Source organism: Flavobacterium sp. MMLR14_040 (assembly GCF_033657265.1).
GTDB lineage: Bacteria > Bacteroidota > Bacteroidia > Flavobacteriales > Flavobacteriaceae > Flavobacterium.
The window spans coordinates 57,672-115,342 of record NZ_JAWVWO010000004.1 but is presented as its reverse complement, the minus strand read 5'-3'; the positions used below and the strand labels follow the sequence as shown (position 1 = coordinate 115,342).

Sequence of the window (57,671 nt, the reverse complement as noted above, 5' to 3'; positions counted from 1 at the left end):
AGGTATTCAAATTTAAGTAAAAACTTTCAGAGTTTAATTCAGTGCCTAAGGAAATTCTTCCGTTTTCCAGCAATTCTCTTCTAAACAGTAATCTTTGTGGCAAAATAAAATCTATATCCCATTTTGAATCCGTAAACTTATGATTATAAGTAAGTAACGGCGTGATCGGAATAATTGCCGAAGGATCTATCATCGCCAAAACACCGGCTGTAATGGTTGTATTTTCAGTGCGTTTCAAAACCAAATTTGCGGTTACAAATCCTTTTACACGCTGTACACCATCTTCATTTCCATCCACTGTCGCCGTTGCATTATAAATAATCGGTTTTTTAAAAAGTGTCGACATATAAGTCGCGCTCATTGCCGCCGCCATAAAATGAAAATCCTCTTTTTCTCTTGTATAATTTGTGTTCGAAGTGTAGTTGTAAATATCTCCAAAACCATATGTTTCATATTTGTAACGCAATGATCCGGTTAAAATAAGCCGCTTAGATTCTGATACATAAAATGGCATATTAAAAGCTACCTTCAATCGGTTATGACTATCAATTCTGCCTCTTTCAAAACGATTTCCAAACAATTCCGAATCATAATTTGTTGGTCCTAATTGTTCGTATTGTACATCTAAAATTCTTGTTGTCGGAAATTTATCTGTAATCACTTTTACCACCTTTTGCATGGGCTGATTTTTTTCCTGCGCCATTGTGTGTAATGAGGTACATACGAATAGAACAGAGATGATTCTTTTTTTCATATCAAGTGGTATTAATTAAGATTGTTTTTGAAGATCGAAACCTGAAGCAAATGTAAATGACAAGCCTCTTTAATAATAGCATATTTATACAAACGGCGTAACATTTATACGAATGGCGTTTGTATAATTTTTACAACGCAAATAGGTATAAACTATAATATTAGCCTAATTTTGCCGTTATGACAATGCTTAAAATTTACAAGAACTTTTTTCTCCGAAATCTCATCGTACACACCTTTATATTTTTGGTGATTTTAGCCTGTGTGTACGACGAATTAAGACTAGATGGCCACAGTTGGTCGTATATGATGAGCAAAATAGCAGTTGGTTATTTTCCGTGTATTGTATGGATTACTATTTTCAATCTTTTTATCATTAAACCTTTTTTATTCAAAAAAAAGGCTAAAATTTTCTTTACGCTTTTCGCCATTTACTGGACTTGTTTTTACTTTTTTATGAATTGGTTTTTCCCTCTTATGGGTTTAGGAAATTTCAAGACACTTCAAATATTATCGCTTATTATCAACGGAATGTTTTTTTATTTTATTCATGTTGTGATTACCAAAAAAATAATGGATACAGACAAGGACATCATGAATTTCAAGTCTGAACTTTCGTTCTTGAAACAGCAGCTTAATCCGCATTTTTTGCTCAATGCGATGAATAATTTATACGGAGAATCTCTAGCAGAACCTGATAAAGTACCAGACAGAATTTTGAATCTCTCTGACATGCTTCGCTATCAAATTGAAGCCACCAAAAAGGATTATGTTTTACTTGATGAAGAAATTGCGTTTATTAAAAAGTATATGGAATACTATACCTTTAGAAACGAAAGGCTGGCGATAACCCAAAAATTTGAAGGCAATTTTGACAGTATTGATATTCCGCCATTGTTCTTTTTGCCTTTGGTTGAAAATGCCGTTAAGTTTTCTGCAGAAACTGCTGAACCTTTTATCAATATTGATTTAAAGGTAAGATGCAACAGTTTGTCTTTTATTATAAAAAACAGTTATCTGGGATCGGGATCGCGAATTTCAGGCACCGGAATTGGAATCGAAAACCTAAAAAGACGTCTTGAAGTTTACGGTTTAAAACATGAATTGAACTGCAGAAAAGAAAAGAATACCTTTATCGTAAAATTAAACATATGGCACTTACCTACCGCTGTCTTATCATAGATGATGAATCGCCGGCACACAAGGCACTTGCATCTCATATCTCAAAATTTGACGATCTGGAGCATTCCGGAAGCGCTTTTAATGGAATGGAAGCCATAAAATTACTCAACGAAAACACTTACGATATTATTTTTCTGGATATTAATATGCCTGTAATTTCAGGTGTTGAATTGATGGAATTACAACCCAAAAGACCTTTAACGATTGTAACAACTGCTTATTCTGATTTTGCGCTGTCGGCGTACCAAAACGATGCAATAGATTATTTACTAAAACCTATTTCATTCGACAAATTCTCTAAAGCAATCGAAAAAGCCAAAATTTATTCTTCCGGAAACAGCATAAAAAAAGAAGATATCTCCTGCGAGAAAGTACTTTCTATTCGCGTAAGCGGACAAATGATGAACATCCCTTTAACGGATATTATTTACATCGAAAGTCTTGGCAATTATATGAAACTCTACAGCGCCAAACTCAATTTACCTTTAATTGTTTATGGTTCGCTCTCGAGTATTTCCTCAGAAATTGACAGCAACAATTTTGTTCAGGTGCATCGTTCGTTTATTGTAAATGTTGCCAAAATCACTTCTGTTACTTTCAAATCTTTGACAATGTCGAATAACGAAATCATTCCTGTAGGCCGAAAATATCAGATTTTATTAGATAGCTTCTTTAGATAAAGATTGTTAACTATAATTTTACAAAAAGCTCAACTTTAGACGGTTGGGCTTTTTTTATTTTGTTATTTGTAATAAAAAACCGTATAAATACTTGGTGGTGATTGTTGAAGTATTGCTAATATTGTTAAACGGAATGAAATTTTGTTAAAATTCATTATCTATAACCAAATGTTAATTTAAATTAAAATCATTAAAAAATGAAAGAGACAATAAAAACAAATGTTAAAGCCTATATTTCTTCATTTGCTAATATGCAAATTAAAAATATTAAAGATGAACAAATATTAAAAAATCATCCATTAAAACTCGATGACATAAAACTTGGATTCTTGGCAATTACCTTAAGAGGGTATTTAAAAAGTATAAAACCAGACGAGACTATATTGGCCACAGAATTAAGAGAGAAAAACTTTGATGTAAAAAAAACATATGAATTACTAATAAAAAAAGCTGGGCTATGAAAAACATTATTATTATCTTATTAATCATAATTTGCACATCATTTAAAACTTTTGGACAAGACTCTAAATTAATTAAAATAAAAAATTGGCTAACAGAAAATAAATTTGCCATTAGACAAACATTTGATGGTTCTAAGAATGAAAATAAACCTGCAAGTTTATCATATCATGAAAACTATAAAACAGAAAATGATTTCATAAATGTAGATTTAGCAATTAAACTTTCCGAACTAGAGTTATTAAAAAACAAGAATGCTATATTAATTTTCTATCCTAAGGTTGAATGGCACAAATCTAATGATTCTACTGATGTTAAAAACAAACTAGAAGGTGGTATAAATTTTGAATTTATACCTTTTAGACTAAAAAGCCCAAATTTACCTAGTGATTTACCAAATAAAGGGTTAAAAATATCTCCATGGTTCCAAGGAACCTCGTCTTACAAAAGAAATTTTATTAATAAAGTCTACGAAACTAATCTTGCTTTTCAATTATCATTAGTTAGTAATTACAAATTTCTTCCTGGATATAGTTTTAAAGACAAAAAAGATAATTTTAGAGGTAGGTACTATCCATATTTAGGTATTGAATACAATCATCTTCCTGACTTAATAACAAAAGATGTTACAGAAGAGTTTTCAACATATTTTATACGATTGTATACTGAAGTTTGGATTTTTCCAGAAACATTACAACTTAATATTGATGGAACTTATAGAGAAATAATTCAGAATGATACATTATTAAAAAAATCATTACCTTTTTTATCAAGCTCAATTTATTTATATCCTGGCAAACAAGAATCTTTAGGAATTGGCTTTGAATACAACTACGGATATGACACTAATAGTAAGTTTCAATTAGTTCAAATTTCATCAATCAAGTTAGTTTGGAAAATATAATAAAAAATAATCTTATTTAGCTTTTCATAGAATTGCTTTAATTTAAATACAAAATTAAAGTCATAAAATTTAGCTCAATCTTTAATCAAGTTTAATATTAAAACATTGTCAGATTTGAAGTTATTCAGCATAAAACAAGTTAGATATTAAAATTCCAATGAAATATAATTTTGACAAATAATTTAACAACCCAGCTTTACAATTTGTTTATATAAGTTATATAACAATTTTAATAATTAAAAAAATGGCGCCATTAATAGACTATAATAAAACAGGTGATATAGCCTTAAAAAATCAGAATACGTTACGTAAAATTGTTGGCACTTTAGGAATGTTTCTTCCGCTTGCATTATACATTTTTGTAGAAATCGACAGTAGATATTCTACTATTTTACCATCAATTAGTCATTATTATTTTACTCGGGCATGTGGAATTTTCATTATAATAATAAGTATGATGTCTGTTTTTCTTTTAATATACAAAGGTCACGAACTCCAAGATTTCTATGTTTCGACTATAGCAGGAATTTCATCACTTTTACTATTATTATTTCCAACTGATAATCTGTCTCAGCAGTTTGATGCTGTATGTGTAACCTCACTTAGAACAAGTGATTTCAGAATGTATTTTCATTTTATATGTGCGGGAATTTTTCTCTTGGCCTTAGCTTATATGTCCGCTTTTTTATTTACAAAATCTAAACTTTCTAAAACCCATCGGGGCAAGAAAAAAAGAATTAGAAATAGAATATATAGAACCTGTGCAGTTATAATAGTATTAGCAATACTTATAATTATAATTTGCAAACAATTCTTCCCTAAAACATATGCTAACTACCCAATAACGTTTTGGATGGAAGTTGTGGCGGTAGAAGCCTTTGGTTTTTCATGGCTGGTAAAAGGTGAAGCCATACTACAGGATTCTGAAAAGGAGAACGATGAACGTAAACCTTTTCCAGAAGAATTCTCGTAAAGTTATACAAACTTCTAACAAAAAAATCTACGCAAACTTCCTCGATATTTGCGCTTTTTTTATATTTAAAATTTTTTAAAAAACAATTACTTTTATAACAAAGTAAACTCAAATGAATTAGATACTTGGGTGTCTTTTCTTTCTATCAAACTTCTTTCTAAGCAATATTCCCCAATCCATCTGGAAAAGGTCGATAAGCATAATACGACAACACTTCTTCAATCGCCATTTTTAAGGCTTCATTTATAGGGATTAAGATAACTCCCATTCTAAGATCAATTTGTGCCAGTCGCATGTAATAATCAGAGAAAATAGGAACATACATTTTCTTGTTTATAAGTTCTTCTGCTTTGGTGAAATTTTCAGTTTGTTGTTCTTTTATTATTTTACAAGTAGCCATTCGCAATTTTCCGAATTTGTCGGTATTTGCCGCATAACCAAAAAGACGACATACCAAACCGCGATAACGATAATTGCTGCAACTTCCTTTTTGATATTCTAATATGGAAATCGAACGATATAAATGACAATTTTTTAATTCATTATTTTTTAATTCAGCTAATGTTTCTTCAGCTTTTCCATTCAAAAATAAATGAAATGCCCAGGGTAAAAATTCTAAAGGTGATGCGTCTATATTTGGAGTAGAACAACATTTGCCACAACCCGCGTTGCAATACAAATGGGTCTCTGATTTAAAAGCGGTTATTTCAATTTCAAGACGATCAAATAATGCTTCAACCTGCTTAACCTTCTCCTCTATTGCCATCTTTTTTTCGTAAGGTAGACTAATAGAAATGGCTCATGCCAGATTAGTATTTTTATTATGATTATAAAAAAATAAAAGCCAAATTAAAAAATTCCAAATTCCAAGCTTTAGACGTTTGCCCCACCTAAAAAAAACCTTAGTTACTTAGAACCTTTTGTCTCTTAGAATCTTAAAATAATCAATAGCCCCGGTAGACCACAAAGCCAGAAAAATCAAAACAGGCTGAAAAAACAATCGAATCAAACGAGCCTGATCTGTATCGAGACCAAAAGCAGATGTTCCGTTTAAATATTGGGCGATATTACCAGGAAAAACCAATACGTAAAATATAGCGAGTGCAATCCCTACGTATACTCTGTACTTTTTTAGAAACAACATACTAAGACCCAGAGCAATTTCTACAATTCCAGAAAGTATAACCACCAGATCTTTATCCATCGGAACCCAATTTGGGACTTGTGCCTGAAAATCGGCTCTTTGAAAAGTAAAGTGACCAAAAGCGGCCGTTATCATAAAGATTCCCAAGAGTATTCTAAAGAAATTTTGAGTTTTGGTAGTTTGTATATTTTCCATTTTTGAGCTTCAATTAAAATTTATCTGAACATTTTATTAACAATATTGCTTATCAAATTTAGCAATAAAAATCGGGAAAAATTTTCCATAGTTTTCGTAAAATCCTTACGTAATGCCCATACTATGAATTTCTTTGCTTCTTTAAAACCTTGTTGCTTTTGCTTCTTTTTTAACTTCAAAAGCGCCCTACAAACCCTTCTGTTCAAAAAAACAATTAACTTTAAAATAAATTTCTTACATAAATAATTATCTTCGCACGGCTATTAAACTCTAACCCCCCAAATTTTAGAATAATGACCTTTTTTAATTTCCTGTTTAAAAATTCAGATTTAGAATGTCCCAGATGTCTGGGAAAAGGATTTGTTGGCCACGAAGATATACGACGTTTAAATAGGCAATTAAAATGGGCGCCCGGTCCATGTGCCTATTGCGATGCATCCGGAAAAGTTACTGAAGAATTACTCTCAAAAGTAGCTGTAGATACCAGTTATCTCACGATCGATTTACCAGAATCTGAAATAGAAAAAATAAAAAATGCAGATCCCGAAACCATAGAAAAAGGGAAATTGCAGGAGCTTTTTATAGACAATCTTATAAAATATATCGAACATCAATATCTACTCAAAAATATGGATGCCGAAAGTATTGCCGATTTATATCTAAGTACCGAAGATGAAAAAGCTGTTTTTTCGGTCGAAAAAGAAAATCTACTGCAATACATTCGCAAAATAATCCATTTAAAGAACTCTGAGCCAAATTAGTTACTATTTCTTGTCAATCATCTGAGACTTTTATCTCAGAAAACACAAAAACAGGTATAAATACGCGGTGCCAAAACTTTTTTTAGTGGTAAAATTGCCATTGAATAATTTTTGTCATTAAATTATAATTTCTCAAAAGGGAAACTATAAATAGTATTATTTTTTTTGGAGCGATAAAGTGGGATTTCAAATCTTTAATAAGGATTGGAAATCTCATTTTTAGTTTTCGGTATTTTGTTAATCAGTTCAATAGAGGATTTTATATTTTTTTACAACTTTAACAAATTCCTCAAAATATCATGCCCTAAGAATTTTTATTAATCATTCAAAAGGTTAACTTCGAAAATTCCTTTATAAAAATGTAAAAAAGTAAAAGATAAAGAGGTCAATTATTAGTTGATTTTTATAGATTTGCAAAACTACATCATATTAAAAAGTACCGGAAACAATTATAAAATTTAAGACAATGAAATTTATTACTTCGACATTTTTATTTTTCATGTTTATTTGTTCCAATTCTTATGCACAATTAAGCTCGGATCAAATATTTGAAAGCTTTAAACAAGGAGAACGAACAAACTGCTCATCAATTGCTTTTATTAAAGCTTCGTTGAATGTTTATGGACTGGACAACCTTTTTGTAACTGACACGGTAAGCGATGGTGTATATAAAATAACATTAAAAAATAATGCTTCTTTTAATTTAAAAAAAGAGGAACTGGATAAAGCTAAATTTTCTGCAGATTTTGTCTATATCAAAGATAACCCAGAAAGCGAAAAAATCACAGAATATGCCATTTTAACTTATGCAGTAATGGCAAAATACAGACAAATTACGGATAAGAAAGAAACTTTTGAAAAAGCTTTGGAAGATCTGGAAGATGGTGAAGTCTATACTCCTACGATTTATAAATACCTCGGCTTTGAAAAAGGCAAACAAATTCAAAAATTAAAACGACAGTCAGGAAGTGAATTTTGTGGCGTTGTTGCCTGGTCTACAGCACATGCCGTATTTGTCTGCGAAGATTTTATGGACTATTATGGCAACAAAAAAAGCCTGTGGCTTAAATATCCGGGGCGTTTTAGGATTATTAAGTCTTAATTATAAATTCCAAGTTTTAAAATTCCAAATTCCAACCTGTTTTTTTAACCGCAAAGATTTACGCAAAGTTCGCAAAGATTATACATATAGCTTTGCGAACTTTGCGTTTTACTAAACTCTTGTATAAAAAGCTTTGCGCTCTTTGCGGTAAAATGCCAAAACAAGATGACGAACTAAAAAACTTAGTATCTTAGTATCTTAGCATCTCTAAAAAAACTTAGAATCTCAGAACCTTAGGAACTTTAAAAAAATCCTTTGTATCTTTGGGCCTTAGTCCCTAAGAACCTACAAACATGACACGAGAACATTATATTCCCTTTAACAAGGAATTTTTACTCGAGCAACAAATAGCCACTTTCGCCGAAGACAAAAAAAAGATTGATGATTTTAAAAAGTTATTCGATATTATCGAACATTATTATCATTATGAAGCTTTTAACCTGAACCGAAATTTAAAGCAAAACTACGCTTTATTTGATCCGGATTTGAGTTTGAAAGAACGTGAAAGTTTTATTGGCAAAAGCGATTTTGGAATTTTTAAAGAAACACTTCGTCAGGTTTTAGAACGTGGCAATTATACCAAAATCGATCATGAAACTTTAGACGAAGCTTTTAAAGATTCTGATTTAATTGGACTGAATCTTTCGATAGATTTTAATGCTTTTAAAGATTACGAATTGTACGTTCGCGGTAGTCACAAAGCAAAAGAAAAAGTCAAAAAATATATTTTCTGGAAGAAGGAAATTGAGATCGAATATTACGATCGTGTTATGATTTACCTCAATTATAACGAAGCCGATTACCTGAAACAAAACAAAGTCAAATTAGGAAGAATGCCAATTGATCCCGGATCTATTGGTTTGAAAATCTTTAAACGTGTTCCTAAAAATGACTTGGAAACCATCTTCCCAAATGCGATTCCGCGAATGTCTTTAAAAGACAAAATGCTGCTTTGGGTACCGGGAATTTTTGGTGGAATTTCGTTATTAAGTGCCCAGGTAATTCCGGCGCTCATTAATATGTATGAGGCTTACCAAACCGGCGAAACAATCGATTTATTAAACAGCAAAACATCATTGAACCAAGGTTTGATTGCATTGGGAATTTTAGCTGCTTATTGCTTTCGTCAATACAACAACTTTATAAACAAGAAAATCAGATATTCTAAAATGCTTTCGGATAGTTTGTATTTTAAAAATCTGGGAAATAATAGCGGTGCTTTTTATTCTTTACTAAATTCTTCTGAAGAAGAAGTGCTTAAAGAAACTATTCTAGCATATGCTTTTTTACATAAAAGCGAAAATCCGTTAACAGCTCAGGAACTTGATAATCAAATTGAATCCTGGTTTAAAACAAAACTAAAAACAGAAATTGATTTTGATGTAACCGATGCTTTACTGAAACTCCAAAACATTGGTCTTGGCATAGAAACAAATGGAAAATGGGAAGTTCTTCCGTTAGAAAAAGCGCTGATTCAAATTGATGAATTGTGGGATAATGTTTTTGATTATAATCAGAAATAAATTTTTGTAGACTTTTGTTTATTCTTTCATTTTTGTCACGGAACGGGGATGACCGGATTTGCTTTGCAAAAACACGGATTGAAACAAATTTTTTTATTTTGTCAACACAGAACCTTGGACATCTTTTACGGTAATGCCAATATTTCTTATAACAACCAATGCCCTAGCCCTGATGGGAGCGACATCCTTTTGTGCCGGGGTTCGGCACAAAAGATATAGCGGACAGCAGGAAATAGCTCCTAAATCTTATTATCAAAACGTTATAAAACAAAAAAGAGAACTTAAAGTCCTCTTTTTTGTTTTATTATTAATGCAGATTATTCGCTATCAACTTCAATAAGATCTTCTATATTTTCGCCTGCATCACCTACTGCTACAATTTCTGGTTTAGAAGCTTTTAGGGCATTAAATCTTTCTAATTGTTCTAAGTCTCCTTCTTCTCCGCTGAAATATGGAAAAACATCCATAATTGGCGATTCTGAAATAGCCGGAATGGTGTAATCGCCCATTGTGTTTTTCATTGCCGAAATCGTATTGTCGTATGCTTCTTTTACGTCATTGGCCTGAACCAGTAAATACATATTTGTCTTGCGTTCTTTTCCGCTTTCTTCATCATAAGCCATTAAAGTAACTTTTGATTTAAACCAGCGATCGGCATTTTCAAAAGGATGAATCTCGGCATAATTTGCCACTTTAATATTGGTGATTTTAAATTCTTCACTAACATAAGCCTTCATTTCTTCATTAATTCTGCTTTCGGCTTCTGTATAAGATATTGCATCTACCAAATAAGGTTCTGTAGTGACCTTTTGTGTTCCGATATCGTCCGTTTTTCTATATTTTACTTTGCATTCGTACCAAGTTGCGCTCATTTTTCATTTTTTTAAGGATGCCAAAGATAGATTTTAAAGGAAATAAAAAATCTTAATTTTCAAAATAGATATTCACAATTTGAATAAAAAGCCAACTCTTAGGCAAATTAATTTAAACACATCAAAACATAGATTTAAAATCTCTGGAAAGCCGTTTCGCTTTTATTATAAAACACGTCGGGCATTACCATGCGAAAGAAATATATTCCTGTTTTCTTAACATTTTTCACATTAAAAACCTAACGTATCTATTTGTTAAATAAATTGTTATAAATTATATCAAATGCATTAAACCTTAAAACAAACTAATAAATATTTAATAAATTTGTAAGTATAGTACATTAAAAACTATAATATCAAAACCCCGAAACTATCCGTATAATTTAAAAAACAACACATGAAACTTACCCAATTTTTAGGCGATCAGGGTTATGACTTAATCGAAGGACCTTTAAGAAGTCATAAACCACTACAATTATGGTTAAAAAAACCATTTGATGAAGCACAGCTTTATTATGCAAATATCGGTCACGCTTTTAAAAGTGATGTTGAATTAATAGAAATCGAAAATCCGGCGTTGAGTGTTGATTATACTAAAAAAGATGACTATGGTTTTAATATCGGAATTACACTTTTGGAAGAAATTCTAAAAACATTAGGACTTGGTACTTTTGAAATTTCTGCCAAAATAAAATCCGGAAAAACTGTAACCATCAGTTATGAAAACTCTGTTACAAAGGAATATGCATTGGGTAATCTCGAAGAATATTTATTCTCTGCTGATTTTTTGCATCCCAATCCTTCTCTTTTAAAAAATGCCAATCGCAATTATCTTCTTCTTATTACGGGAACTGTTTTTGCTAAAAATCTTGTAGTTGATATTGAGACTGATTTTACAGTAGATGCGGGTTTAATTGCCAGCTTAAATGCAATTGCAGACGGTAAACTGGATTTTACGATAAGCAACCAAAGCAAATTAAAAATGACTTCGAATATGGGAATTTATTTTCCTATTGCTGTTCAGGCCAGCAGAATAGATTTTGACAGAAGCCGATTTAAAAAATTAATATTGGTAACAGATAATCTGAATATATTTTAACGTTGCGATGTTTTTTTAACCGCGACGTTTTTTTACCGAAAAGCACGCAAAGATTTTTTTGCTGTTAGCTTTTATAAGATAAAGTCCGCAAAGCTAAACAATACAAAGCTTTGCGAACTTTGCGTAAATCTTTATGGACTTTGCGGTTAAAATTAATTTGTAAGGTTATATATTTTTTGGTTTTATTTAAAGTCAGAAAAATTTTAATAGATTTGTTTACTATCTAAACCAAAAAAAATGAGAACATTAGACCAATGGTTTGACGAATATGCCGTAAGTCATCAAAACCCAAAGAACAAAGCAATACATTATATTTGCGTTCCGGCAATTTACTTTTCGATTGTAGGACTATTGATGAGTATTCCGAGTGGTTTTATTGCCAATACTCTTAAACTGAATGCACCAATTATCGAAAATTGGGCCGTTGTTGTGTTACTTTTTGTTCTTGTTTTTTATATCCGATTGTCAGTTGCAATGGCAATTAAAATTGCTGTTTTCTCTACTCTTTGTTTGATTGTGAATTATTACATCGGTCAGCTTTTACCTTTATGGATGTTTTCTATTGGCGTGTTTGTAATCGCTTGGATTGGTCAATTTTATGGTCACAATATTGAGGGCAAAAAACCATCATTTTTAAAAGACCTTCAGTTTCTAATGATTGGTCCGGCTTGGGTGGTAGAGAATTTATTTTCTAAGAAATAAAGTTATATGTTCAATTTTTTCAGAAAGCAAAAAGAAATTCCCAATTTCAGCATCATAAACAGCTATCAAAAAAAAGATTTATATTTTCAAGAAGTAAGAAATGGGATTGGTTAAATGATAAACAAATTTTTCTTGCGGATAATGATTCCTATGGAAAAATTAAAATGGTTACTCTTGATTTTTGGTCACAAGAGATGTTTTTAGATGCAAACGGACAAAAGACAGTGACAGAATACCTTACTGTTCTTATTAATCAATTTCAGAAAAACAAAATGGAAATTCCTACTGATTTAGACGCATTTATGATTGAAACTTTAGAAAGTTTGAATAATGATTTAAATGCAATTGAATTTAGTAATTTCCCTCTAAAGATTACTCCTGAATTTGATAATTCATTAACAGAACAATCTATGAAGAATTAAAAATAAATAATAAAAACATATTAATATATGGGAATGATCGCTAACTTACTTCGCGTAACTACTACTGAACTTGAAACTTATTTACAAGATAGTTCGCTTTTGGAGGAAAGAATTTACGATGAAAATACAACCGAAGATCGAAACTTAAATGATGTTGACAAAGCTTGGGATGGTATTATCTTTTTGCTAACAGGACAAAATATTCAAAATGCAGATCATCCACTTGTACAGGTTTTATTTAGCGGACAACTTATTGATGAAGAACAGGATTTAGGTTATGGTCCCGGACATTATTTAACTCCTGATCAGGTTAAAGACCTAAGTGATCAAATCTCCAAAATTACAACCGAAGATTTAAAAAAGAAATATAATTCCAAAAAAATGAACGAATTAGATGTATATCCAATATGGGATGAAGATTCTTTTGATTATTTAGCTGAAAACTTTAAACTTTTGCAACAAATATATGCAGAAGCTGCTAACAACGACCAAGCAATAATAACGTTTTTAAATTAAGCAAATTAAAACTTGCATTATGTCAAGACAATACGTTACATACATAAAAGAGCAGTATAATTACGTAAAAGAATCCAGAAATGTGGTTTTTGAATACTGTAAAACTGTTAGTTCGGAAGATTTCATTAATCAAAATACATCATTTGGTCGGGGCGGAAGTATGAGAAACTTACTCGTTCATATTGCCAATACATACGAATACTGGATTGCGAATCTTGCATTGAAAAAAGACCCAAAATATGCAGAATATGAAGATAACTTAACGGTACAAGATGTTATTTTGCTTTTTGATACTGTTGATCTTTTCATGGAAGAATTTATTCGGGAAATGGATCTTTCTGATCGGGAAATAGTCTACGAAATTCAAGGTAATAAAAATTCGGCATCGTCTTTAAAATTTTTTAGTCATGTTATTACACATGAATACCATCATAAGGGTCAAATTTTATCTTTAAGCAGGCATCTTGATTATATTCCTGTTGACACAGATATTATGAGATAAAAAACAAAAAGTAATCAATCTGATCATTTAATACACAATGACTATGAAAATAAATAATCAAGAAATCGAAATCGAGCGCGATGATATTTTCACTTATAGAAGAATCAGGCGGGCAATTGGTTATTTAGGAATTAGCATGCCAATACTTTTGGTTGGTTTGTCTTTTATTTCTTTTTTCAAAACACAACTTCAACCTTCGATAAGTCATTATTATTTCACTAATCTAAGAGAAATTTTCACGGGAACCTTGTGTGCCGTAGGTTTATTTTTAATTTGCTACAAAGGCACAAGTAATGCTTCAATCTGGAAAAATGACAATTTATTGACTAATATTGCTGGAATCATGGCGATTGGCGTAGCATTGATACCAATGAATCCGGATGATTTTGCAATCAAGATTTACACAATAATTCCGTATCCGGAAAAATGGCTTGGCCGGTTTCATTATGGCTTTGCGGCTTTGTTGTTTTTAATCATGGCTTTATTGTCTATTAATGTTTTTACAATTGGTCAGAAAAACGAAACCAGAGATCCTAAAAGTATTCTTAACGAAAATAATATTTATAGGTTTTGCGGATATTCCATACTGGTTTTTATAATTATGGTACCAGTTTCCGAAAGTTTGAAATTTTTCACTTATTCAACGTTAGTTTTGGAGGCACTTGCCCTTTTTGCTTTCGGAATTGCCTGGCTGATAAAAGGTCGCGCTCTTGGCGACAAAGGCATGATCGGTAAAAAATTATATCAGGAAAATAATCCTGTTAATACTGAAAAAGTTTTTGAAGAATAAATAGCTTACTTCAGAGTCCGTTTTGGGTGGTACATTTTTTGGATAAAAAAGTTAATTATTTAGATAATTATTAATTTATAAAATCTATTAATTATGAAGATAACTTATTACGGACATTCGTGTTTTTCAGTTTATGCCAATGGAAAAAATATCTTATTTGATCCTTTTATTACCGGCAACGAATTAGCAAAAGAGATTAATATTAGCGAAATCAAAGCTGACTATATTTTTATTTCACATGCACATTACGATCATATTTTAGATGTCGAAAGTATTGCCAAAAATACCGGAGCCAAAGTTCTTGGCAATTTCGAAATCTATAACTGGCTCTTAAAAAACGGAATCGAAAACGCGCACCCAATTAATCCGGGCGGAAAGTTTGATTTCGATTTCGGATCTGTAAAATGCGTTATTGCACAGCATCCAAGTAGTTTTATGGACGGAAGTTATGGCGGAATTGCTTGTGGTTTTGTGCTAACTACCGTTGATGGAAATTTTTATTATAGCGGTCATACAGCCTTAACTCTGGATATGCAGCTAATTCCGAAATTTACTAAACTTGACTTTGCCGTTTTCCCAATTGGTGATGGCCTTACAATGGGAATTGACGAAGCTATCGAGGCATCAAAATTAGTTGGAGTCAATAAAATATTAGGTGTTCATTATGACACTTTTGGTTTCATAATCATGGATCACCAAAAAGCTGAAGAAAGTTTTAAAAATGCAAATCTTCATCTCTTCTTACCAAAAATTGGCAGTACAATCGAAATTTAATTTTCGAAATATCGCTAAAACATATTGGTTATAGCGATATAAAACAAAACATACGAATGTAAAATTCATTCAATATCCCAAAACTATTGGTTCATAAATATTTTTCACTCAGGGCATTAAAATTGTTTATCTGAATTCATCATTAACCAAAATTCAAAAACAATGAAAACATTTACAATTCCATTTGTTTTATTGCTCATAACAAATTTATCTATTATGAATGCACAAAAAATGACTGCTTTAAATTCTAAAACAGAATTTGCTGATGTTTCAGGCAGAAAAATCGCTTACCGTTCTATAGGAAAAGGAACTCCCATCATTTTAGTAAATCGCTTTAGAGGAACACTAGATACCTGGGATCCGCTATTTTTAGATAAACTTGCCGAAAACTACAACGTCATTACTTTTGATTACACTGGTATTGGCTACTCAACTGGAACTTTGCCAACTGATTTAAAAGATGTTGCAAAAGATGTAAAAGATCTCGCTGATTTTCTGAAAATAAAAAAAACAATTATAATAGGCTGGTCTTATGGCGGATTAGTAACACAAGTGGCTACGCTTCAGTATTCAGATCTTATTTCACAAACTGTATTATTAGGAACCGGGCCTCCGGGTGAAAGAGTTGTTCCGCTGGAACAGGCTTTTCTGGATTCGGCTTTAAAACCGGTTAATGATTTTGATGATGAAATTATATTGTTTTTCGAACCTTCTTCTGAAGAAAGCAAAACGGAAGCCAAAGCATCACATGACAGAATTGCAAAAAGAATTGATGTTTCTAAAATTCCTTCTAGTATGGATGTTTTTCAACTTTATTTTAAAGGAAGTGCTGGTTTAACAGAAGATAAAGATAATTTTAAAGGAAAACTTAAAACTACTAAAACTCCGATTTTAATTATTTCCGGAGATCATGATATTAGTTTTGCTGTCGAAAATTGGTACCCGTTAACCAAACAATTACCAACTGCACAATTAATCGTTCTTCCACAAACAGGACATGCACCGCAACATCAGCATGTAAATCTTGTAGTAAATTATATCCATGCTTTCGTAGAGGATACAAAATAAATTGATGGTCTTTTAAAATATCATTTATGTCAAAACCAAAAAGCCAGTGAAATTACATCACTGGCTTTTTTTTTAACTGATTAGAATAAGATTCTTTATTTAAGCAATCTATCTAATTATTACAAACTCTTATATTACAATTTATAGTTAAGTCCAACTTCAAAAGTATTGTTTGCATAAGCACCACGACTTCCAAAATATTTAGAATAAGCCAGAAAAATACCCAAATCATCAACTGAAATTCCAAAAGCTGTAGAAACAGTTTTATTAGTGTGGTATAATGCAGATATATTCATTTTATAATCTGTAAAATTAAATCTTCCTCCCATATCTAAAATATCTTTGTGCCCTTTAACACCTCTATAGGCAACTATTGGTTCAATATTTAAGTTCTCATCGTAATTTGATAGTAAAAACTTGTAACTAATAGCCGAATAAAAAGTAGTACGATCTGCATAATTTTGCACGCCATTATCATTTTCATAGAAAAGATTATGAAGTTTTGGCAATGACGCCTGGACTGTCAATAGTCTGCTTGTATATGCAATACCCAAATCTCCATCTAGTTTTGCTCCTTCGTTAAAATTCTGAAGTACAACATCATCTTTATCGCCTAATACTTTATTATAATCAATTGAAGCAAATTTTGCACCAGCTGACAAACCAAAATGAAGTTTTTCTTCAGCTCCTATTGGTAAATGGTACGCATATGTTCCCATTATTCTTGTTCTGTTGATTAAACCAGCTCTGTCGCTTGTAACGTTCAAGCCTAATCCGGTTCTGTTTCCAGAATTGTATTCAAAAGTTGCATTCATCAAGATCGGATTTCCCGGAACTTCGTCCCATTGTTTTTGGTAACCTAAGTTCAATTTTACCCCTTCTTGTAACCCTGCCATAGCAGGGTTATTTATATATTGATTTTGAAAGTACATCGACTCGTACTCTGTTAACTGCGCATTTGCGGAATTTGTTCCCAATAGAATCAGGAACATAATCACCTGTAAATAGATTGTTTTTATTGATTTTATTTTCATTGTATTTCTATCTGTATGGTTATCTCTAACCTTTTTTAATATTTTTTCTTTGCTCTAGTATTAGTTTCTAAGAATTGAAATAAATCCTTTTAATTTAGGTGAACCATTTCCTAGATCAATTAGATAGTAATAAGTATCCTCATTAACCGGAGATCCTTTAAAAGTACCATCCCAATCATTGTTATAATTATCTTTAGAATACACTAATCTTGCAGCTCTGTCAAAAACTTTAACTGAATTGTTTGGATATTTATCCAGACCAGGAACAACCCAAGTATCATTTTTACCATCTCCGTTTGGAGTGATAATATTTGAAGGTACAATCACTTGAGGTACATCATCTGCTCTGTTTACAATTACAGTATATATTTCTTTTGTAGTATTATCTTCGGCTGTAACAACTATTGTAATTACATTTTCTCCTACTTTAAGATCTATTGGAGCTGTAGGATCGGTAATCGTTTTTCCATCAACTATCATTTCAACAGTTGCATTTGGATCGATTGTTTTAGGAGTGATTATAATTGAGTCAGTTTCATATGGCACATCTACTCTGTAATCTTTTGTATCTGTATTAAAAGCCGGGCTTAAAGTACCATCACTAATAACAATATCTGATAAACTTGCGTTACTAGAAGGCTTATCGGTAGGCTCTTCTCTTGTAACAATCATTTCATATGGTTCGCCGTATGTACCATCCTCAGCCTTAACAACTATTGTAATTATATTATCTCCTACTTTTAAATCTATTGGAGCTGTAGGATCAATAGTTACATCACCAATTTTCATTTCAACTGATGCATTCGGATCTCTTGGTGTAGGAGTGATTACAATTGAATCAGTTGCATTTGGTACATCTACTTTATATTCTTTATCCTCTTTATTAAAACCTGAATCTAAAGCACTTTCGCTTACGGTAATGTTCTCTAAATCTGCATCACTAGATTTCTTTGGTTCTGCTCTGTTTACAACAACAGTATATTCTTTTTCTGTAGTAAGATCTTGTGCTGTAACAACATAAGTAATAACATTATCGCCTACTTTTAAATCTACTGGAGCTGTACGATCAGTAACCTCTACTCCGTCTACAAACATCTTAACAGTTGCATTCGGTTCCATTGGTATTGGAGTGATTACAATTGAAGTAGTTTCGTTTGGTACATTTACTTTACTTTCCTTTTTATCTTTGTCAAATGGTGTACTAAAATCAACAGGTGTATTTGAATCAACTCCATTTATAACTACATCAGATAAACGTGCTTCACCAGAAGGTTTTCTTATTACCTTTATTTCGTAAGTAGTTTCGGTTTTGTCCTCTGCAATTACTATAGTCTTAATTATATTTTCACCCACTTTTAACTCAATTTCTCTAGAAAATTCTCCGCTATTAACAGCTTTTCCTTCGACTGTTATTGTTGCTTTTGAATCTGAAGTCGTTGCTTTAATTTCAATATTTGTATATTTATTTTCTACAGTAATTTCATACTTTTTATTTTCTTTTGTAAAATCCGGATTTAAATCACCTCTATTAGTAGTTAAACCTATCAAATCATTATTACTTGATTCAGTTACTTTTAAAGTGCCTTTAATATATTTAAAAGTATAGTTTAATGCTTCTGCACCGTCAACTATAATATCGTAAGCTCCAACTGGACTATCTTTAACAGCAGTAGTTGTAATTGTAGGTTTTTTGGTGAAGACAGACTCACTCTCATTATTTTTAAACTCACTATAAATTAATATAAAGGTAGGATCTTTAGCACCACGCTCTCTTTCTGCATCTTTTACTGTAATAGTTAACAAGGCAGGAGTAATAGTTAATTCTCCTTTTTTAGTATAATCAAAAGTGTAGTTTGATGATTCAGCTCCTGTAGCTGTAATTTCATATTTATTTACAGCATTGGTTATTGGGCTTGTTGGAAGTGCTGTAGTAGTAATAGTCGGTAATTTGGTTAAACTATCAACAGTATCTCCATTTAAAAATTTATCATACGCAACTGTTAAATCTGGATCATCATCACCATAAGTTCTTGCCTTATTCTCTGTTATAATTTTTAGTACTGCTTTATTTACAGTACTTTTTGCTATTGCCACTTTTACATCAGCTGTACCAGGGCTTTTTAAAAGAATATCTCCAGAATATTTTTCTATTCCTGCATTGATTGTTCCTTTTAATCGAACATAAACCGTTATACTACTAAAATTTCCAGCGGCTCCAACAGTAATAGAGTCGGCAAAATTAGTATCTTTATTGATACTTACTTCAAAACCTTCAGGAGCTTTAACTGAAACTCCTTCGGTCATAGCAAGACCTGAAATAGTAAAACTTTTTAATTCTGACTGAATAGTTGGAGAACCATAAATAGAGCTTAATGCTTCTAAATTATTTGTACTTACAGCTATAGTCGGTCCAACATTTACGATACCATTATTAAGAGCAAAAAAAGTATCATTTTGATTAACTGCGTTTGATTTTTTGCTTCCCCATGATCCACCTTTCTGAGCTGTATCTCCTAATTTTATGTATTTGGCAGTATGTACTAAATTAGCAGTAAGATCAGCAACTACTCCACTAACGATAGATATAGTTTCATTTATTGTAGTTTTTGCACCAAAAGTTTTAGTTCCAGTTCCTGATAATGTAAGATTATTATAAGTTATTGATCCTGTTCCTAAATTTTGAGCACCTCCATTAAACTCTACTGTACTGGTTCCGGGTATAAAAGTACCTCCAGTACCAATTACATTCCCTGAAAATTTTAAAACACTTGACCTAGCGTTTAATGTTCCATTAGTTCTCTCCCAATCCGTAAATGTATGAGTTAATCCTGTTCCAAGGCTGAGTGTTCCTAAGCCATTAATTATTAATCTTTTTGTATTTATATTTCCTGTAAAAGTAGCTGTACCTGCATTTTTATTCATAGCAACTCCCTTAGAAGATGTAAAACTAGCTATACTTTGACTAACATTTCCAATTAAGTAAACAAATCCATCCGTTTTAAGCGAGCCGTTGTTGTTGATAAAATCACCGCCTAAATATAAATCTGTATTACCAAATACTAATGAAGCATCTTGCCGTACTATAAGTGCAACTCCATCATTAAATTTTTTATCTGTAACACTACTACCCATAGTAACTGTACTGGCAATAGTAAGGCCAGGAGTAGAAATTAAAACTCCTCCTTTTGCTGCAAACGGACTTACCCATTCCGGTCCAACTGTATAAGATACTGCAGTATATTGTAAAGAAGCATCAACACCATACGTTGGCGCTGCAGTTACAGTTGCAGTACCTGCCATATTAAGTTTACCATTTACAATTACTCCCGAAGTAATTGTTCTTACACCAGTACCAGAAATTGTTAAATTATTATAAGTATAATTACCAATATTACGTGTTCCTACACCATTATAAGTTACAGTTCCTTTCTCATCGGCATTTAATACTCCTCCTGTCATAATTCCTCCAATGAGTAAATTTCCATCTCCGGAAAAAGTTACGTCATTTTGAAGTGCATTTCCATTCATTGTAATGTTTCCGGATACAATTACTTGCCCGGTCCCACTGATATTTAAACTACAATCGCTCGTATCCCCACCGATGCTATTCATAACTATGGATCCAGGAGAAAACTCTCCCATTCCTTTTATCGTCAATACAACAGTAGTTCCCGGAGTTGAATTTCTTAACTCAAGATGATTACAAGAAGCACCTGCGTTAGTTATCACAGGCTGATTAGTTGCACTTGTTATTAATACATCATCATTTGCTGTGGGCTTTTCTCCCCCGTCCCAGTTCTCATCAATATCCCATGCAGTACTGACACTTCCTGTCCATGTTTTTAATGTTTGCCCATACCCTATATTAAATAAGAGAAAGGCCAATACAATAAGTAAATTTTTGTTCATTTTTATTTTATTTCTATTCATTTTTGTTTTTAATTTTTTAATTCATTCGTCTTAATTTTCTACTCATCATTTTTGTTTTTAACTCATTTTTTTAATTTACTTTTTAACTGCTTTTTTGGCTTTAAATCCATTATCATTCTTTTAAAACAATTCACGCATAACTATACTTGTTTCTTAATTTTAAAAAAAACTCATAAAAAAATCACCATAATAAGTGATCGTTATTTTTATAAAAAAAGAAACAGCAAGCATAATACACTGATTGCAAAACCATTGTAACTAAACACTAAAGAATCCTTTACACATAAGGGTTCGCGTTATTTAATCATTCAAATATTGCATCTATTAGGATTTAATACCGCCAATAAAAGTTTTTAAGTTGTCAATTAAAGACATTTGTCAGAGAGTAGAATTAGTAAAAAAACATTTGATAATAACAAAGACTTTACATACCAAAAAGTGAGTTATGATATATAAGTGAAGTTTAAAAATGGATAAGGAAGAAATAACTACAAAAGGATGTATGTAAGCTAATATTGAGAAATAAAAAAAGGCAAAATACACAATATGTATTTTGCCTTTTTTGTGACCGCGGAGGGGTTCGAACCCCCAACCCTCAGAGCCGAAATCTGATATTCTATCCAGTTGAACTACGCGGTCTTCTTATTTATGATTTTAGATCTCAGATTTTAGATTATTAATTGGAATCTAAAATCTGAACTCAAAAATCTAAAATAGTATTTAAACTAATAATTTTTTAACAATTGCCGAAATGGTTTTTCCTTCAGCAGTTCCACCTAATTGAGCAGATGCCAATCCCATTACTTTACCCATTGAAGCAATTCCAGAAGCTCCGGTTTCAGCAATAATTTTTGCAATTACAGCTTCTACTTCTTCTTCACTTAATTGAGCTGGTAAGAATTTCTCAATTACTGCAACCTGAGCTAATTCTGGCTCAGCCAAATCAGGACGGTTTTGTTCTGTAAAAATTCTTGCACTTTCTTTACGGGTTTTAACTAGTCGTTGAAGTAATTTTACTTCTTCGTCTTCTGTCAATTCTTCTTTAGAGCCAGAAGCCGTTGCAGCTAATAACATTTCTGATTTAATAGCTCTTAAAGCTTCTAAAGCTACCGTATCTTTTGCTCTCATGGCGGTTTTAATCTCGTCCATGATTAATGTTTGTAAACTCATTTTTGTTTCTTATTTAAATAAGCAATGCTTATAAATTGATTAATTTTTCTCAAAGTTGTTTTCAACTTCCACTTCGAACTGACAAGATTAACTTTAAAACTCAGGAAAAGGAGTCAAATTCTCAAATTCTGTGCGAAGATAAAAAAAATAACCCGAAAATTAAATCCAATTTTCGGGTTATCCTATTATTATTGAATGTAATATTAATCTACGTTATCGTGCAAAAATGAATTGTTTGAACGTAATTGTAAATCGTTATTGCTATCTGTACCAACAGAGATTCTCGAATTAGTTGTATTAGATTGATTATTTGAAAGATCAATACCTAGTCTTTTATAGGCAGGCTCTTTTTCAAGTTCATCAATTCTCGAAACATTATTATGAAATTTATAATTAAATTCTTTTAGTTTCTTTCTTCTTTCTTCTGCTCTTAAACGTAATGTTTCTTCGATTGTTAATTCCATCGGAGAAGCATGATCGGTAGTTGTAAAAGCAGCTTCCTGTGCAAAATCAACTTTTGGTTTTAATGTGATATTTAATTCCTCAGGAACTATATCTTCAACCACTTTTTCAATTGGTTTTGATGTGATCAAATCATTCTCAACTTCCATATATTCCTCTAGAGAATATTTGATGATTCCGTTTTCAGCAACTTCAGTTACCGGAACAAACGAAACTGGGTCGTTTACTTTAATATTACGTGTTTCATTTGTTAATTCAAACAAAATTCTATTATCTTCAACAACAGGTTCTTTCTTTACTTCCGGCTCAGCTCTGAAAAGAGGCAAATCAAAAGAAAATGCCGTTTGTTCTTCCTTTTCAAATACTCTTTGCTGAACTGGTTTTACTTCCTGAAAAGTCTGCGCTTGCGGAGTAGAAATAGTAAAATCGATATCTGTAATTGGTGAAACGATTTCAAAAGTTACATCCAGGTTTTTAATAAACTCAGACATTACCACCAACTCTTCCTGATTGATTACTGGAGCAACAGCAACCGGAGTTGGAATTACGGGAGCAACCGTATCTTCCATTAAATCAAAAACAATTTTTTCTTCTGATTTTGCAGTAGGTTTGTCAATTGTTAAATCGAATGAAGTAAGAGCTTTATTCGTTAAATTATGAACACTTCTTTGTTCATCTTCCAACGTATGAATGATTTTCTTAGGTTCTGTATTTACGATTTCATTTTGTTGTTCAACATCAAAACCGGTAGCAATAATAGTTACGGCAATAGCCTCACCAAGAGTTTCGTCTTCACCAACTCCCATGATAATATTTGCATTGTAACCTGCTTCTGCCTGAATATGATCGTTGATTTCTCCAATTTCGTCAAGCGTAATTTCATCAGATCCAGAAACGATAAGCAACAATACGTTTTTGGCTCCTGTAATTTTGTTGTCGTTTAGTAACGGAGAATCCAATGCTGAAATAATTGCATCTTTTGCTCTGTTTTCACCTTCGGCGACAGAAGATCCCATGATCGCAGTTCCGCTGTTTGCCAAAACAGTTCTTGCGTCACGTAAATCGATATTTTGAGTATAGTGGTGCGTAATTACTTCAGCAATACCTCTTGAGGCTGTCGCTAAAACTTCATCCGCTTTTGAGAATCCGGCTTTAAAACCAAGATTTCCATACACTTCTCTTAATTTATTATTGTTAATTACGATTAAGGAATCAACTTGTTTGCGTAATTTTTCGATTCCTAAAAGCGCTTGTTCCTGACGCACTTTTCCTTCAAATTGAAATGGAATTGTTACGATACCAACCGTCAAAATTTCTCTTTCTTTTGCCAATTGTGCAATTACAGGAGCAGCACCGGTACCTGTTCCACCACCCATACCAGCGGTAATAAATACCATTTTAGTACCACGGTCTAACATTTTTTCGATATCGGCAATACTTTCTATAGCAGATTGTTGTCCTACATCAGGATTTGCTCCTGCTCCTAAACCTTCTGTTAAGTTTACTCCTAATTGAATTTTATTTGGTACGGCACTATTTTGAAGTGCTTGTGAATCTGTATTACAAACGATAAAATCTACCCCTTTAATACCTTGCTTGAACATGTGGTTGATTGCGTTACTTCCGCCTCCTCCTACACCTATTACTTTGATTACATTTGATTGGTTTTTCGGTAAATCAAATGAAATACTTCCAAATTCTGAGTTGCTCATCATCTTTTTGGTTTTGAAATTCTTATTAAATACATTTTTTACTTCTTGACTTGGGGCAAAAAGTAATCCTTTTCGTTTTACTTTATTATTCGGCGTTGTCTAAAAAATCTTTGATTTTATCAACATAGCGATCAAAAAATGATCTTCTTATTTTTGTTTCTGTAGACTCGTCTTTTGTAGCCACGTTACTTCTAACTTCTCTTGGCGGTTCAAAAGCTTCTACTCTTTCAACGTAGTTTTCTTCAACTTCGTATCGCGGCTGAACAGGTTGTTGTACCTGAGGCGGAACGTTTCTGTACACTACTTTTGGCTGCTCATTTACAAGTTCCATTCTAACAGCACTTTGTGTACTATTTTCTATACTGTTCATTACTAAACCAACAGCAGTTGCAAATAATGGACTTGAAATTTCTTCGCTTGAATTTCCTGCTAAATGCTCATTTGGATACCCAATTCTAGTGTCCATACCTGTAATGTATTCAACTAATTGTTTGATATGTTTTAGTTGAGCGCCACCACCTGTAAGCACAATTCCTGCAATTAATTTTTTACGAGGATCTTCGTGTCCGTAAGCTTTTATTTCTGCAAAAACCTGTTCTACAATTTCTACTACACGAGCATGAATAATTTTAGATAAGTTTTTAAGCGAAATTTCTTTTGGCTCTCTTCCTCTCAATCCCGGAATAGAAACAATTTCATTGTCTTTGTTCTCTCCCGGCCAGGCCGATCCAAATTTTATTTTTAAAAGCTCTGCCTGTTTTTCAATGATCGAACATCCTTCCTTGATATCATCCGTAATTACATTTCCTCCGAAAGGAATTACAGCAGTATGACGGATAATACCATCTTTAAAAATGGCTAAATCTGTTGTTCCACCACCGATATCGATAAGTGCTACACCGGCTTCTTTTTCTTCCTGACTCAAAACTGCATCTGCAGAAGCCAATGGTTCTAATGTTAATCCTGACAATTCAATTCCTGAACTTTGGATACATCTTCCCACATTTCTGATAGACGATGCCTGGCCAACTACTACGTGAAAACTAGATTCTAGTCTTCCGCCGTACATCCCGATTGGTTCTTTAATTTCAGATTGTCCGTCGATTTTAAATTCCTGTGGCAAAACGTGAATAATTTCTTCTCCCGGTAACATCGCAAGCTTATTAACCTGATCAATCAAAAGCTGAATATCATTTTCTCCAATTACTTCTTCCGGATTACTACGGCTGATGTAATCTGTATGCTGTATACTTCTGATGTGTTGTCCGGCGATACCCACAACAACATCTTTAATTTTATATCCTGAATTATTTTCTGCTTCTAAGATCGCTTGTTGAATTGATTGAATAGTTTGCGTAATGTTGTTTACAACACCTCTGGCCACACCCAAACTTTTGGATTTACCAATACCCAAAATTTCCAACTTACCATACTCGTTCTTCTTGCCTATCATGGCAACTATTTTGGTTGTTCCAATATCTAGACCTACTGCAATATTATCTTTTTCCATTTTCTATTATTTTGTGCAAACTACTTGTTCCGTAAATCTCAGGTCAATCTTATTGTATTTATATAACGAACTATCTAAAACTGCTTTTTGAAAAAAGGCTTTATAGTTTCTAAATTTGTTATCAACATTCATCGTTCTGCCAAAATCGATGAAGTAATTATAATTTCTATTAAACATTTTTAAGCTACCATTAGGCATAATTTGAATTGCAATGATGTTTTTTTTCAAAAACGCATCGTCATAAATTGTGCGAAATAAGGTAGCTAAATCTTCGTTATTTTTTTTATTTATTGCCCCTGAAACGAGAGGAACACGCGCCGTAAAATTGTCTGATAAAGGCATTTTATTTCCCTCATAGTCAATATAAAAAGAGTTATCACCATCATAAACTCTCGCTATTGGTGTCTTCTGTTTTACTATCGCTTTTAGAACACCATCGATACTTACAAAAACATCCGACTTTTCAATCATGTCTTGCGTATCAAGGGTTTTTTCTATCTTATTCAAATCTACTTCATCTTTTCGGATACTGGAAGCGTCTTTTTTATTTTCTATTAACAATTTATTAACCGCTTCGGGCTTTATGAACAACGTGTTTTCTCCTACAAAAACAACCATAGATTTCTTTAATTTTCTATCCCCATTTCGATGCTGGGCGAATGAATATAAAAAAAGTACAAGCCCAAAAATGAGCACCAATCTTATGTTTGTCCAATTAAATATTTTCATTTAGCATTTTTTTAATTGACGGAACCATTTCTCCAATATCACCAGCTCCTATTGTCACAATTATTGGCGCATCACTGGCTTTAATTTGCGCTAATAAATCATTTTTTGCAACAATTTTTTTATTCGAATTTGTCATTTTTCCTAACAGCCAATCAGATGTAATCCCTTCCATCGGTAATTCGCGTGCCGGATAAATATCCATCAAAAATACTTCATCAAATTGAGATAAACTTTCGGCAAATCCGTCTGCAAAATCTCTTGTTCTGCTAAATAAATGCGGTTGAAAAATAGCCAAAACTTTACGATTTGGATACAATTCTCTAACTGCTTGATGAACAGCATTTATTTCTGTAGGATGATGTGCATAATCATCTATATAAACTAGTTTATCAGATTTAATCTGATACGAAAAACGTCTTCTTATTCCATTAAAAGAGGCTAGTGCTTTTGCAATCGAGTCTGTGGCAGTTCCGAAAGTCTTTGCCATTCCAATAGCCATCAAAGCATTCATTAAATTGTGTTTTCCAGGCAATCCAAAATGCAGGTCTTTCATGATTTCTGATGGCGTCTGCACATCAAAAACATAACTTCCATCTTCTATCCTAACATTAAACGCCTTATATACAGCATCTTCATTTATAGCACATTGCACACCTTCAAGGGGCAATTCTTTGGTTATAAACAAATTGTTTTTATTCTCCACTTTATTAGCAAATTCTACAAACGAAGCTTCAATGGCATCACTCGTTCCGTAAATATCCAAATGATCTGCATCCATTGATGTTATACAGGCAATATTTGGGTGCAAATGCAAAAACGAACGATCAAACTCATCTGCTTCTACAACTGTTACGGTTTTTCCGCTTCCAATTAAATTTGAGTTGTAATTCTCTACAATTCCGCCCACAAAAGCTGTTACATCTGCACCACTTTCGTATAAAATATGCCCTAGAATACTTGATGTTGTTGTTTTTCCGTGCGTTCCTGCAACGGCAAAACTGAAAGTATCTTTAGTGATAAGTCCCAGAACTTCTGCACGTTTTTTAATCTCGTAATTTCTTTCTATGAAATAATTCCATTCAGAATGTGTTTTAGGCACAGCAGGTGTAAAAATCACTAACGTATTCTCTACGAAATAGTCATTTGGAATTAAACTGATATTATCGTCAAAATGAATATCAATACCACTTTCAATTAATTCACTTGTTAGCATTGATGGCGTTTTATCGTACCCCGAAACCTGTTTTCCAATATATTTGAAATAACGGGCCAGCGCACTCATTCCGATGCCTCCAATACCAATAAAATAAACGTTTTGTATTTGATTTAAATTCATTTTAATTTCTAATTTTGAGCTATTTACAGGTTGCTTTATTGTATAAAAAACTAGTAATTAAGCCTTTGTAATTTTCTTATTTTAATAACTCAAAACGCCTAAAAATAGCGTTCTAATTTTTTAATTGAGTTCTATAATTATCTTAAAAAGTTATATTATAACAACTTTTTAATTTCCTCTACTATAACTTTTACCGCATTTGGTCTTGCCAGTTTTTTAATATTTTCACTTAATTGGCTTTGTTTTCCTTTATCTTTCAATAAAGCTTCAAAAACAATACTAAACTGACTTTCCAAATCTGATTCTTTCAACAAAACTGCTCCTTTTGCATCTACAATTGCCTGTGCATTTTTGGTTTGATGATCTTCTGCAACGTTTGGCGACGGAATAAAGATTACAGGTTTCCCCACAATACATAATTCTGAAACCGAGGATGCTCCTGCGCGTGAAATAATCACATCTGCTGAAGCGTAAACAAAATCCATTCTTTCAATAAAATCAACTACTTTTACGTTTGGCTGATTGTATTTTTTATAATCTTCAAAATATAATTTTCCGCATTGCCAGATAATCTGAACATCTTGTGAAAGTATACTTTGCAATTCTTTTTCAATTAACTGGTTAACTCTTCTGGCTCCTAAGCTTCCGCCTAAAACCAACAATGTCTTTTTGTTCGAATCTAAACCGTAAAAAGCGATTGCTTCCTCTCTTTTACTGTCAATATCGATTAAATCCTGACGAACCGGATTTCCTGTCAAAACAATTTTTCCTTTTGGAAAAAATCGTTCTAAATTTTCGTAAGCCACACAAATAGCATTTGCTTTTTTGCTTAGCAACTTATTTGTAATTCCAGGAAATGAATTTTGCTCCTGAATTACTGTCGGAATTCCTGCTCCTCCTGCCGCTTGCAATAATGGTCCGCTGGCAAAACCTCCGGTCCCTATTACTACATTAGGCTTAAATTGTCTGATGATCCTTCTTGATTCTAACAAACTTGTTGCCAATTTCAATGGAAACATCATATTTTGCAAAGTCAGTTTTCTTTGTAAACCGGCAATCCAAAGACCTTTTATTTCATAACCAGCCTGAGGCACTTTTTGCATTTCCATTTTATCTTTGGCACCAACAAAAAGAAATTCTGCATCAGGAAATTGTAATTTTAACTCATTTGCAATAGCGATTGCCGGATAAATATGTCCGCCAGTCCCGCCACCACTTAATATGAATTTATATTTTGTCATATCTTTAAAAGTTATAAGCTCTAAAAGCTATTCTCTTTTTCTTTTACTTATTTAAAACTGCATTCATCGGATTTCTTGAATTGTCTTCGATAGAATACATCGGTTCTCCTTCGTAGATCTCTTCTCTTTCATCAACAGGCAAATCTTCTTCTGCCAATTCTTTATCTATCAATCTTTGAAGTGCTTCTTTCCTTCTTTCCTTTTCTTGTTGCTCTTCTACGATTTCTTCATCTTTTTTAGTTACACTAATGATAATTCCGAGAGCGAAACATGTCATCCAGATCGAACTACCTCCACTACTTATCAGCGGAAGCGTTTGCCCTGTTACCGGCAATAATTCTACTGCTACAGCCATATTAATCATGGCCTGAAATATCATCGGGAAACCGAGTCCAACGACGACTAATTTTCCAAATAATGTATTGGCTTTATGCGATGCAATTACAAATCGGAACAAAAGCAATAAATACAAAAGCAAAATCGAAACGCCGCCCACTAAACCATATTCTTCTACAACAATTGCATAAATAAAATCGGAAGAAGATTGTGGCAAAAAGTTTTTCTGAACACTTTTTCCAGGCCCTAGACCTCCTAATCTTCCTGATGCAATGGCGATTTTTGCTTTTTCAATTTGATAATCATCTTCATCAGGCTTATCTGTGGTAAAGTTCGTAATACGACTTTCCCAGGTCGCTACCCTGCTAAAGAATCTTGATTCCGGAAATGCTTTGGCTACTAATAAAAAGAAAGCCAGCATTGCGATCCCCGAACCGATAATAAAACCGATGTATTTTAATGGATATTTACCAATAAAAGTCAACATCATAACCATTGAAAAAATCAACGCTGTTGTTGAAAAGTTAGCCGGTAGAATAAGTACCAACGTAATAAAAACCGGAATCCAAAGCTGTACAAATGAGGTTTGAAACGGCTCATTCTCTTCTTTGGTTTTGGAAAGATATCTTGCTACATAAATAAACAAAACAATAGAAGCTAAAGTAGAAGTCTGAAACGTAATCCCGATAAAAGGAACCTGAATCCAACGACTTGCGTTTGCACCTGCGATTACGGTTCCTTTCAACAAGGTATAAAGCAATAAAATCCAGACTACAGGCAAAGCAATTTTTGAAATCGCCCTGAAATAATGATACGGAACTTTATGTACCCAATAAATAATCATGAACCCAATACAAATATGCGCCAAGTGTTTTACCAAATAGCCCAATGTATTTCCTGTTCCGTGACCGATATAAGCCAAATTACTACTCGCACTAAAAACAGGCATAAACGAAAACAGCGCCAATAAAGCCACGAATGACCATATTACTCTATCTCCTTTTAATTTATTTACTAGTTCTTTCATTGCTTTAGTTTCAGGTTTCTTTTGTTTTAGGTTTCAAGTTCCACTTAACGTGAAACTTGAAACCTGAAACTTTTTTCTTTTTACAGGTTATGAACTGCTTGCTTAAACTGTTTTCCTCTGTCTTCGTAGTTTTCGAATAAATCGAAACTTGCGCAGGCCGGAGACAATAAAACAGCATCACCTTTTTCTGTTAATCTTTGTGCTGTTTTTACTGCGTCGTTCATGTTGTTTACTTCAACCATGATGTCAACAACAGCTCCAAAAGCATTAATGATTTTATGATTATCAATTCCTAAACAAATAATTGCTTTTACTTTTTCACGAACTAATGACATCAATTCGTTGTAATCATTTCCTTTATCAACACCACCCACAATCCAAACTGTTGGAACATTCATACTGTCTAAAGCAAAGAAAGTAGCGTTTACATTTGTAGCTTTTGAATCGTTGATGTATTGTACATTCTGAATTTTTAATACTTTTTCTAAACGGTGTTCAACACCTTGAAAATTTGATAAACTTTCGCGAATTGTTGCATTTCTAATTTGCATCAATTTTGCTACAGAGCTTGCTGCCATTGCATTTTTCATATTATGTTTTCCTTCTAACGCAATGTATTCTGTTTCCATTGTAAACTCTTCTTGGTTGATCTTTATTTCCATTTTGTTGTTATTTATAGAAGCTCCTTCGTCAAAACTTTTTGTTAGTGAAAAAGGAATTAATTTTGCTTTTGTTTTGTTGTTTTTTAACCATTCTGCACTTGCTTCATCATCTGCATCGTAAATCAAATAATCGCTTTCGGTCTGGTTCATTGTTATTCGAAACTTCGAATCGATATAATTTTGATACTTATATTCATATCGGTCTAAATGATCCGGGCTTATATTTGTAATTATAGCAATATCTGGTCTGTACTCTATTATTCCGTCAAGCTGAAAACTACTTAATTCAAGAACATAGGCATCGTATTTATTTTCGGCTACCTGCCAGGCAAAACTTTTTCCGATGTTTCCTCCCAACCCTACATTCAAACCTGCCGATTTCAATAAGTGATGTGTTAACATTGTTGTGGTAGTTTTACCATTACTTCCTGTAATTCCAATTGTTAATGCTTCTGTGTAAGGTTTAGCAAATTCAATTTCCGAAATCACTTTAATCCCCGCTGCGACAAGCTTTTTTACTATGGGAGATTTCTCTGGAATTCCTGGGCTTTTCATGACGACATCGGCATTCAAAATCAGGTCTTCTGTGTGCTGCTCTTCTTCCCAGGCAATACCATTAATTATAAGAACTTCTTTATAGCTTTCTTTTATCTTTCCAAAATCAGATACAAAAACGTCGTATCCTTTTTTCTTTCCGAGAATAGCCGTTCCAACGCCACTTTCTCCTCCGCCAAGTACTACCAATCTCATCATCTATCTTAATTTTAGGGTAACAATTGATAATATGGCTAACATGATGGCAACAATCCAGAATCGGGTTACGATTTTACTTTCATGATAGCCCTTTTTTTGATAATGATGATGTAATGGCGACATCAGAAAAATTCTTCGGCCTTCGCCAAAACGTTTCTTTGTATATTTAAAATAGGCCACCTGAATAATTACTGAAGCACTTTCTGCCAGGAAAATTCCGCAGAATAAAACAATCAATATTTCTTTACGAACCGCAATTGCCAAAACTGCAATGATTCCGCCAATGGTTAAACTTCCCGTATCTCCCATAAAAACAGAGGCAGGATAGGAATTGTACCAGAGAAATCCGATCAAAGCTCCAACAAAGGCCGATATAAAGACCGTCATCTCTCCCGAATTGGGTATGTACATTATATTGAGGTAATTCGAAAAAATGATATTTCCTGAAACAAACGTAAATATTCCGAGTGCGAGAACAGATATTGCCGAGGTTCCTGCGGCGAGTCCGTCAATTCCGTCTGTTAAATTAGCTCCGTTAGAAACTGCTGTGATGATAAAAATTACTACCGGAATAAAAATTAACCATGCCCATTTTTCATATCCATCTCCTAAAAACGATAAAACTTCAGCATAATCAAATTCATTATTTTTTACAAAAGGAATTGTCGTTGCAGTTGATTTCTCTTCAACAGGAGCTGGCACAACAAGTGTTGTAGTCGTATTTGCTTTTAGTATATCTACTTTGCCAGTATCAGTTCTTACTGTAACAGCAGGATTAAAATATAAAACTGTCCCTACAATAAGTCCCAGACCAACTTGTCCTATAACTTTAAAAATTCCTTTAAGGCCTTGTTTATCTTTTTTGAATATTTTAATATAATCATCCACAAAACCAATTGTTCCCATCCAAAGTGTAGTCACAATAAGCAATACGATGTAAATATTTTGTAAACGAGCAAACAGTAAAACAGGTACAATAGTAGCAAAAATGATAATCAATCCACCCATTGTTGGTGTTCCTGCTTTTTCATTTTGACCAGCAAGACCAAGCTCACGAACTGTTTCACCAACTTGCTGCTTACGCAAAAAATTGATAACCCGTTTTCCGTAAATTGTTGATAGAAGCAACGAAAGCATAAATGCCAACGCTGATCTAAAAGTAATGTACTGAAAAACTCCCGCTCCCGGCATGTCTAATGTTTTTCTCAAATATTCAAATAAATAGTATAGCATATCTTTTTGTTTTAAACTCCAATTTTGAAACTCCAAATTCCAATTTATTCTGTGGTATTTTCGGATTTAAAAACTGATTATTATTTATTTAGCTGATCTAAAATTTCTTTTATAGTTTCCATATCATCAAAATGATGACGAACTCCATTTATTTCCTGATAGGTCTCGTGTCCTTTTCCTGCAATTAATATAATATCATTAGGCTGAGCTAATTGACAAGCCGTTTTAATGGCTTGCTTTCTGTCTGTAATTCTCAACATTTTTTTATAATTCTGTGGTTCAACACCTTTTTCCATTTCATCCAAAATCACTTCAGGATCTTCATTTCTTGGATTATCCGATGTTAAAATCGCCTTATCGCTTAAATCTGTAGCGATTTTGGCCATAATGGGTCTTTTTGTTTTATCTCTGTTTCCGCCACAACCTACAACAGTAATCAGTTGCTCGTTTTTGGTACGGATATCATTAATCGTTTTCAAAACATTGTCTAGTGCATCCGGCGTATGCGCATAATCTACGATTGCCGTAATATTTCCTTCTGAAATAATATACTGAAAACGTCCTGAAACACTTTCTAAATCAGACAATAAACGCAAAGCTTCTAAACTGTCCATTCCTAATTCTACCGCAGTTCCGTAAATAGCCAGAACATTGTAAGCATTAAAAGTTCCGATAAGTTTTACCCAAACTTCGTTGTCATTTACTTTCAATAATAGACCTGATAACTGACTTTCTAAAATTTGAGCTTTAAAATCGGCATAGGTTTTTAATGCGTATGTTCTTTTTCTAGCCACTGTATTTTGAAGCATTACTGGTCCGTTTTTATCATCGATGTTTGATAAAGCAAAAGCCGTTTTGGGTAATGAATCAAAAAATGATTTTTTTACATCTCTGTATTCTGCAAAAGTTGGATGATAATCTAAATGGTCATGCGAAAGATTCGTAAAAATCCCACCCACAAAATGCAACGCTTCTGTACGTTTTTGGTGAATTCCATGCGAACTCACTTCCATAAAACAATGCGTTACGCCAGCTTCAATCATTTCATTTAAATAATGATTAATCGTGATAGAATCAGGAGTTGTATGTGTTGCAGGATATTCTGTTTCATCAACCATGATTTTTACGGTTGATAATAAACCAACTTTAAAACCTGCTTTTTGAAACAATTGAAATAATAACGACGCAATTGTTGTTTTTCCGTTTGTACCGGTTACGCCAACTAATTTTAATTTTTCAGAAGGATTTCCAAAATAATTAGCCGCCATAAAAGCCAATGCTGTATTGGTATCTTTTACTTTTATATAAGTAATTCCTTTTGCAGGATTCTCAGGTAAAGTATCACAAATAATAGCAATTGCACCTAATTGAATAGCTTTTTCAATATAATCATGACCATCAGAAAGTGATCCGCGAATGGCTATAAAAACATCATTGTCTTCAATTTTTCTTGAATCAAAATCAATTTTGTTTACAGCGATTTCTGTCGAACCTGTTACAGACTCAATAGCTACTTTATATAATATGTCTTTCAGTATTTTCACGATAATTCTAATACTATAGTTGTGTTTTTACTAATATTTTGTCCAGCCTGTAACGACTGTTTTTTTACTTTTCCTACTCCGTTTACTTTTACTCTCAAACCTAAATTTTCAAGTAGAGCAATTGCATCCATTCCTGGCATTCCTTTTAAATCAGGAATTCGATTTGATTTTTTATTGGCTTCAACTACATAATATTTATCATAACTTGAATCCTGTTTTGGAACTCTTGAATCCAGTTTTTTAATTTTATTGGTTGATGGCGCATCTGTAAATATCTTTTGGGCAATTCTTTTAAAAACCGGCCCTGCAACATCGGCACCATAATAATTATTCTTAGATGTATTAGGTTTGTGAACCACTACAATACAAGAATATTTAGGATGATCTGCCGGAAAATATCCAACAAAAGAAGATGCATAATACAATGCTGACTTTCCTTCTTTTCCTCCATAATTCATCTGAGCCGTTCCCGTTTTTCCTGCCATCGAAAAATCTTTCGAATACAATTTTGATCCTGTTCCTTTTTTAACCACATTCTCCAATACTGCTTTCAGTTTTTTAATGGTTTCCTGTGAACAAACTTTCGGATTAATCACTTCGATATCAAATTTCTTAATCGTTTTATTCCATTCTTTTATCTCTGATACAAATTGTGGTTTTACCATTACTCCGTTATTAGCAACTGAGTTGTAAAAAGCGAGTGTCTGCATTGGCGTTACCGAAACATTATACCCAAAAGCCATCCATGGAAGCGTAGTTCCTGACCAGCGTTTGTCTCCAGGTTTTGGTATATAAGGTCTTCCTTCTCCTTTAAAATGCAATCCTAATGGCTTATCTAATCCATAACTCTTAATGTGATTCACAAACTTGGATGGATTACTTTTATAGTTGTCATAAACTGCCTGAACCATTACAGTATTTGACGAAAGTTCGAAACCACGTGCTAATGAAACTTTTCCATAACCTCCATGGTGCGAATCAGTAACAGGACGTCCATAATATCTTATTTGTCCACCGTGACTATCGTAAACAGTACTTGTATCTGCCACTTTATCTTCTAAAATCGCCATTAAATCGACTAATTTAAAAGTAGATCCAGGCTCATGAGATTCTGCAACAGCATAATTTGTTGTTTCGTAATACGATCCGTCTTCTGCTCTTCCTAAATTCGAAATTGCTTTTACATGACCGGTTTCTGTTTCCATAACTACGACACACCCGTGATCTGCTTCGTAATCTTCTAATTGTTTCAACAAAGCGTGGTGCGCGATATCCTGAATAAAAACATCAATTGTCGAGATTACATCGTAACCATCGATAGGATCAACTTCGTTTAAATCACGAATTGGTTTCCACTGCCCTTTTGCAATTTTTTGTTTTAAAATTTTACCGTCTTTTCCATTCAGGTAACTTTTAAAAGCCCATTCAATTCCTTTTCCAACTTCTACTCCTGTTTCGGGATCAATTCGGTCGTAACCAATTGTTCTTTCAGCAATTTTTCCTATCGGATGTTTTCTAACTGTCTCTTGTTCGATGATAATTCCACCTTTAAACGGACCTAAATTGAACAACGGAAATCCTTTAATTTTTACATATTCGGTATAACTCAAATTGCGTCCTATTAAATAGTAGCGATTTTTGTTTTCTCTGGCTTTTCTTAGTTCTTTTTCATAATAACCTCCTGGTCTATCCAAAACCGTTGCTAATGAATCTGATAATGCTTTTACATATTTCTCAAAAGTTTCTGTTTTTGGTGCTTTTGCATCAAATCTAATTTCATAATTAGGAATTGATGTTGCCAGCAAACTTCCATCGGCAGAATAGATATTTCCTTTATTGGCCGGAATTACAAAATTCTTAATGGTACGCTGTTTTGCCAGTTTTCTATAGTAATCTCCTTCAACCCATTGAATATTAGTTAATTTAACAACAATAGCAATTGCCATCAAAAAGATGAAAACTGCTACGAGGTAAATTCTGTAGGATATATGTTTATCGTCTACTGCCATATTCTTTTAAAGAAATTTTTTTCTTCTTCTTTTTTAACTTCTATTTTTACAGGAGGAACCGTTGACGGAAAAATTTGCTTTTCCTGCATTTTATCCGATATGGTCGACTCCATTTTTAACTTCATTAATTCTGATCTTCTGTCTACAAATTCTGATCGTAATTCTTTTACTTCATTATTCAGTTTTGCAATTTCAAAAACCTTTTGCTCGTATCGTTGCGTATTGGCAATCATTATTATGGCAAGCAAAATGATGAAAACAATAAACCGCCAGTTTTTGACAGCGTCATCATTTAATAGAAATCTTGCTTTTAATATGCTAAATACTCCGCCTTTCATTTTTATACCTTAATTATATCTTTTCAGCAATTCTTAATTTTGCGCTTCTTGCTCTGTTATTAATTTTAATTTCAGCATCATCCGGAACAATCAATTTTCCAATGGTTTTAAAAGGAACTGAGAAGTTTCCAAAAAAATCACGCTCAGGCTCTCCTTCAAACATTCCGTTTTTAATGAATCTTTTTACCAGCCTGTCTTCTAAAGAATGATAAGATATTACTGAAAATCTTCCGCCCGGTTTTAAGATTTCTAACGATTGCTCGATAAATTCTTTTAAAACATCCATTTCCTGATTTACCTCAATTCGAATCGCCTGATAAATCTGCGCTAATATTTTATTTTTAACTCGTTCCGGTAAATATTTTGCCAGAACTTCTTTTAATTCATCTGTTGTTTTAATTGGCCTGTGCTCTCTGGCTTCTACAATTGTTCTTGCCAAAACGGGCGCGTTTTTCAACTCCCCATAATCAAAAAAAACACGACGTAAATCCTGTTCTTCATATTCGTTAACCACCCGATAAGCATTTAAATCACTTTTCTGATTCATCCGCATATCCAGATCGGCATCAAATCTGGTGGAGAAACCTCGTTCCGGAACATCAAACTGATGTGACGAAACTCCTAAATCTGCCAGAATTCCATCTACACTTTTTACTCCGTGAAAACGTAAAAATCTTTTTATGAATCTAAAGTTTTCATTAATTAAGGTAAACCTTTCATCCGGTAATGCATTTGCAAGCGCATCTTCGTCCTGATCAAAAGCAAACAATTTTCCGTTTGGTCCTAATCGCTTCAAAATTTCTTTTGAATGACCTCCGCCACCAAACGTTACATCTACATATATTCCGTCAGGTTTAATATCTAAACCATCAACTGTAGGATGAAGTAAAACCGGATTATGATATTCCATTGTCGTCGTCATTAATATTTCCCATTACTTCTTCGGCTAAATCTGCAAAATCCATATCTTCGCCGCTTATTGATTTTTCATATAAATCCTTATCCCAAATCTCAACAATATTAACTGCAGATGAAAAAACCACATCTTTCGAAATATTTGAAAATGCAACCAAATCCTTTGGAACCAACAATCTTCCTAATGCATCGATTTCTACCACTTTAACTCCTGCAGTAAATCTTCGAATAAAATCATTGTTTTTTTTTACAAAACGATTGAGTTTGTTGATTTTTTGCATCATCAAATTCCACTCGTCCATTGGATATAATTCTAAACACGGCTGAAAAACAGAGCGCTTCAAAACGAAACCGTCCTGAAGAGAGGAAGCCAATTGCTTTTTTAAAGGCGCAGGCATCATTAGCCTTCCTTTAGCATCGACTTTACACTCGTATGTTCCTACAATTGTGTTCAAGAAAAATTCATTAACATGTTATACAGCAAAAATATAAAAAAAAATACCACATTTTACCACAATCTACCACTTTGTTAATAAGTTTAACCACTTTTACCACAAATCACTTAATTAATAGATAATCAATACGATAGATTATAATTATTGAATCGATAATTCTGTTTAACAATTACAAAAAATACATAAGCTTTCTCTTAAAAATCAGTCATAATATTAATTTTTTAACATTTGGCAATTATTCATTTTTAAGCAATAAAACCTGATTTTTAACCATTTATAAATCCTACTGAAATTATCTAGTTAAAAAATGGCACCAAAAATTAATTTTTATTTATTAAACCCTATATTTGTCCAAATTGAAATTGGCATTAGATTAAATGGACAAAAACTACAAAAAAGAAGGCAAATACAGCTATTATGAAGCTGGAGAAGGAACTCCTATCGTAATTTTACACGGCTTAATGGGAGGTCTAAGTAACTTTGATGCTGTAGCAGAATATTTCCCAACAAAAGGATACAAAGTTGTTATCCCTGATTTGCCAATATATACCCAAAGTATTCTAAAAACGAACGTAAAAAGTTTTGCGAAATATGTAAAAGACTTTATCACTTTTAAAGGTTTTGATAAAGTAATTTTATTAGGTAATTCACTTGGAGGACATATTGCTCTTTACCATACAAAATTATATCCTGAAAAAGTTGCAGGCCTTGTAATTACCGGAAGCTCTGGCCTTTACGAAAGCGCAATGGGAGATAGTTATCCAAAAAGAGGTGATTATGAATACATCAGAAAAAAAGCTGAAGCTGTTTTTTATGATCCGAAAATTGCTACTCCGGAATTGATTGATGAAGTTTACGCAACCGTAAATGACCGTATTAAACTAATCAAAACCTTAACCATTGCAAAGAGTGCTATTCGCCACAATATGGCTAAGGATTTACCAAAAATGACAGTGGAAACCTGTATTATTTGGGGTAAAAATGATGCCGTAACTCCACCAAATGTGGCTGAAGAATTTGATAAATTATTGCCTAATTCATCTTTATACTGGATAGACAAATGTGGACACGCTGCTATGATGGAACATCCTCAGGAATTTAATACAATTCTTGAAGAATGGCTTACCAAAAAGAACATATAGCAACTTAACTTTCGATTTTAAGGAGGTTTTAAAAACAAAACACATGAAAATTACAACCGCCGAATTTATTATCAGCAATTCTGAAGTTGCAAAATGTCCTCAGGAATTTTTGCCGGAATATGCTTTTATCGGAAGATCAAATGTTGGTAAATCTTCGTTGATTAACATGATTACCAATCATAAAAATTTAGCAAAAACATCCGGAAGACCTGGAAAAACGCAACTTATAAATCACTTTAAAATCAACAACAATTGGTTTTTGGTCGATTTACCGGGTTACGGTTATGCTAAAGTATCGAAGAAAACAAAATCTGTTTTTCAGCAATTTATTACAGATTATTTTGAAACGAGAGAACAGCTTGTATGCGCTTTTGTTTTGATTGATATTCGCCACGAAGCTCAAAATATTGACATTGAATTTATGTCGTATATGGGCGAAAGCGAAATTCCGTTTTGCATTATTTTTACCAAAGCAGACAAAATCAGTAAAGTAAAAATCGATTCGCATGTTGCAGCTTACAAAAAACAAATGTTTGCTAATAACTGGGAAGAAATGCCTCAATACTTTGTAACCTCATCTACAGAATCTATCGGAAAAGAAGAACTTTTATCTTATATTGATGAAGTAAATCAGGAAGTTTTTAAGAACAATAGTCAGTTTTAAAATCCCAAATTTAAAAATTCCAAATTCCAATAAAATTCTAATAAAAAGGAATAACCAAATAAAAATCCCAAATTCCAATTTTTAAGTTGGGATTTGGGATTTTTTTTATTTGGAATTTCAATTACAAGAATTGGAATTTGGAATTTAAAAAAATTAGAATTTATTTAGTTAGTTCCAGTTTTTCTGCAAAATAATCACAGAAATCTTTCATCGTATCTGCCATCTTTTCGTCGTCTGTAGCGCGTTTAAACGTATCTGACATTGCTACTAATGTTTGGTGAAAGAAAATTTTCATTTCATCAACCGGCATATCTTTTGTCCACAAATCAATACGCATTGTTTCTTTTGCTTTGCTATCCCAAATAGACAACATTATTGCTTTTGCTTCTTCTGCTTGTACGCCACCATCCTGAGCGCTCCATGTTAATTTTTCAGGAACACGGTTTTCGTCTAATTCTATATTGAATTTAATTTCTGAGTTTATTGTATCTGACATTATTTCTTAGGTTTATATTTGGACTTTTCGAAAATTTCTTTAGCATTTGTTTTTAATAATTCCGGCAGCGTAACATTATTGTTTTTCATGTACGAACGTACCACTTGCCAGCCAATCCAGGCACCCACTCTTCCGGGAGAATCGTTATCTATTTCAAGATAAAATTTAGAAAATGGTGCAGGAGCAATAAATCGGGTATTTAACTTAGGATCTTCACTATACAGCATTTCATTTTCAATAAAATGACGCCACATATATTCTTCATTTTCTTCACACCATTTTATTTGTTCCGGCGTGTAACCCATTTTTTCTGCATCTGTATAATCTGGTAAAAGCAAATCTTTGGCGTACAATTGTTTTCCTTCAAAAATCATTTGAGAAAGTAAAGTTCTATCTGCAGAAGCCGGAATTTTTCTAAAAGAAAAACTAGAAACTACATCGGGCATAATTTGTTTTTCCTCAAAATTCTCTTTCAGGTAATTGGGAAACTCATAAAACTTATGGTTTTTTCCCAAATACAATTCTAATGCAACAATAACCAGACTATCTGCGTAAATTGCTTTTGCATTATAATCCATCTCTCCTATTACTGTAATTACCTTTGGAATTTTAGTTTCAGGAAAATAATATTTTACGTGTTGGAAAAGCGCATTGAATTCTTCACGAACAGGTTCAAAATTCGAATATTTTTTTTCAACTTCTGTATAAACTTCTCTCCAGATCGGATCCTGCATTTTATTCAGCCATACATTATCATCATTTCCTGCGGGAAAAAAGAAGGGATATTGTTTTTTTACTTTGGCCAAATCCTGAGGTTTTGTTTCAAAAAATACTTTATCGAAACGCTCTACTTTTACATCAACCGGAATTTCCTCAACAGCTTTTTCTACTTTACTTTTTTGATCACAAGACAAAAAAAACAAGCACAGAACCACTACAAAGCGATATAATTTCATTTTATTTTAATTAGATTTGTGTTGCATGAATTTAAGTACAACATATACTTAAAAATATTTGTGCAAATATACATTCCAGTATCTTAAACTTGACCTATTATGACTAAAAAAAGCACAATTCAAGCAGAAAAAGTAAATACGCATATTGTTGAGTGGCTAAAAAATTACGCTAACAATGCAAAAGTAAATGGTTTTGTAATCGGAATTTCCGGTGGAGTTGACTCCGCTGTAACTTCTACTCTATGTGCCCAGACGGGTTTAAAAGTTCTATGTGTTGAAATGCCAATTCATCAGGCAGAAAGTCAGGTTTCGAGAGGAAGAGAACATATTGACCAATTGAAAAAGCGTTTTCCTAACGTTTCGGATGTAAAAACTGACTTAACATCAACTTTTGAAGCTTTTAAGGCTTCTGTGCCTTCTACAGAAGATTCAACAAAAGTTAATTTATCACTGGCCAATACACGTGCACGTATCCGTATGACGTCATTATATTATTTAGCCGGAATTCACGGTTTATTGGTGGCAGGAACAGGGAACAAGGTAGAAGATTTTGGTGTTGGTTTTTATACTAAATATGGAGACGGTGGAGTCGATTTAAGTCCGATTGCCGACTTAATGAAGTCTGATGTTTATGCTCTTGGAGAATTTTTAACAATTCCAGACTCAATTTTAACAGCAGCGCCTACAGATGGTTTATTTGGTGATAACAGGACCGATGAGGACCAATTGGGTGCAAGTTACGACGAACTTGAATGGGCGATGGAAGCCTCGGAGTCAGGAAAGACGCCAGCTGACTTCACTGGGAGAGAAAAATCTGTCTTTGAAATTTATAAACGTTTAAACACCAGCAACAAGCATAAAATGGATGCCATACCTGTCTGTTTGATACCAAAAACGTTAAAATAAAACTTTTTAACATTTGTCTGCGATTAATTACAGAATTTATTTATTAATTTTACAGCTCCAAAAAACATGATAATAATTCTAAAAAGGTAAAATTATGATTAAAGTATGTCTTGCAGACAATCATCCTGTGACTCACTTTGGCGTGAAATCTTATTTCAAAGACCACGATCAAATTTCAATTGTTGCTAACGTAGGCAATTTTTCAATGGTTAGAGATATTCTTCAGACGAAGGAGATCGATATTCTAATTCTGGATTTAGAATTAGAAGGTCTTTCGAGCATCTTCGAGGTGAAATCTATCCTAAAAAATTTCCCAAAAACAAAAATTGTAATTTTCAGTGATCTCGCTGAACAAATGTATGCTCCAAACGCGATTAAAGCGGGAGTTTCCGGGTACGTGCACAAAACAGAAAAACTTGAAACTTTAGGTCTTTCTATTATTAAAGTACACGAAGGAAAAATTATTATCAACGAAACTGTACGTAAAAACATGGCTCTTATTGCTAAACAAAGCAAAAGCGAACGCTTGTACAGAAAACTTTCGAATCGTGAAATTGAGGTTTTGCGTTACTTAAGCGATGGTAAAAAGAATAATGAAATCTCTAAAATTTTAAACCTGAACGAAAAAACGATCAGTACTTACAAATTGAGATTATTAACTAAATTAAACGTGACTAATTTAGTTGACTTAGTAAATAAAGCTAAGACATTAGAAATTATTTAATGGTGTAAAATTACTCTTGCTGATATCTTCCAAATATCAGTTGAATAATCCAAAAACCGTAACAAAAGCTCTGTACTAGTAAAATAGTATAGAGCTTTTTATATTTTTAGTGATAAGGAACTACAACCCTGCCCAATTTTCTTGAAAAATTATTCAGCAATTTAGAATAATCAACTACCATAGATAAAAGTTCTGAATTATCTTCCTGCGGATCAGATAATAAAGATTGTTTTAATTCCTGTATTATTTTTGAAACCAAATACCAGCGCATGGAAAAAATGGTGTCAGAAACATTTTGTTCTATTGTTACGTTTTTATGTTTCGGAAAAATATTTTGTCCTTCCCAATTGTGAATAGCCACTTTTTCATCTTCCATTAATATATTGGTCACTTCCTGAGCAAATTCCGGTGGCAAATGCATTAAATATTTATCTAAACTAAAACTTTCGTTTTGGTTGTAGAAATCAATCAAACCATTAAAAATACTTTGGAATAAAGAATTGGAGAGCTCCACCTCATCTTCCTGAAGGCTTAAATATACTTTTTCGTAAACCTTATATTTTCTTTTTTCGCTTACTTCTTTAATAACGCCTTCTTCATCGGCTTTTAGGTAAACATCTTCAAAATCTTCGAGAACACTTCCGTAAAGCAATAATATTTCGATTATTTTGCGTTCAAAACCATATAGAATATCTACTTTTTCTGCCTGCTGCGCCGGATATCCCATATCTCCCGGATAATCCTCTGGCGGCCCCGTTCTGGGATCATCGGGATCTCCTCCTGAATATCCTGTATTTTTTTGATTTTCGTTTCTGTAAACCTGAAAAGGTTTTTGATCCTGCTTTTGCTTTTTATTCGCTTCTGCAACATCTTTTTGAATCAACTGTGCCAGCGTACTTACTAAAACCTGCTCCGAAATATCCATAATTCGGGCACATTCCTGAAGATATACTTCTCGCTGAATACGGTCTGGTATTTTAGAAATACTCGTTACCATATCCCGAATCAAATCTGCTTTTTTTATTGGGTCGTTTTTGGCTTCGTTCATTAAAATCGAAGCTTTAAACTGTATAAAATCTTTACTGTTTGATTCTAAATACGCTACTAAATCATCATGAGAATTTTTTCTGGCAAAACTATCCGGATCTTCCCCATCAGGAAAAGCACAAACTCTTACGTTCATTCCCTCTTCCAAAATTAAATCGATTCCTCGAATAGACGCGCGCAAACCTGCAGCATCTCCATCAAAAAGCACAGTAATGTTTTTCGTTAAACGATTAACCAAACGAATTTGATCTGGTGTTAAAGCCGTTCCTGAAGAAGCTACAACATTCTCGATTCCAGCCTGATGAAACTGAATTACATCGGTATAACCTTCAACCAAATAACAATTGTTTAGTTTTGCGATCGATTGTTTGGCCTGAAAAATTCCGTAAAGCACTTTACTTTTATGGTAAATGTCACTTTCGGGAGAGTTTAAATATTTGGCTGCTTTTTTATCATTGGTTAAAATACGTCCTCCAAATCCTAAAACCCGTCCGGACATACTTTCGATAGGAAACATTACACGACCTTTAAAACGGTCAAAAGGACGATCTTCTCTGGCAATTGTCAAACCGGTACTTTCCAGAAATTCAAGTTTGTATCCTTTACCCAACGCTTCTTTGGTCAATGCATCCCAGGTTTCCGGTGAATATCCTAAACTAAATTTTTTGATGGTTTCGTTGGTAAAACCTCTTTCTTTAAAATAGGAAAGTCCAATTGCTTTTCCTTCTTCTGAATGTAAAAGTGTATTGTAAAAATATTCTTTTGCAAATTCCGAAACCAAGTACATACTTTCGCGAACATCCGTAATGGCTTTTTCGGCATCTGTCTGTTCAGTTTCTTCAATTTCAATATTGTATTTTCTGGCTAAATACCGAATGGCTTCCGGATAGGTAAATTGTGAGTGTTCCATTAAAAATTTAACAGAATTCCCACCTTTTCCCGTACTAAAATCTTTCCAGATTCCTTTTGCTGGCGACACCATAAACGACGGAGAGCGCTCATCTGAGAACGGACTCAGACCTTTAAAATTACTTCCGGCGCGTTTTAAATTTACGAAATCACCAATAACCTCCTCTACGCGAGCAGTTTCAAAAACAGTATCAATTGTATTTTGTGAGATCAAAACGTAAAATATTTTTAAAATTTAGAGCCTGTAAAAGTACATAAATCAATCTTGAAATGGGATCATTTTTTCATAAAAAAAGCACCTCTTTCGAAGTGCTTTTCTACTAACTAAACTTAACTCAATTTTTAATTTAAATCGAAACGTAATCCTAATGAAATATTTTTTTCGTCAACCACATTATCCTGAAACAAAGGGTTTAAATCATATTTTGCATACAAACTCAACGATTTGTAACCAATGTAAGAACTTAATCCATAAATAAAATTATTTACATTATAATCCCCTTTTATGGTTGTTTTATATTTTAAATCTTCTTCTTCAAATTTTAAAATTTGTTTCGATTTTACATTAATTCCTGCATAACCTCCAATTCCGAAACGGAAACTTTTATGTGTTTTAAAATATGTTTTTCCGTTACTTACTGTTGGCTTTGTAAAATCAAATTCTAAATGTACAGGCAATACTAAATACACATTTCTAAATCGGGATTCATTGAGATTTGTCGCATTGACCTCCAAATTTGTTTGATCTTGATTTACTATAAAACTGCGATTGTCTGTTGGACGAATATTATTATACATTAATGACAATCCGTATTTTGCATGCAATAAATTATTGTTTTTCATTAATCTTGAATTATAAGTAAAACCCCATTCATAAAAATGTGAACCTATAAAACTGTAATTCGAATCCTGAAGTTTGCCATCGACCATCATATTATTTAACCCCATTGCAAATACAAATTGCGAAGTGGTTCTTTTTTCACCATGAATAGAATCTTTTGCTTTTTTTCTGTCTTCCCAGTTTCGGTCATTCCAATGAATAACCAGCATATGTTTTTTTGTTGAATCCTGCTCTTTGATTTTTCCATCTACTTTTTGCTGTACCAGATCATTAAGTTCATTTTGAGCCAAAGTAACTTTCTCTTCGATTATTACGGCTCGGGCTTCGGCCAGCTCTTTCTTGCGTTTATCAGCTTGTTCCTGAGTTATTTTTCCTTCTGATAATTGCACATTTACAGCTTCAACTTCTTCTTTTAAAGTTGCTTTTTCTTCTTTTGTAATCTTTTCTATTTTGTCGGCAATTTGCTTTGCTCTTGATTCAAAAGTTTCCTGCCCCAGCACTTTGCTGACAAATAAGAAAACTAAAATTACGAGGTAAACGGTAAAATTTTTCATGATTGATTTTTTAATTTGATTGTTGATTGATGATGATTAATTGTGAATTGTAGATACTTTTATTCCATCTCCGTCGGATTAAAACCCGACGCTACAATATGGATCGTTCCTCCGAAACTAAAATCTATATTCTATTTTCTTTACTCTTTATTCTTTACTCTTTACTCTATTTTCTTTACTCTTCCTGATTTCTATTCGCCAATGCCACTTTTACGGTTTGATAATTTTTATTGACTTTTGTAATCACTTTTTCTCTAAACGAAGTTTCTAATTCGCCATCGACCTGATTGAGCAAATCACTGGCGTTGATTTTTATTTTCGATTTTGGCCTAACCGAATGTTCTGCCACAACAGTTTTTTCGGCTGCGTTTAGCAATTGATCGACATTTTCATTTTTAGAAGTTTCGACAACTGATGTTTGATTATTGATTGTTTGTTTTTCCTGATTGTTTTTGATGATGATTGAAGACTCCGCTATTTGATTTTTTTCATTTTTTATAAGTTGTTTTGATTTTTGTACAGAAACATCTGGATTACTATTTGCTTCTTTTGTATTTACTCTTTTAATTGTTGCTTTTTCTGAGGCTACAATTTCTATCTTACCAGAATCTATCCTGTTTACAGTAGGTTTTATTACCGAATCTTTCTTTGTAACCTCTTCTACAGCAACATTATTCTTTGGAGTTTCAACAACATTTTTCTTCTGATTGAAAAAGAAAGTTCCAACTACTAAAAAACCAACAATACTTGCTGCGATATACAACCATTTATAGTTCTTTTTAGGCTGCTTTTCTTCTGCAATACTCAACATGGCATCTAATCGATCCCAGGCTTTGTTGCTTGGTTCAATTGTACGTTGGTTTAGTTTTTCACGGAAATCCTTTTCAAAATTATTCGGTTCCATTATCTTGTTTTTTTAATGTATTAATTTGTATCTGCAGCATTTTTCTGGCGTGCGATAATTGCGATTTTGATGTTCCTTCACTTATACCTAACATCTTGGCAATTTCATTGTGTTTGTAACCTTCAATTGCATATAAGTTGAAAACCATTTTATAACCGTCCGGCAAAGCATCAATTAAAAACTGAATTTGTTCTATCGAAAACTGACTGTCAATTGCATTGAAACTTTCTTCGACATAAATTTCGTCTTCGGTAAATTTTACCTTTTTCTGAACTCTTAAATACGAAATACATTCGTTCACCATAATTCGGCGAATCCAGCCTTCAAAACTTCCTTTGTTTTCGAATTTATTCAGGTTGGTAAAAATTTTCATGAAAGCGGTAATCATTACATCTTCTGCCAGTTGAATGTCTTTTATATATTGCCGACAAACACTTAACATTTTTGGAGAAAACCGACCGTAAATTTGCTGTTGTGCTTGTCGATTATTCTCGACAGCCAACTTTATAATTTCAGCTTCTTCCTGATGTAAATGAATAATTTTCATTAATAAGCGTTCCGGTTTTGTTTTACTAACAGACTTCTATTAGCATAGACGAGTTTGGTTTGGAAATGGTTGCATGGGAAATAAAAAAATCAAAAAATAAATTCCAAATTCCAAAATAAAAAACAAAAGCAACTGATTTACAACATAGTAAAACAATTTTATAATTTTCTAATTGGCAAATTATCTAATTACTTCTTTCTCTCAATAACGTAATTTACCATTAAAATAAGGGCATCTTTAAACTCAGAATCGGGGTAATTCTGTAATAGTGAAAGTGCTTCCTGTTGGAATTCGATCATTTTATTTTCGGCGTAAGCCAAACCATTATTATTTTTTACAAAAGCAATAACTTCTTTTACGCGTTTTTTGTCTTTGTTGTGGTTTTTGATGGAGTTTATCAGCCACTTTTTTTCTTGCGGAGTACAAGTATTTAAAACATGAATTAAAGGCAAAGTCATTTTTTGCTCTTTAATATCGATTCCGGTTGGTTTACCTATGGCTTCTTCGCTGTAATCGAATAAATCGTCTTTGATTTGAAACGCCATTCCGATAAGTTCACCAAATTTGCGCATGTTCTCGACCTGAATATCATCTTCAATTACCGATTTTGCACCAAGAGCGCAACAAGCCGCAATAAGTGTAGCGGTTTTTTTTCGGATAATTTCGTAATAAACCTCTTCGGTAATATCGAGTCTTCTGGCTTTTTCTATCTGAAGCAATTCTCCTTCGCTCATTTCGCGAACAGCTACAGAAATAATTCGAAGTAAATCGAAATCACCATTGTCTATCGAAAGCAATAATCCTTTCGACAATAAATAATCACCAACCAAAACAGCAATTTTATTTTTCCAAAGTGCATTAATAGAGAAAAATCCGCGGCGGCGATTACTATCATCAACCACATCATCGTGTACTAAAGTTGCAGTATGAATCAACTCAATTACAGATGCTCCACGGTATGTTCTTTCGTTTACAATACCTCCTGAAACCATTTTTGATGTCAGAAAAACAAACATCGGACGCATTTGTTTTCCTTTTCGATTTACAATATAGTACGTAATTCTATTCAGCAGCGCAACCTTTGAGGTCATCGATTCATGGAACTTTTTTTCGAAAAGTTCCATTTCATTAAAAATGGGCTGTTTTATTTGAGAAGTAATGTTCATTTCGACTCCAAATATACTATTTTAAATAAAAAAACGTTGACTATTTTATGTTAGTATATGAACAATTTATGTACTAATTAAAAAATTAACCAAAAAAACATCTAATTCCAATTCCCAATTTGAATTCATTAATTAAAAGTAAAACCTAAACTATTTATTATGAAAACAAAATTTTTATTAATTGGAACTTGTATCACTTTATCATTTTTTATTAGCTGTAATTCTGATGAAAGTGGAAACGACGGAACGAATGCTAAAATTTCAAATGATGAAATTGTTACCAATTCTAAAATTGATGCCTCAATAGAGGATGTAACCAATATTGCCGAAGATCAATTTGATGCTCAGCAAAACAGTACTAATAAACCTGGCGGAATAATCAAAAACTTTTTACCGGACTGCGCTACAATCACTATGGTTTTAACCAATAATACATGGACAAGAACAGTTGATTTTGGTGTTGAAGGCTGTACGCTGGACAATGGAAATGCTGTAAAAGGTAAAATGGTTGTTTCGTTCTCTAATGACTTTTCTGCAGCGACACAAACCATCAGTTATACTTTTGAAGGTTTTTATCACAATGGCAAAAAAATTGAGGGAAGCAAGAGCATTGTTCGAACTAAAAAAGCTACCGATTTGCTTGCAGAAGCGCATCCGGTTTTAACAGCAACAATTGACATGACTGTCACTTTTGATGATGGAGGCGTTTATATGCGAAAAGGAACTTTGATAAAAGAAACTATTTCCGGTTATGATACCTGGTTTAATTGGGACGATAATAAATCTGTTGTAACAGGAAGCGGAACCACAACTTTCCCGAATGGCGATACTTATTCGGCAGAAATTACAACTCCGCTGGAATTTAATGCCGCGTGCAAAAAACCATTTGCTGTAAAAGGTGTTTTATCGTTAACTAAAAACGGAGCCAATGCGGTTATTGATTATGGAAATGGAGATTGCAATACTTTGGTAACTGTTACAAAAGATGGCGTAACCGAAGAAATAGATTTGAAAAAATAAAGCCTTTTTTGCCCAAAAAAAAGCATTAAAAACAAGATTGGTCTTGTCTTTAATGCTTTTTTATTTATTATAAAGTAAGTCCCTATTGGACATTTTTATTTTGTAGTCGTTATTCTTTTGCTACCAATATGTAATCCAAACGGAATATTTATTGTAGATTAATGTTGGGATCGTTTAATTCTTTTGCAAAATATATCTCGGAGAGATTATATACTGGTAGAAATAATATTCCACCTATGTTATTTTGTTCCGTAAGGACTACACATATAAATATTTACAATTCATTCCCTTCTTTATTGGCCAATTGCCCACACGCTGCATCAATATCTTTTCCGCGGCTGCGACGCACTTTTACTACTACTCCAATATTTTCTAAGGCTTTTATATAAGCCATAATAGATTCTTCTGAAGCTTGTTGAAACTCTCCGTCATCAATTGGATTGTATTCGATTAAATTAACCTTACATGGCACATATTTGCAGAATTTAACCAAAGCATCAATTGAAGCTTTATCGTCGTTAATTCCTTTCCAAACCACGTATTCGTATGAAATTTTGCTTTTGGTTTTTCTGTACCAATATTCAAGTGCTTCTCGTAAATCTTTTAAAGGAAAATTTTTGCTGAAAGGCATAATCTTCGCACGGATTTCATCAATTGCCGAATGCAGGGAAACTGCCAATTTAAATTTCACATCATCATCGGCCATTTTTTTAATCATTTTCGGAATTCCTGATGTCGAAAGCATAATACGCTTTGGCGACATTCCTAAACCTTCCGGCGACGTGATCATATCGATTGCTTTAATGACATTATTATAGTTCATTAAAGGTTCTCCCATTCCCATAAAAACAATATTCGAAAGGGGATGATTGTGATACAAACGGCTTTCTTTATCAATTGCCATAATCTGATCGTATATTTCTCCAGGTTCCAGATTTCGCATACGCTTTAATCTTGCCGTTGCGCAAAAATTACAATCTAAACTACAACCAACCTGACTTGAAACACAAGCTGTTGTTCTGGTATCTGTGGGAATCAAAACCGATTCTACCACTAAACCATCATGCAGACGAACGGCATTTTTTACAGTTCCGTCACTGCTGCGCTGCATAGTATCGACTTTAATATGGTTGATTACAAAATTATCTTCAAGCATAGAACGTGTTGTTTTGGCAACATTCGTCATATCCTCAAAACTGTGTGCTCCTTTGCTCCACAACCATTCATAGACTTGATTTCCACGAAAAGCTTTGTCATTATTTGCGACAAAAAAATCTCGTAATTGATCTTTTGATAAGGCTCTTATGTCTTTTTTCTCCAATTGCATGGTGCAAAGTTACTGTTTTTTTCTTAAAAAATTCTGACGATATCCTTCCGCTTATTACCTGCAAATACTTGTTTTTGTTTTGGGAACTATACCATTTTCAATTTTACAAATTATAGTTATTTAATAAAATCCTAACTATGATTTTTATCATTCTCTGTGCTATGTATTCACCATAAATTTGGTCTAAGAAATAAGGGGAGTTTTAATCTTTTAAAAATTCAACTGAAGTTTTCCTTATTCCAAAAACAAACTAATACCATATCAAATGAAAGTAATTAAATCAATTTTATTGACAGTGATTTTTACAGCAATGTCATTACAGGTAAATGCGCAAAGAAATTATACTATAGCAAGATCAACTTTTGAGGTTGCCGGAACTTCAAACGTACACGATTGGTCAATGAAATCTTCAGATGGAAATGGAATCGCCAATTTAACAGTTATAGATTCTAAACTAGCTGATATAAACAATTTAACTATTACATTATTAGCAGAGAGTTTAAAAAGCACTAAGACAAGCATGGATGATGTGGCTTACGAAACTCTGGACACAAAAACATACAAAAACATTAAATATGTTTTAAAATCTGCTACTAAAGTAAACGAAACAACCTGGAATTTAACCGGAATATATACAGTTTCAGGAATCAGTAAAGAATTTAAAACCGTTGTAAACGTAACATCTATAAATGGCAGTTTTATTTTGAAGGGATCTAATCAGGTTACTTTTGCAGATTTTGGAATGTCTGCCCCAACAGCAGCATTGGGCGTGGTTAGAGCAGGAAAAGATTTAACTTTAATTTTCAATCTTACTTTTAGCGAACTAAGCATGAAAGGATCTTTAACACAAAATTGATTGCTATAATTTAAAATAACAAAAACTCAAAAAGAGCTATTTGACAAAAATCAAATAGCTCTTTTTTTTATGCATTGATTTTAACAAAAATGAAAACGTTGTAGTTATTAAATACAAATTTAATAAAATTTTAACAATGATTATTATCATAAAAATCCAGGAATAACGGGGATAAATTTGAAAAAGATAATAAAACACGTGGTTAAATTGAATTCAAAAAAATGTCTCACTACAATAAATAATAGTAAAAATGAAATCAAACAAAATTAAATTATTCGCCTTTATCATTTCTTTTTTAGGGATGACAACATTTGCAGTTGCACAAAAAAATTATGTATTAGACAGCAAACCTGCGTTTTCAGTTTCAGGCACTTCAACTTTACATGACTGGGAGATGAAATCAAATTCAGGAACAGGAACGGGAAACTTTACAATAGCCAATTCAAAACTTACTGATATCGAATCTTTATCCATAAATCTTTTAGCAGAAAGCGTTAAAAGCGAGAAAAAAAGCATGGATAAAGTTGCTTATAAAACATTGAAAACCGATACGCAAAAAAACATAAAATATGTACTTAAATCTGCTCAAAAAGTAAACGAAACAACTTGGGAACTAACCGGAACATATACCATTGCAGGAGTAAACAAAATCTTGAAAACTACTGTAAAAACAATCCTAACAAAAGATGTATTAAACATGCAGGGATCTAACAAAATTACTTTTACCGAATTTGGAATGAAATCTCCAACCGCAATGTTAGGAACTATCACAACCGGTGAAGATTTGACTATAAAATTCAACTTAAACTTTAATTTATAAACGCCATGAAAAAAATTTATGTATTCATTATTGCATTAGTCAGTACGTTTACCGTCAATGCGCAAGTTAGTTTTGGACATATTCAGAATCAAATTCCACGAAATCAAAAAGGGTTTAATCAATTTGATGTTAAAAAAGATACTGTTGCATTTAAGGGTTTAAGTGTAGACATGGGAGCTGCATTTGCGCTTCAGTTTCAGGCTTTGAATTCCTTTAATGATCAAAAAGGTTTGGCTACAGCGCCTGGTTACAGATTGAATAATCTGGAAAATAATTTTAATTTACCCAATGCCAATTTCACTATTGGAGCTCAGCTATATGATGGTGTTCGTGTGAATTTAGATGTTTATCTGGCTTCAAGACATCACAATGAAACCTGGGTAAAAGGAGGTTATTTGCAAATTGACAAACTGGACTTCATTAAAAAAGATTTCCTTGCTGATTTTATGCAATATACAACGATCAAAATTGGTCAAATGGAGAATAACTATGGTGATGCACATTTTAGAAGATCTGATAACGGAAATGCCTTTATGAATCCGTTTGTTGGAAATAACATTATGGATGCGTTCATCACAGAAATGGGAGCAGAAATTTATTATAACAGATCTGGTTTTGTAAGCATGATTGGAGTTACCAATTCTAAACTAAATCAAAATGTTGCAGAAATAGTACCAGCAACTCCAACGACTCTAAAACCAGACTCTAATACCACTATAAGTCCATCTATACTTGCAAAACTAGGCTGGGATAAACAGATTAACGAAGATTTGAGAATTAGATTAACAGGATCTTATTACCATACGGCAAACTCTAGTGGAAATCTATACGCTTCAGACAGAGCAGGAAGCCGCTTTTATGGCGTAATGAGCCATGCTGATTACAGTATTATTGATCCCGCTACCGGAAATGTTGTTACAGCTGTAGCAAACAATTTTGATCCGACTGCAAATAAAGACACAGGAAGATTTAATCCCGGATACGGAAACTGGGCAACATCATACATGGTAAACCCATTTATAAAATATAAAGGCCTTGAATTTTTTGGAACTTTAGAATTTACTTCAGGAGGAGATTTTAAAGGCACTGACGACACTCGTAAAATAAACCAGTATGTTGGAGATTTAGTTTACCGTTTTGGCGAAGGAGAAAGATTTTATGTAGGTGGAAAATATAATTTAGTTGATGGAAAATTGGCCAACGCAAATACCCAAAGTATTCAAATAAATAGATTTGAAGCTGCTGCGGGTTGGTTTATGACTAAAAATGTTTTGGCAAAACTAGAATATGTTGATCAAAATTATAAAAATTTCTCTCAATTTAACGGAGCAACTCCTAACGATCTTTTTGGTGGCAGCTTTAAAGGATTAATGTTCGAGGCGGTAATTTTATTCTAATGAAATGAAACGCTTGTTTTTAAATTTAATTTTGGGGTTAGTATTTTTTTCATTCTTAGGAAGTACTAAACCCACTTTTTTAGGTGATCCTCTTTTAATGATTAATAAAATCAAAATAGAAATTACGGGAGCCTCTACCGTTGGCAAATACAATTGTTCAAATACATTTTCTAAAACAGATACAGTTTATTTGAATTCTAAAAAAAATAATTTCACTACCGAAATCAAAATGACAGATTTTGATTGTGGCAACAAAATAATGACTAAAGATTTACAGGGAACTGTAAAAGCAAAAAAATTTCCAAACAGCACTGTTTTTCTTTCCGACATTAAACCTTGCGGAAAAAACTACAAATGCAATCTCACTTTTTTAATCACTAATAAAACACTCAAATACAAAGATTTTATTTTATACAATGCAGAAGATAAAATTCATGGATTATTAAATTTAAACTTTTCTGATATTGAACTGGAGCCGCCGGTAAAAATGGCCGGTTTAATTAAAGTTAAAGATGAAATTGTAATTAATTTTAGTTTATACAAAGCACCATAAGATCACTTGATTATTAATTCAACATATACTCTATATTTATTTACATACTTAGTTAAACCGATTTCAAAATAATTTAAATCTAAGTTTCAGGAATGAAAATTTTGGCACGGGAATTGTCTTGCTCCTAAGAGAAAAATAATCTTACGAAGAGCGCTTAATTTTAAAATTTGTATTTTTATTTTTTCAGCTTTATAACCTTTATATTTTATCACCTTTTAAAAATGAATTAATCATGAAAAAACAAATTTTAAGCTTAGCTGTTATCGCCTTATTGGCATTCGCCGTACAATCTTGCGGAGACAAGGAATTAAAACCTAAGGAAGACAATCTTACTCTTGGAAACAAAGTTGATTCTTTAACAACAGATATTGAAGAAGTAAAAGATACTGCTGTAGTTAAAGTTGAAAACGCTGCTACCGAAGCAAAACAAGCTACTAATAAAACCGTTGAAGAAGTAAAAGATGCCGCTAAAAAAACAGCAGCAGACGTAAAAGAAGCTTCTCAAAAAGCCGCGGATAAAGCAGAAGCTGCTGCGAAAGCTGCAAAAGACGGAACAGTAAAAACCGCTAAAGACGTTAATGAAGCATTGAAAAAATAATTCCCTTTGAAATCAAAATTGAAACCATCCGCTCGCGGGTGGTTTTTTTATGCAAAAAAGTAAGCCGATATTTTTTGTATTTTTGTCTTCAATAAGAACTACAATAAGATGCATTTTATATCACAAGAACTAGAAGATTATATCGAGCAGCATTCTGAAAACGAACCAGAATTGCTGGCGAAACTAAATAAAGAAACCTACCAGAAAATACTTTTGCCAAGAATGCTAAGCGGACATTTTCAGGGTCGCGTTTTAAGCATGTTGTCTAAATTGATTCGTCCGGTAAATATCCTCGAAATAGGAACATACACCGGTTATGCAGCTTTGTGTTTGTGCGAAGGAATGCAGGAAAACGGACAACTGCATACGATTGATATTAAAGAAGAATTAGTCGATTTTCAGCGTAAATATTTTGATGCTTCACCGTGGGGAAAGCAAATCTTTCAGCATTTAGGTGAAGCTATAGACATTATCCCAACGCTTGACGTAAAATTTGATTTGGTTTTTATTGATGCCGATAAAGAAAATTACCTAAATTATTGGGAAATGATTGTTCCAAAAATGAATAAAGGCGGCATTATTTTATCTGATAATGTTTTGTGGAGCGGAAAAATCCTGGAACCTGTTCACCCAAATGATGTAAGTACAAAAGTGCTTTTAGAATACAATTTACTTTTAAAAAACGATCCGAGAGTAGAGACGGTTTTATTGCCTATTCGCGATGGGTTGACGGTGAGTAGAGTGCTTTAGAAAAGTTGCTAAGTTTCTGAGATACTAAGATCCTGAGTTTTTTAGAATACCATGTTATTAAACATAGCCAACGGTTTCAACCGTTGGAACGCATAGATTTCACATTGTACCCCACGGTTGAAACCGTGGGCTATAGTTGAAACCTTATAGAATTTAGAAAAAATAGCTCCTAAAAATTATCCCGGAAAATATTGCGGTTTTAGTCGTCTATAAACCAAATAAAGCAACGATCCAAAAACTGCTCCGAAGAAATAACCGGTAAGAATATCTCCTGGATAATGCAATCCTAAATAAATTCGGCTGTAAGCGAAGATTAAAGGCCATAAAAACAATAATCCGAAATACTTGAAGTGGCGCTTTAAAATCCAGAACAAAAAGGTCGCAACCGCCATAGTGTTCGCCGCATGTCCTGAGAAAAAACTATATGAATTACGAATCTGAACGGCACGAATAACACCTTTAAGATCAGGATTGTTACACGGACGCAAACGCGCAAAAGTATGTTTAAAAAGATTTGTGGTCTGATCTGTAAAAGCGATCAAAACTGCAATAAAAAGCAATATATATAAAGTTTGCTTTACTCCTATTTTTTTGTAGATCAGAAAGAAAAGAAATAAAAAGAATGGTGTCCAATACAATTGATTGGTAATAATAAGCCAAAAGCCGTCAAATTTTTC

56 protein-coding genes and 1 tRNA gene (2 of these 57 cut by a window edge) are annotated in these 57,671 nt (G+C 32.9%); 27 read left to right on the top strand and 30 right to left on the bottom strand.

Annotation, left to right across the window (positions count from 1 at the left end):
• Window positions 1-754, bottom strand: partial view of a DUF6268 family outer membrane beta-barrel protein gene (locus SD960_RS07805; RefSeq protein WP_318802067.1) — the 5' portion only. It extends 227 nt beyond the left edge of the window; only the first 754 of its 981 coding nucleotides appear in the window; its start codon is at window positions 752-754; the stop codon falls past the left edge of the window.
• A 179-nt stretch (window positions 755-933) separates the two neighbouring features.
• Here SD960_RS07805 and SD960_RS07800 point away from each other — a divergent pair, with 179 nt between their 5' ends.
• The 5 genes from SD960_RS07800 to SD960_RS07780 all read left to right on the top strand — a co-directional run bounded on the left by SD960_RS07800 (window position 934) and on the right by SD960_RS07780 (window position 4,951).
• A complete protein-coding gene (locus SD960_RS07800; RefSeq protein ID WP_318802065.1) occupies window positions 934-1,935 on the top strand; it encodes a sensor histidine kinase in 1,002 nt (333 codons plus the stop codon).
• Complete coding sequence (locus SD960_RS07795) at window positions 1,905-2,615, top strand: LytTR family DNA-binding domain-containing protein (RefSeq protein WP_318802064.1); 711 nt, start codon at window positions 1,905-1,907, stop codon at window positions 2,613-2,615. Before SD960_RS07800 ends, SD960_RS07795 begins: the two co-directional genes overlap by 31 nt.
• A 197-nt stretch (window positions 2,616-2,812) precedes the next feature.
• Window positions 2,813-3,076: a hypothetical protein gene (locus SD960_RS07790; protein ID WP_318802063.1), complete on the top strand. Its 264-nt coding sequence runs from the start codon at window positions 2,813-2,815 to the stop codon at window positions 3,074-3,076.
• Complete coding sequence (locus SD960_RS07785; protein WP_318802061.1) at window positions 3,073-3,978, top strand: hypothetical protein; 906 nt, start codon at window positions 3,073-3,075, stop codon at window positions 3,976-3,978. The genes SD960_RS07790 and SD960_RS07785 overlap by 4 nt, the downstream gene beginning before the upstream one ends.
• 244 nt (window positions 3,979-4,222) lie before the next feature.
• On the top strand, window positions 4,223-4,951 hold the full coding sequence (locus SD960_RS07780; protein WP_318802058.1) for a hypothetical protein: 729 nt from the start codon (window positions 4,223-4,225) through the stop codon (window positions 4,949-4,951).
• Window positions 4,952-5,108: 157 nt separating this feature from the next.
• Here the strand turns inward: SD960_RS07780 and SD960_RS07775 are convergent, their stop codons facing one another.
• Complete coding sequence (locus SD960_RS07775) at window positions 5,109-5,717, bottom strand: YkgJ family cysteine cluster protein (protein ID WP_318802057.1); 609 nt, start codon at window positions 5,715-5,717, stop codon at window positions 5,109-5,111.
• Window positions 5,718-5,861: 144 nt separating this feature from the next.
• The gene (locus SD960_RS07770) at window positions 5,862-6,290 is read right to left on the bottom strand and encodes a hypothetical protein (protein ID WP_318802056.1); all 429 of its coding nucleotides are present in this window, start codon (window positions 6,288-6,290) and stop codon (window positions 5,862-5,864) included.
• A 293-nt stretch (window positions 6,291-6,583) separates the two neighbouring features.
• Here SD960_RS07770 and SD960_RS07765 point away from each other — a divergent pair, with 293 nt between their 5' ends.
• From SD960_RS07765 to SD960_RS07755, 3 genes are all read left to right on the top strand, one after another.
• Complete coding sequence (locus SD960_RS07765; protein WP_318802055.1) at window positions 6,584-7,051, top strand: hypothetical protein; 468 nt, start codon at window positions 6,584-6,586, stop codon at window positions 7,049-7,051.
• Window positions 7,052-7,517: 466 nt separating this feature from the next.
• The gene (locus tag SD960_RS07760; protein ID WP_042563850.1) at window positions 7,518-8,153 is read left to right on the top strand and encodes a hypothetical protein; all 636 of its coding nucleotides are present in this window, start codon (window positions 7,518-7,520) and stop codon (window positions 8,151-8,153) included.
• Between the two features lie 293 nt (window positions 8,154-8,446).
• A complete protein-coding gene (locus SD960_RS07755; protein WP_318802054.1) occupies window positions 8,447-9,676 on the top strand; it encodes a TMEM143 family protein in 1,230 nt (409 codons plus the stop codon).
• A 317-nt stretch (window positions 9,677-9,993) separates the two neighbouring features.
• On the opposite strand, the gene SD960_RS07750 is transcribed toward SD960_RS07755, so the two are convergent.
• Window positions 9,994-10,548: a DUF4494 domain-containing protein gene (locus SD960_RS07750; RefSeq protein ID WP_318802053.1), complete on the bottom strand. Its 555-nt coding sequence runs from the start codon at window positions 10,546-10,548 to the stop codon at window positions 9,994-9,996.
• Window positions 10,549-10,945: 397 nt separating this feature from the next.
• Here SD960_RS07750 and SD960_RS07745 point away from each other — a divergent pair, with 397 nt between their 5' ends.
• The 8 genes from SD960_RS07745 (at window position 10,946) to SD960_RS07710 (ending at window position 16,421) form a co-directional block, all read left to right on the top strand.
• The gene (locus SD960_RS07745) at window positions 10,946-11,647 is read left to right on the top strand and encodes a hypothetical protein (RefSeq protein ID WP_318802051.1); all 702 of its coding nucleotides are present in this window, start codon (window positions 10,946-10,948) and stop codon (window positions 11,645-11,647) included.
• 237 nt (window positions 11,648-11,884) lie between these two features.
• Entirely contained in the window at window positions 11,885-12,349 is a 465-nt protein-coding gene (locus tag SD960_RS07740; protein WP_318802050.1) for a DUF962 domain-containing protein, read from the top strand.
• A 164-nt stretch (window positions 12,350-12,513) separates the two neighbouring features.
• Window positions 12,514-12,771, top strand: a complete 258-nt coding sequence (locus SD960_RS07735) for a hypothetical protein (protein WP_318802048.1) — start codon at window positions 12,514-12,516, stop codon at window positions 12,769-12,771.
• A 27-nt stretch (window positions 12,772-12,798) separates the two neighbouring features.
• Complete coding sequence (locus SD960_RS07730; protein WP_318802046.1) at window positions 12,799-13,287, top strand: YfbM family protein; 489 nt, start codon at window positions 12,799-12,801, stop codon at window positions 13,285-13,287.
• A gap of 19 nt (window positions 13,288-13,306) precedes the next feature.
• A complete protein-coding gene (locus tag SD960_RS07725; RefSeq protein ID WP_318802044.1) occupies window positions 13,307-13,789 on the top strand; it encodes a DinB family protein in 483 nt (160 codons plus the stop codon).
• Between the two features lie 43 nt (window positions 13,790-13,832).
• Window positions 13,833-14,579: a hypothetical protein gene (locus SD960_RS07720; RefSeq protein WP_318802043.1), complete on the top strand. Its 747-nt coding sequence runs from the start codon at window positions 13,833-13,835 to the stop codon at window positions 14,577-14,579.
• Between the two features lie 93 nt (window positions 14,580-14,672).
• The gene (locus SD960_RS07715) at window positions 14,673-15,353 is read left to right on the top strand and encodes a metal-dependent hydrolase (RefSeq protein ID WP_318802042.1); all 681 of its coding nucleotides are present in this window, start codon (window positions 14,673-14,675) and stop codon (window positions 15,351-15,353) included.
• Window positions 15,354-15,515: 162 nt separating this feature from the next.
• On the top strand, window positions 15,516-16,421 hold the full coding sequence (locus SD960_RS07710; protein WP_318802041.1) for an alpha/beta hydrolase: 906 nt from the start codon (window positions 15,516-15,518) through the stop codon (window positions 16,419-16,421).
• 134 nt (window positions 16,422-16,555) lie between these two features.
• On the opposite strand, the gene SD960_RS07705 is transcribed toward SD960_RS07710, so the two are convergent.
• From SD960_RS07705 to mraZ, 17 genes are all read right to left on the bottom strand, one after another.
• Window positions 16,556-17,455 carry a PorP/SprF family type IX secretion system membrane protein gene (locus SD960_RS07705; protein ID WP_318802040.1) on the bottom strand — a complete coding sequence of 300 codons (900 nt, stop codon included), beginning with the start codon at window positions 17,453-17,455 and terminating at the stop codon, window positions 16,556-16,558.
• A gap of 60 nt (window positions 17,456-17,515) precedes the next feature.
• The gene (locus tag SD960_RS07700; protein WP_318802039.1) at window positions 17,516-21,364 is read right to left on the bottom strand and encodes a cadherin-like beta sandwich domain-containing protein; all 3,849 of its coding nucleotides are present in this window, start codon (window positions 21,362-21,364) and stop codon (window positions 17,516-17,518) included.
• A 586-nt stretch (window positions 21,365-21,950) separates the two neighbouring features.
• Window positions 21,951-22,024: transfer RNA gene (locus SD960_RS07695), tRNA-Arg, on the bottom strand.
• 81 nt (window positions 22,025-22,105) lie between these two features.
• Window positions 22,106-22,555: a GatB/YqeY domain-containing protein gene (locus SD960_RS07690; RefSeq protein ID WP_042563802.1), complete on the bottom strand. Its 450-nt coding sequence runs from the start codon at window positions 22,553-22,555 to the stop codon at window positions 22,106-22,108.
• 203 nt (window positions 22,556-22,758) lie between these two features.
• Complete coding sequence (ftsZ, locus tag SD960_RS07685; RefSeq protein ID WP_318802036.1) at window positions 22,759-24,732, bottom strand: cell division protein FtsZ; 1,974 nt, start codon at window positions 24,730-24,732, stop codon at window positions 22,759-22,761.
• An 82-nt stretch (window positions 24,733-24,814) separates the two neighbouring features.
• Window positions 24,815-26,239 (bottom strand): cell division protein FtsA, encoded by a 1,425-nt coding sequence (gene ftsA / locus SD960_RS07680; RefSeq protein ID WP_318802035.1) that lies wholly within the window; start codon window positions 26,237-26,239, stop codon window positions 24,815-24,817.
• A gap of 6 nt (window positions 26,240-26,245) precedes the next feature.
• Window positions 26,246-26,968, bottom strand: coding sequence for a cell division protein FtsQ (locus SD960_RS07675; RefSeq protein WP_318802034.1), 723 nt, complete (start codon window positions 26,966-26,968; stop codon window positions 26,246-26,248).
• Window positions 26,955-28,304 carry a UDP-N-acetylmuramate--L-alanine ligase gene (gene murC, locus SD960_RS07670; RefSeq protein WP_318802033.1) on the bottom strand — a complete coding sequence of 450 codons (1,350 nt, stop codon included), beginning with the start codon at window positions 28,302-28,304 and terminating at the stop codon, window positions 26,955-26,957. The genes SD960_RS07675 and murC overlap by 14 nt, the downstream gene beginning before the upstream one ends.
• 155 nt (window positions 28,305-28,459) lie before the next feature.
• Entirely contained in the window at window positions 28,460-29,545 is a 1,086-nt protein-coding gene (murG, locus tag SD960_RS07665; RefSeq protein WP_318802032.1) for an undecaprenyldiphospho-muramoylpentapeptide beta-N-acetylglucosaminyltransferase, read from the bottom strand.
• 43 nt (window positions 29,546-29,588) lie between these two features.
• Window positions 29,589-30,908, bottom strand: coding sequence for an FtsW/RodA/SpoVE family cell cycle protein (locus tag SD960_RS07660; protein WP_318802031.1), 1,320 nt, complete (start codon window positions 30,906-30,908; stop codon window positions 29,589-29,591).
• An 80-nt stretch (window positions 30,909-30,988) separates the two neighbouring features.
• On the bottom strand, window positions 30,989-32,320 hold the full coding sequence (murD, locus tag SD960_RS07655; RefSeq protein WP_318802252.1) for a UDP-N-acetylmuramoyl-L-alanine--D-glutamate ligase: 1,332 nt from the start codon (window positions 32,318-32,320) through the stop codon (window positions 30,989-30,991).
• A 3-nt stretch (window positions 32,321-32,323) separates the two neighbouring features.
• A complete protein-coding gene (mraY, locus tag SD960_RS07650; RefSeq protein WP_318802030.1) occupies window positions 32,324-33,556 on the bottom strand; it encodes a phospho-N-acetylmuramoyl-pentapeptide-transferase in 1,233 nt (410 codons plus the stop codon).
• Between the two features lie 80 nt (window positions 33,557-33,636).
• Window positions 33,637-35,100: a UDP-N-acetylmuramoyl-L-alanyl-D-glutamate--2,6-diaminopimelate ligase gene (locus SD960_RS07645; protein WP_318802028.1), complete on the bottom strand. Its 1,464-nt coding sequence runs from the start codon at window positions 35,098-35,100 to the stop codon at window positions 33,637-33,639.
• Window positions 35,097-37,109, bottom strand: a complete 2,013-nt coding sequence (locus tag SD960_RS07640) for a penicillin-binding protein (protein ID WP_318802026.1) — start codon at window positions 37,107-37,109, stop codon at window positions 35,097-35,099. The genes SD960_RS07645 and SD960_RS07640 overlap by 4 nt, the downstream gene beginning before the upstream one ends.
• A complete protein-coding gene (locus SD960_RS07635) occupies window positions 37,100-37,447 on the bottom strand; it encodes an FtsL-like putative cell division protein (RefSeq protein WP_318802024.1) in 348 nt (115 codons plus the stop codon). Before SD960_RS07635 ends, SD960_RS07640 begins: the two co-directional genes overlap by 10 nt.
• 13 nt (window positions 37,448-37,460) lie before the next feature.
• On the bottom strand, window positions 37,461-38,369 hold the full coding sequence (gene rsmH / locus SD960_RS07630; protein ID WP_207384882.1) for a 16S rRNA (cytosine(1402)-N(4))-methyltransferase RsmH: 909 nt from the start codon (window positions 38,367-38,369) through the stop codon (window positions 37,461-37,463).
• Window positions 38,344-38,817, bottom strand: coding sequence for a division/cell wall cluster transcriptional repressor MraZ (gene mraZ / locus SD960_RS07625; protein ID WP_318802018.1), 474 nt, complete (start codon window positions 38,815-38,817; stop codon window positions 38,344-38,346). The genes rsmH and mraZ overlap by 26 nt, the downstream gene beginning before the upstream one ends.
• Before the next feature lie 377 nt (window positions 38,818-39,194).
• Between mraZ and SD960_RS07620 the strand changes: the two genes are divergently transcribed.
• Both SD960_RS07620 and yihA read left to right on the top strand, forming a co-directional pair.
• Window positions 39,195-39,959: an alpha/beta hydrolase gene (locus SD960_RS07620; protein WP_318802017.1), complete on the top strand. Its 765-nt coding sequence runs from the start codon at window positions 39,195-39,197 to the stop codon at window positions 39,957-39,959.
• Between the two features lie 43 nt (window positions 39,960-40,002).
• Window positions 40,003-40,623, top strand: a complete 621-nt coding sequence (yihA, locus tag SD960_RS07615; protein ID WP_318802015.1) for a ribosome biogenesis GTP-binding protein YihA/YsxC — start codon at window positions 40,003-40,005, stop codon at window positions 40,621-40,623.
• A gap of 160 nt (window positions 40,624-40,783) precedes the next feature.
• On the opposite strand, the gene gldC is transcribed toward yihA, so the two are convergent.
• Window positions 40,784-41,119 carry a gliding motility protein GldC gene (gldC, locus tag SD960_RS07610; protein ID WP_042563788.1) on the bottom strand — a complete coding sequence of 112 codons (336 nt, stop codon included), beginning with the start codon at window positions 41,117-41,119 and terminating at the stop codon, window positions 40,784-40,786.
• Window positions 41,119-42,075 (bottom strand): gliding motility lipoprotein GldB, encoded by a 957-nt coding sequence (gldB, locus tag SD960_RS07605; protein ID WP_318802012.1) that lies wholly within the window; start codon window positions 42,073-42,075, stop codon window positions 41,119-41,121. Before gldB ends, gldC begins: the two co-directional genes overlap by 1 nt.
• A gap of 99 nt (window positions 42,076-42,174) precedes the next feature.
• Between gldB and nadE the strand changes: the two genes are divergently transcribed.
• Together nadE and SD960_RS07595 are read left to right on the top strand one after the other, a co-directional pair.
• Complete coding sequence (gene nadE / locus SD960_RS07600) at window positions 42,175-42,981, top strand: NAD(+) synthase (RefSeq protein WP_318802010.1); 807 nt, start codon at window positions 42,175-42,177, stop codon at window positions 42,979-42,981.
• Window positions 42,982-43,075: 94 nt separating this feature from the next.
• Window positions 43,076-43,705, top strand: coding sequence for a response regulator transcription factor (locus tag SD960_RS07595; RefSeq protein WP_026730588.1), 630 nt, complete (start codon window positions 43,076-43,078; stop codon window positions 43,703-43,705).
• Between the two features lie 106 nt (window positions 43,706-43,811).
• Here the strand turns inward: SD960_RS07595 and dnaG are convergent, their stop codons facing one another.
• The 5 genes from dnaG to SD960_RS07570 all read right to left on the bottom strand — a co-directional run bounded on the left by dnaG (window position 43,812) and on the right by SD960_RS07570 (window position 49,673).
• Window positions 43,812-45,875, bottom strand: a complete 2,064-nt coding sequence (dnaG, locus tag SD960_RS07590; protein ID WP_318801978.1) for a DNA primase — start codon at window positions 45,873-45,875, stop codon at window positions 43,812-43,814.
• Window positions 45,876-46,003: 128 nt separating this feature from the next.
• Window positions 46,004-47,056: a hypothetical protein gene (locus SD960_RS07585; RefSeq protein ID WP_318801977.1), complete on the bottom strand. Its 1,053-nt coding sequence runs from the start codon at window positions 47,054-47,056 to the stop codon at window positions 46,004-46,006.
• 175 nt (window positions 47,057-47,231) lie between these two features.
• Entirely contained in the window at window positions 47,232-47,960 is a 729-nt protein-coding gene (locus tag SD960_RS07580) for a hypothetical protein (RefSeq protein WP_318801975.1), read from the bottom strand.
• Window positions 47,947-48,507 (bottom strand): RNA polymerase sigma factor, encoded by a 561-nt coding sequence (locus SD960_RS07575; protein WP_318801973.1) that lies wholly within the window; start codon window positions 48,505-48,507, stop codon window positions 47,947-47,949. Before SD960_RS07575 ends, SD960_RS07580 begins: the two co-directional genes overlap by 14 nt.
• Window positions 48,508-48,695: 188 nt before the next feature.
• A complete protein-coding gene (locus SD960_RS07570) occupies window positions 48,696-49,673 on the bottom strand; it encodes a polyprenyl synthetase family protein (protein WP_318801971.1) in 978 nt (325 codons plus the stop codon).
• A gap of 159 nt (window positions 49,674-49,832) precedes the next feature.
• Between SD960_RS07570 and SD960_RS07565 the strand changes: the two genes are divergently transcribed.
• Window positions 49,833-50,693 carry a hypothetical protein gene (locus SD960_RS07565; RefSeq protein WP_318801969.1) on the top strand — a complete coding sequence of 287 codons (861 nt, stop codon included), beginning with the start codon at window positions 49,833-49,835 and terminating at the stop codon, window positions 50,691-50,693.
• A gap of 274 nt (window positions 50,694-50,967) precedes the next feature.
• Here SD960_RS07565 and rlmN read toward each other — a convergent pair whose 3' ends face one another.
• The gene (rlmN, locus tag SD960_RS07560; protein ID WP_318801967.1) at window positions 50,968-52,020 is read right to left on the bottom strand and encodes a 23S rRNA (adenine(2503)-C(2))-methyltransferase RlmN; all 1,053 of its coding nucleotides are present in this window, start codon (window positions 52,018-52,020) and stop codon (window positions 50,968-50,970) included.
• 265 nt (window positions 52,021-52,285) lie between these two features.
• On the opposite strand from rlmN, the gene SD960_RS07555 reads away from it, so the two are divergent.
• The 6 genes from SD960_RS07555 to SD960_RS07530 all read left to right on the top strand — a co-directional run bounded on the left by SD960_RS07555 (window position 52,286) and on the right by SD960_RS07530 (window position 56,994).
• Window positions 52,286-52,876, top strand: coding sequence for a YceI family protein (locus SD960_RS07555; RefSeq protein ID WP_318801965.1), 591 nt, complete (start codon window positions 52,286-52,288; stop codon window positions 52,874-52,876).
• Between the two features lie 250 nt (window positions 52,877-53,126).
• Window positions 53,127-53,696: a YceI family protein gene (locus SD960_RS07550; protein WP_318801963.1), complete on the top strand. Its 570-nt coding sequence runs from the start codon at window positions 53,127-53,129 to the stop codon at window positions 53,694-53,696.
• A 5-nt stretch (window positions 53,697-53,701) separates the two neighbouring features.
• The gene (locus tag SD960_RS07545) at window positions 53,702-55,093 is read left to right on the top strand and encodes a hypothetical protein (protein WP_318801961.1); all 1,392 of its coding nucleotides are present in this window, start codon (window positions 53,702-53,704) and stop codon (window positions 55,091-55,093) included.
• A gap of 31 nt (window positions 55,094-55,124) precedes the next feature.
• Window positions 55,125-55,646: a hypothetical protein gene (locus SD960_RS07540; RefSeq protein ID WP_318801959.1), complete on the top strand. Its 522-nt coding sequence runs from the start codon at window positions 55,125-55,127 to the stop codon at window positions 55,644-55,646.
• A gap of 232 nt (window positions 55,647-55,878) precedes the next feature.
• Window positions 55,879-56,244 (top strand): hypothetical protein, encoded by a 366-nt coding sequence (locus tag SD960_RS07535; protein WP_318801957.1) that lies wholly within the window; start codon window positions 55,879-55,881, stop codon window positions 56,242-56,244.
• A gap of 108 nt (window positions 56,245-56,352) precedes the next feature.
• On the top strand, window positions 56,353-56,994 hold the full coding sequence (locus SD960_RS07530) for an O-methyltransferase (protein WP_042564047.1): 642 nt from the start codon (window positions 56,353-56,355) through the stop codon (window positions 56,992-56,994).
• A 176-nt stretch (window positions 56,995-57,170) separates the two neighbouring features.
• Here SD960_RS07530 and SD960_RS07525 read toward each other — a convergent pair whose 3' ends face one another.
• On the bottom strand, window positions 57,171-57,671 hold the 3' portion of the coding sequence (locus tag SD960_RS07525) for a phosphatase PAP2 family protein (RefSeq protein ID WP_318801952.1). 63 nt of this gene lie beyond the right edge of the window; 501 of the gene's 564 nt are visible here — the last part of the coding sequence; its start codon lies off the right edge, out of view; the stop codon is at window positions 57,171-57,173.

Coding starts and splice junctions, on each gene's coding strand:
- SD960_RS07800 (WP_318802065.1), top strand. CDS start 934: ATGACAATGCTTAAAATTTACAAGAACTTTTTTCTCCGAAATCTCATC.
- SD960_RS07795 (WP_318802064.1), top strand. CDS start 1,905: ATGGCACTTACCTACCGCTGTCTTATCATAGATGATGAATCGCCGGCA.
- SD960_RS07790 (WP_318802063.1), top strand. CDS start 2,813: ATGAAAGAGACAATAAAAACAAATGTTAAAGCCTATATTTCTTCATTT.
- SD960_RS07785 (WP_318802061.1), top strand. CDS start 3,073: ATGAAAAACATTATTATTATCTTATTAATCATAATTTGCACATCATTT.
- SD960_RS07780 (WP_318802058.1), top strand. CDS start 4,223: ATGGCGCCATTAATAGACTATAATAAAACAGGTGATATAGCCTTAAAA.
- SD960_RS07775 (WP_318802057.1), bottom strand. CDS start 5,717: ATGGCAATAGAGGAGAAGGTTAAGCAGGTTGAAGCATTATTTGATCGT.
- SD960_RS07770 (WP_318802056.1), bottom strand. CDS start 6,290: ATGGAAAATATACAAACTACCAAAACTCAAAATTTCTTTAGAATACTC.
- SD960_RS07765 (WP_318802055.1), top strand. CDS start 6,584: ATGACCTTTTTTAATTTCCTGTTTAAAAATTCAGATTTAGAATGTCCC.
- SD960_RS07760 (WP_042563850.1), top strand. CDS start 7,518: ATGAAATTTATTACTTCGACATTTTTATTTTTCATGTTTATTTGTTCC.
- SD960_RS07755 (WP_318802054.1), top strand. CDS start 8,447: ATGACACGAGAACATTATATTCCCTTTAACAAGGAATTTTTACTCGAG.
- SD960_RS07750 (WP_318802053.1), bottom strand. CDS start 10,548: ATGAGCGCAACTTGGTACGAATGCAAAGTAAAATATAGAAAAACGGAC.
- SD960_RS07745 (WP_318802051.1), top strand. CDS start 10,946: ATGAAACTTACCCAATTTTTAGGCGATCAGGGTTATGACTTAATCGAA.
- SD960_RS07740 (WP_318802050.1), top strand. CDS start 11,885: ATGAGAACATTAGACCAATGGTTTGACGAATATGCCGTAAGTCATCAA.
- SD960_RS07735 (WP_318802048.1), top strand. CDS start 12,514: ATGGTTACTCTTGATTTTTGGTCACAAGAGATGTTTTTAGATGCAAAC.
- SD960_RS07730 (WP_318802046.1), top strand. CDS start 12,799: ATGGGAATGATCGCTAACTTACTTCGCGTAACTACTACTGAACTTGAA.
- SD960_RS07725 (WP_318802044.1), top strand. CDS start 13,307: ATGTCAAGACAATACGTTACATACATAAAAGAGCAGTATAATTACGTA.
- SD960_RS07720 (WP_318802043.1), top strand. CDS start 13,833: ATGAAAATAAATAATCAAGAAATCGAAATCGAGCGCGATGATATTTTC.
- SD960_RS07715 (WP_318802042.1), top strand. CDS start 14,673: ATGAAGATAACTTATTACGGACATTCGTGTTTTTCAGTTTATGCCAAT.
- SD960_RS07710 (WP_318802041.1), top strand. CDS start 15,516: ATGAAAACATTTACAATTCCATTTGTTTTATTGCTCATAACAAATTTA.
- SD960_RS07705 (WP_318802040.1), bottom strand. CDS start 17,455: ATGAAAATAAAATCAATAAAAACAATCTATTTACAGGTGATTATGTTC.
- SD960_RS07700 (WP_318802039.1), bottom strand. CDS start 21,364: ATGAACAAAAATTTACTTATTGTATTGGCCTTTCTCTTATTTAATATA.
- SD960_RS07690 (WP_042563802.1), bottom strand. CDS start 22,555: ATGAGTTTACAAACATTAATCATGGACGAGATTAAAACCGCCATGAGA.
- ftsZ (WP_318802036.1), bottom strand. CDS start 24,732: ATGATGAGCAACTCAGAATTTGGAAGTATTTCATTTGATTTACCGAAA.
- ftsA (WP_318802035.1), bottom strand. CDS start 26,239: ATGGAAAAAGATAATATTGCAGTAGGTCTAGATATTGGAACAACCAAA.
- SD960_RS07675 (WP_318802034.1), bottom strand. CDS start 26,968: ATGAAAATATTTAATTGGACAAACATAAGATTGGTGCTCATTTTTGGG.
- murC (WP_318802033.1), bottom strand. CDS start 28,304: ATGAATTTAAATCAAATACAAAACGTTTATTTTATTGGTATTGGAGGC.
- murG (WP_318802032.1), bottom strand. CDS start 29,545: ATGACAAAATATAAATTCATATTAAGTGGTGGCGGGACTGGCGGACAT.
- SD960_RS07660 (WP_318802031.1), bottom strand. CDS start 30,908: ATGAAAGAACTAGTAAATAAATTAAAAGGAGATAGAGTAATATGGTCA.
- murD (WP_318802252.1), bottom strand. CDS start 32,320: ATGAGATTGGTAGTACTTGGCGGAGGAGAAAGTGGCGTTGGAACGGCT.
- mraY (WP_318802030.1), bottom strand. CDS start 33,556: ATGCTATACTATTTATTTGAATATTTGAGAAAAACATTAGACATGCCG.
- SD960_RS07640 (WP_318802026.1), bottom strand. CDS start 37,109: ATGGCAGTAGACGATAAACATATATCCTACAGAATTTACCTCGTAGCA.
- SD960_RS07635 (WP_318802024.1), bottom strand. CDS start 37,447: ATGAAAGGCGGAGTATTTAGCATATTAAAAGCAAGATTTCTATTAAAT.
- rsmH (WP_207384882.1), bottom strand. CDS start 38,369: ATGACGACGACAATGGAATATCATAATCCGGTTTTACTTCATCCTACA.
- SD960_RS07620 (WP_318802017.1), top strand. CDS start 39,195: ATGGACAAAAACTACAAAAAAGAAGGCAAATACAGCTATTATGAAGCT.
- yihA (WP_318802015.1), top strand. CDS start 40,003: ATGAAAATTACAACCGCCGAATTTATTATCAGCAATTCTGAAGTTGCA.
- gldC (WP_042563788.1), bottom strand. CDS start 41,119: ATGTCAGATACAATAAACTCAGAAATTAAATTCAATATAGAATTAGAC.
- gldB (WP_318802012.1), bottom strand. CDS start 42,075: ATGAAATTATATCGCTTTGTAGTGGTTCTGTGCTTGTTTTTTTTGTCT.
- nadE (WP_318802010.1), top strand. CDS start 42,175: ATGACTAAAAAAAGCACAATTCAAGCAGAAAAAGTAAATACGCATATT.
- SD960_RS07595 (WP_026730588.1), top strand. CDS start 43,076: ATGATTAAAGTATGTCTTGCAGACAATCATCCTGTGACTCACTTTGGC.
- SD960_RS07585 (WP_318801977.1), bottom strand. CDS start 47,056: ATGAAAAATTTTACCGTTTACCTCGTAATTTTAGTTTTCTTATTTGTC.
- SD960_RS07580 (WP_318801975.1), bottom strand. CDS start 47,960: ATGGAACCGAATAATTTTGAAAAGGATTTCCGTGAAAAACTAAACCAA.
- SD960_RS07575 (WP_318801973.1), bottom strand. CDS start 48,507: ATGAAAATTATTCATTTACATCAGGAAGAAGCTGAAATTATAAAGTTG.
- SD960_RS07570 (WP_318801971.1), bottom strand. CDS start 49,673: ATGAACATTACTTCTCAAATAAAACAGCCCATTTTTAATGAAATGGAA.
- SD960_RS07565 (WP_318801969.1), top strand. CDS start 49,833: ATGAAAACAAAATTTTTATTAATTGGAACTTGTATCACTTTATCATTT.
- rlmN (WP_318801967.1), bottom strand. CDS start 52,020: ATGCAATTGGAGAAAAAAGACATAAGAGCCTTATCAAAAGATCAATTA.
- SD960_RS07555 (WP_318801965.1), top strand. CDS start 52,286: ATGAAAGTAATTAAATCAATTTTATTGACAGTGATTTTTACAGCAATG.
- SD960_RS07550 (WP_318801963.1), top strand. CDS start 53,127: ATGAAATCAAACAAAATTAAATTATTCGCCTTTATCATTTCTTTTTTA.
- SD960_RS07545 (WP_318801961.1), top strand. CDS start 53,702: ATGAAAAAAATTTATGTATTCATTATTGCATTAGTCAGTACGTTTACC.
- SD960_RS07535 (WP_318801957.1), top strand. CDS start 55,879: ATGAAAAAACAAATTTTAAGCTTAGCTGTTATCGCCTTATTGGCATTC.
- SD960_RS07530 (WP_042564047.1), top strand. CDS start 56,353: ATGCATTTTATATCACAAGAACTAGAAGATTATATCGAGCAGCATTCT.